This window comes from Flavobacterium adhaerens (assembly GCF_040045115.1).
Lineage (GTDB): Bacteria > Bacteroidota > Bacteroidia > Flavobacteriales > Flavobacteriaceae > Flavobacterium > Flavobacterium adhaerens.
Map to the genome: position 1 here is coordinate 115,344 of NZ_JBDLZX010000003.1, position 57,671 is coordinate 173,014.

The 57,671-nt window shown below is 34.7% G+C and carries 38 protein-coding genes (2 of these 38 cut by a window edge); 21 read left to right on the forward strand and 17 right to left on the reverse strand.

All coding sequences use genetic code 11. The annotated features are described in order from the left end of the window. Nucleotides 1–3,096: the 5' portion of a SusC/RagA family TonB-linked outer membrane protein gene (locus ABEB18_RS05165; RefSeq protein WP_348798067.1), read on the reverse strand. The gene continues 45 nt to the left of window position 1, outside the view; 3,096 of the gene's 3,141 nt are visible here — the first part of the coding sequence; its start codon is at nt 3,094–3,096; the stop codon falls past the left edge of the window. 621 nt (nt 3,097–3,717) lie between these two features. Between ABEB18_RS05165 and ABEB18_RS05170 the strand changes: the two genes are divergently transcribed. Then, nucleotides 3,718–4,383 carry an NUDIX hydrolase gene (locus tag ABEB18_RS05170; RefSeq protein WP_348798068.1) on the forward strand — a complete coding sequence of 222 codons (666 nt, stop codon included), beginning with the start codon at nt 3,718–3,720 and terminating at the stop codon, nt 4,381–4,383. A 49-nt stretch (nt 4,384–4,432) separates the two neighbouring features. After that, nucleotides 4,433–5,137 carry an NUDIX hydrolase gene (locus ABEB18_RS05175; RefSeq protein ID WP_348798069.1) on the forward strand — a complete coding sequence of 235 codons (705 nt, stop codon included), beginning with the start codon at nt 4,433–4,435 and terminating at the stop codon, nt 5,135–5,137. A 27-nt stretch (nt 5,138–5,164) separates the two neighbouring features. On the opposite strand, the gene ABEB18_RS05180 is transcribed toward ABEB18_RS05175, so the two are convergent. The 5 genes from ABEB18_RS05180 to ABEB18_RS05200 form a co-directional block, all read right to left on the reverse strand. Continuing rightward, complete coding sequence (locus ABEB18_RS05180) at nt 5,165–5,992, reverse strand: amidohydrolase family protein (RefSeq protein WP_348798070.1); 828 nt, start codon at nt 5,990–5,992, stop codon at nt 5,165–5,167. 107 nt (nt 5,993–6,099) lie between these two features. Then, entirely contained in the window at nt 6,100–6,951 is an 852-nt protein-coding gene (locus tag ABEB18_RS05185) for a fumarylacetoacetate hydrolase family protein (protein WP_348798071.1), read from the reverse strand. Between the two features lie 24 nt (nt 6,952–6,975). Then, on the reverse strand, nt 6,976–7,740 hold the full coding sequence (locus tag ABEB18_RS05190) for an SDR family NAD(P)-dependent oxidoreductase (RefSeq protein WP_348798073.1): 765 nt from the start codon (nt 7,738–7,740) through the stop codon (nt 6,976–6,978). Between the two features lie 55 nt (nt 7,741–7,795). Continuing rightward, a complete protein-coding gene (gene fucP / locus ABEB18_RS05195) occupies nt 7,796–9,088 on the reverse strand; it encodes an L-fucose:H+ symporter permease (RefSeq protein ID WP_348798075.1) in 1,293 nt (430 codons plus the stop codon). Between the two features lie 33 nt (nt 9,089–9,121). Beyond that, nucleotides 9,122–9,907 carry an L-fucose dehydrogenase gene (locus ABEB18_RS05200; protein WP_348798077.1) on the reverse strand — a complete coding sequence of 262 codons (786 nt, stop codon included), beginning with the start codon at nt 9,905–9,907 and terminating at the stop codon, nt 9,122–9,124. Between the two features lie 290 nt (nt 9,908–10,197). On the opposite strand from ABEB18_RS05200, the gene ABEB18_RS05205 reads away from it, so the two are divergent. From ABEB18_RS05205 to ABEB18_RS05230, 6 genes are all read left to right on the forward strand, one after another. Then, a complete protein-coding gene (locus ABEB18_RS05205) occupies nt 10,198–11,472 on the forward strand; it encodes a Y-family DNA polymerase (protein WP_348798078.1) in 1,275 nt (424 codons plus the stop codon). Beyond that, on the forward strand, nt 11,463–11,903 hold the full coding sequence (locus tag ABEB18_RS05210) for a LexA family protein (RefSeq protein WP_348798079.1): 441 nt from the start codon (nt 11,463–11,465) through the stop codon (nt 11,901–11,903). The genes ABEB18_RS05205 and ABEB18_RS05210 overlap by 10 nt, the downstream gene beginning before the upstream one ends. Nucleotides 11,904–12,091: 188 nt before the next feature. Further along, nucleotides 12,092–12,991 (forward strand): phosphogluconate dehydrogenase (NAD(+)-dependent, decarboxylating), encoded by a 900-nt coding sequence (gnd, locus tag ABEB18_RS05215; RefSeq protein ID WP_348798081.1) that lies wholly within the window; start codon nt 12,092–12,094, stop codon nt 12,989–12,991. Between the two features lie 59 nt (nt 12,992–13,050). Beyond that, nucleotides 13,051–14,370: a gluconate:H+ symporter gene (locus tag ABEB18_RS05220; RefSeq protein ID WP_348798082.1), complete on the forward strand. Its 1,320-nt coding sequence runs from the start codon at nt 13,051–13,053 to the stop codon at nt 14,368–14,370. Beyond that, nucleotides 14,358–15,794: a gluconokinase gene (locus ABEB18_RS05225; RefSeq protein ID WP_348798083.1), complete on the forward strand. Its 1,437-nt coding sequence runs from the start codon at nt 14,358–14,360 to the stop codon at nt 15,792–15,794. The genes ABEB18_RS05220 and ABEB18_RS05225 overlap by 13 nt, the downstream gene beginning before the upstream one ends. 242 nt (nt 15,795–16,036) lie before the next feature. Beyond that, nucleotides 16,037–17,089, forward strand: coding sequence for a hypothetical protein (locus tag ABEB18_RS05230; RefSeq protein WP_348798084.1), 1,053 nt, complete (start codon nt 16,037–16,039; stop codon nt 17,087–17,089). Nucleotides 17,090–17,321: 232 nt separating this feature from the next. On the opposite strand, the gene ABEB18_RS05235 is transcribed toward ABEB18_RS05230, so the two are convergent. From ABEB18_RS05235 to ABEB18_RS05275, 9 genes are all read right to left on the reverse strand, one after another. Then, a complete protein-coding gene (locus ABEB18_RS05235; protein WP_348798085.1) occupies nt 17,322–17,927 on the reverse strand; it encodes a hypothetical protein in 606 nt (201 codons plus the stop codon). A 141-nt stretch (nt 17,928–18,068) separates the two neighbouring features. After that, nucleotides 18,069–19,766: a sodium/sugar symporter gene (locus ABEB18_RS05240; protein WP_348798086.1), complete on the reverse strand. Its 1,698-nt coding sequence runs from the start codon at nt 19,764–19,766 to the stop codon at nt 18,069–18,071. 337 nt (nt 19,767–20,103) lie between these two features. Beyond that, nucleotides 20,104–21,153 (reverse strand): UDP-glucose--hexose-1-phosphate uridylyltransferase, encoded by a 1,050-nt coding sequence (locus tag ABEB18_RS05245; RefSeq protein ID WP_348798087.1) that lies wholly within the window; start codon nt 21,151–21,153, stop codon nt 20,104–20,106. Between the two features lies 1 nt (nt 21,154). Continuing rightward, a complete protein-coding gene (gene galK, locus ABEB18_RS05250) occupies nt 21,155–22,324 on the reverse strand; it encodes a galactokinase (protein WP_348798088.1) in 1,170 nt (389 codons plus the stop codon). Nucleotides 22,325–22,413: 89 nt separating this feature from the next. Then, complete coding sequence (locus tag ABEB18_RS05255; RefSeq protein ID WP_348798089.1) at nt 22,414–23,445, reverse strand: glycoside hydrolase family 53 protein; 1,032 nt, start codon at nt 23,443–23,445, stop codon at nt 22,414–22,416. Between the two features lie 6 nt (nt 23,446–23,451). Beyond that, nucleotides 23,452–24,552, reverse strand: coding sequence for a glycoside hydrolase family 53 protein (locus ABEB18_RS05260; protein WP_348798090.1), 1,101 nt, complete (start codon nt 24,550–24,552; stop codon nt 23,452–23,454). Nucleotides 24,553–24,967: 415 nt separating this feature from the next. Further along, nucleotides 24,968–26,113, reverse strand: a complete 1,146-nt coding sequence (locus ABEB18_RS05265; RefSeq protein ID WP_348798091.1) for a SusE domain-containing protein — start codon at nt 26,111–26,113, stop codon at nt 24,968–24,970. Between the two features lie 34 nt (nt 26,114–26,147). Next, nucleotides 26,148–27,743: a RagB/SusD family nutrient uptake outer membrane protein gene (locus tag ABEB18_RS05270; RefSeq protein WP_348798092.1), complete on the reverse strand. Its 1,596-nt coding sequence runs from the start codon at nt 27,741–27,743 to the stop codon at nt 26,148–26,150. Nucleotides 27,744–27,756: 13 nt separating this feature from the next. Continuing rightward, nucleotides 27,757–30,714, reverse strand: coding sequence for a SusC/RagA family TonB-linked outer membrane protein (locus tag ABEB18_RS05275; protein ID WP_348798093.1), 2,958 nt, complete (start codon nt 30,712–30,714; stop codon nt 27,757–27,759). Between the two features lie 386 nt (nt 30,715–31,100). Here ABEB18_RS05275 and ABEB18_RS05280 point away from each other — a divergent pair, with 386 nt between their 5' ends. Further along, nucleotides 31,101–32,099, forward strand: a complete 999-nt coding sequence (locus ABEB18_RS05280; protein WP_348798094.1) for a GntR family transcriptional regulator — start codon at nt 31,101–31,103, stop codon at nt 32,097–32,099. 312 nt (nt 32,100–32,411) lie between these two features. Here the strand turns inward: ABEB18_RS05280 and ABEB18_RS05285 are convergent, their stop codons facing one another. Continuing rightward, nucleotides 32,412–36,140 carry a starch-binding protein gene (locus tag ABEB18_RS05285; protein WP_348798095.1) on the reverse strand — a complete coding sequence of 1,243 codons (3,729 nt, stop codon included), beginning with the start codon at nt 36,138–36,140 and terminating at the stop codon, nt 32,412–32,414. Between the two features lie 496 nt (nt 36,141–36,636). Here ABEB18_RS05285 and ABEB18_RS05290 point away from each other — a divergent pair, with 496 nt between their 5' ends. Together ABEB18_RS05290 and fsa are read left to right on the forward strand one after the other, a co-directional pair. Further along, nucleotides 36,637–38,688, forward strand: coding sequence for a transketolase family protein (locus ABEB18_RS05290; protein ID WP_348798096.1), 2,052 nt, complete (start codon nt 36,637–36,639; stop codon nt 38,686–38,688). 122 nt (nt 38,689–38,810) lie between these two features. Beyond that, nucleotides 38,811–39,467 carry a fructose-6-phosphate aldolase gene (gene fsa, locus ABEB18_RS05295; protein ID WP_348798097.1) on the forward strand — a complete coding sequence of 219 codons (657 nt, stop codon included), beginning with the start codon at nt 38,811–38,813 and terminating at the stop codon, nt 39,465–39,467. A gap of 75 nt (nt 39,468–39,542) precedes the next feature. On the opposite strand, the gene ABEB18_RS05300 is transcribed toward fsa, so the two are convergent. After that, complete coding sequence (locus ABEB18_RS05300; protein WP_348798098.1) at nt 39,543–40,232, reverse strand: NUDIX hydrolase; 690 nt, start codon at nt 40,230–40,232, stop codon at nt 39,543–39,545. Nucleotides 40,233–40,847: 615 nt separating this feature from the next. Between ABEB18_RS05300 and ABEB18_RS05305 the strand changes: the two genes are divergently transcribed. The 10 genes from ABEB18_RS05305 to ABEB18_RS05350 all read left to right on the forward strand — a co-directional run. Further along, nucleotides 40,848–43,922, forward strand: coding sequence for a SusC/RagA family TonB-linked outer membrane protein (locus ABEB18_RS05305; protein WP_348798099.1), 3,075 nt, complete (start codon nt 40,848–40,850; stop codon nt 43,920–43,922). Nucleotides 43,923–43,957: 35 nt separating this feature from the next. Then, nucleotides 43,958–45,493: a RagB/SusD family nutrient uptake outer membrane protein gene (locus ABEB18_RS05310; RefSeq protein ID WP_348798100.1), complete on the forward strand. Its 1,536-nt coding sequence runs from the start codon at nt 43,958–43,960 to the stop codon at nt 45,491–45,493. A gap of 184 nt (nt 45,494–45,677) precedes the next feature. Next, a complete protein-coding gene (locus ABEB18_RS05315) occupies nt 45,678–47,225 on the forward strand; it encodes an alpha-N-arabinofuranosidase (RefSeq protein ID WP_348798101.1) in 1,548 nt (515 codons plus the stop codon). Nucleotides 47,226–47,236: 11 nt separating this feature from the next. Continuing rightward, complete coding sequence (locus ABEB18_RS05320) at nt 47,237–48,856, forward strand: arabinan endo-1,5-alpha-L-arabinosidase (RefSeq protein WP_348798103.1); 1,620 nt, start codon at nt 47,237–47,239, stop codon at nt 48,854–48,856. 87 nt (nt 48,857–48,943) lie between these two features. Continuing rightward, nucleotides 48,944–49,927, forward strand: a complete 984-nt coding sequence (locus ABEB18_RS05325; RefSeq protein ID WP_348798105.1) for a glycoside hydrolase family 43 protein — start codon at nt 48,944–48,946, stop codon at nt 49,925–49,927. A 103-nt stretch (nt 49,928–50,030) separates the two neighbouring features. Further along, nucleotides 50,031–51,011, forward strand: a complete 981-nt coding sequence (locus ABEB18_RS05330) for an arabinan endo-1,5-alpha-L-arabinosidase (RefSeq protein WP_348798106.1) — start codon at nt 50,031–50,033, stop codon at nt 51,009–51,011. 125 nt (nt 51,012–51,136) lie between these two features. Next, a complete protein-coding gene (locus ABEB18_RS05335) occupies nt 51,137–53,104 on the forward strand; it encodes a glycoside hydrolase family 127 protein (RefSeq protein WP_348798107.1) in 1,968 nt (655 codons plus the stop codon). Nucleotides 53,105–53,220: 116 nt separating this feature from the next. After that, a complete protein-coding gene (locus ABEB18_RS05340; RefSeq protein WP_348798108.1) occupies nt 53,221–54,339 on the forward strand; it encodes a glycoside hydrolase family 43 protein in 1,119 nt (372 codons plus the stop codon). A gap of 270 nt (nt 54,340–54,609) precedes the next feature. Continuing rightward, on the forward strand, nt 54,610–56,592 hold the full coding sequence (locus ABEB18_RS05345; RefSeq protein ID WP_348798109.1) for an alpha-L-arabinofuranosidase family protein: 1,983 nt from the start codon (nt 54,610–54,612) through the stop codon (nt 56,590–56,592). 151 nt (nt 56,593–56,743) lie between these two features. Continuing rightward, nucleotides 56,744–57,671, forward strand: partial view of a ribulokinase gene (locus ABEB18_RS05350; RefSeq protein WP_348798110.1) — the 5' portion only. 761 nt of this gene lie beyond the right edge of the window; the window shows 928 of its 1,689 coding nt (coding positions 1–928); the start codon lies at nt 56,744–56,746; its stop codon lies beyond the right edge, outside the window.

The window sequence follows — 57,671 nt, forward strand, 5'->3', positions numbered from 1 at the left end:
ATAGTACCCAACATCTACACCAGAAGAGAATTTTTGGTCATTGTTAGATGAACCAAACCCGATTTCAGGATCCATACCATTATATTTCGTGAAAGTATAAAGGTTTAACGCTGAGAAATAAAGTCTGAATTGACTAGCAAAAAATGGTCTTGATTGTTTCATTTTTGCTAAATCAAATCCTATAGTAACGGTATTGATTCTTAAGAAATCTCCATCTTTAACATATAAATCTGAAAACTGAGTGAAGTTTCTATTGTCTTCTGTTACTCTTGGCATTGTATTAGAAGAACCTTCACCATGCCAACGGCTAAGTATTTCAGAAGTATAGTTTCCATAAGCCCCTGATTGATTTCTGTACGATTGTACGATTTCGTTTCCAGTTACACCATTAGCCATTAATGAAAAATCGAAAGCTTTGTAATTAGCAGATAAAGAGAAACCATAGGTAAAATCAGCATTTGGTTTTCCAATTTCTGTTTTATCGAGAGCATCAATTTTATCATCTCCATTAAGGTTTTGATAAATAATGTCTCCAGGTGCAGCAGTAGGTTGTAAAACTACACCGTTTGCAGATTTATAATTATCAATTTGTTCTTGATTTTGAAAAACTCCTCCGGTCTTGTATCCCCAAAAATATCCTAGAGGATGTCCGTTTTCGGCTCTATAGAATTCCCCAGCATTATCGTAAAGTTCATTACTCAAACCGTGAATGATTCCGTCTGAAGTTGGAATTTGTCCCACTTTGTTTTCGTTATAAGCTCCGTTTGCGCTAATACTATAATTGAATTCCCCTATTTTGTTTTGGTATTGTAATGATAGTTCCAAACCTCTGTTTACAACGTCTCCTCCATTAATATAAGGTGCATCAGCTCCAGCTGTTGCTAATATTGGAGCAAGAATGATCCAATCTTTATTGGTCTTTTTGTAAGCATCAAAAGTAACACTCAACGCATTGTCTAAAAATCTAGCATCAAAACCTAAATCTATTTGTTCTGAAGTTTCCCATTTCAAATCAGGATTTGCCAAACGGTTAGGGTACGCACCTGGTGTCAGATTATTAGCTCCTTCGCCAGTAAAAATATAATTCGTATAATCCGTTTTTATTGGAGATAAATATTGGAAAGCTCTAGCATTTTGATTCCCTACTTGTCCCCAGCTTGCTCTTAATTTTAAAAAATTTATGGCATTAGAATCTTTCAAAAACTCTTCATTAGAAACTACCCAACCTGCAGATACTGAAGGGAAATACCCCCATGCGTTTTCTGTAGAAAAAACAGATGAACCGTCTGCTCTAAAAGTAGCATTTAACAAATACGTTTCTTTATAATCATAGTTTAGTCTTCCATAATAAGACAACCTTTTGGTTTCTGATTTTTCACCATTGATTGAAATTCGAGATCCATCTTTATTGGTTGTATTGTTAAGCCATGCATGCTCTAAATCGCTGTAAACTGCATCGGCATTTGTTGCAGACATAGAAGTCCCGTCGTATTTGATATAAGAAGATCCTAACATCGTTTCAAAATGATGATTATCGGCTACTTTAAATTTATAAGTTGCTAAATTATCCCAAGTAATACTTTTCCCTTTATTCATGTTCTGATTTACCCTATCAAAATCGTTGAAGGCATATGTTGACAGCCTATATATTGGAGAATAAGAATGCCCTTCACCTGCATAATAATCAAGACCTAAAGTGGTTTTTACCGTTAAGTTTTTAATTGGTTCAATTTGCAAATAAACGTTCCCTAATAATTTTTGATTATTGCTTTCATTTTGATTGTTATACTCCATCAATGCATAAGGATTTGCTACACCATTTAGCCAAGGCTCAGCACTAGTCGTATTAGAAGTATCGAAGTAATTTCCATTTGCATCGTACATTGGTAGTAATGGTGTCACTTGAAAAGCGCTTCTTAATGAGTTATTATACTGATTACCAACCCCTATACCATTTCTATCAATGTAAGCAAAACTCAAGTTTTCTCCAATAGTAACTACATCTTTGTATAATTTGTGTTCCGAATTAAAACGGAAATTGTAACGCTCATAGTTTGAAAGACTTGCTCCTCCTACAACCCCTTCTTGCCCTAAATAAGACAAAGAGGTAGAATAAACAGAATTATCTGAACCTCCAGAAGCTCCAAAAGCAAAATTCTTAGTAGCTGCATTGTCCACTAACATTTCGTCCATCCAATTGGTTCCTTTTCCTAATGCTGCGATTTGCTCATTTGTAAAATAAGGACTCTTACCAGAATTTACAGCTGCTTCATTTAAAATCGTAGCATATTCAGTAGCATCTAACATATCTACTTTTCTAGCCACCGATTGGATCCCGTAATACTGATCAAAAGTAATTTGTCCTGCAGAACCGCGTTTTCCTTTCTTTGTAGTTACCAAAACAACACCATTAGAAGCTTGAGAACCATAAATTGCTGCAGATGCAGCGTCTTTTAAAACAGAAATAGATTCGATATCCGAATTACTCAAATATGAAATATCACCTGTAAGAATTCCATCAACAACATAAAGAGGACTACTACCTGCTGTAGAACCAACCCCTCTAATCACCACATTCAATCCTTCTCCTGGTTGACCTGAAGTAGATGTGATTTGAAGACCAGCAGCCTGTCCTTGAAGTGCTTGAAGTGCATTTGTAGTATTTGTTTTTTCTAATGTTTGACCACTCACCTGAGTCACAGCATTAGTCACTAATTTTTTCTTTAATGAACCGTAACCGATTACTACAACCTCTTTAAGATCTGAAGTTTCGGTTTGCAAAGAAACATTAATTGCACTTTGATTTCCTACCGTAATATTTTGGGTTCTAAACCCCATAAAACTAATCTTTAATACATCACCTGTTTTGGCTTCAATTTTAAATTTTCCGTCAAAATCAGAAGTAGTAGCCTTTTGTGTTCCCGTGACAGTAATAGTTGCACCAGGGATTCCCATCCCATCATCTGACGATTTCACACTTCCTGTTACAATTCTAGATTGCTCTTGTGCAAAACTAGATTGCATTGCAAACACCATAAGCAACAGCGCCATACAAATCTGGAGCATTCTTGGTTTAATACAATAATTGCTTTTCATAATAATTAATAATTTGGTTAAAGTTGTTGTTAGTAATTTATAATTTGATTAATACGCGTTCTTTTAAAAAAATCTTTCAGCACATTTACAAGAATTAAAATTTGACAAGGAAACAAATTCATATCTCAACAGTTTCTTATTTTTTTTACAAATCACATTATTCCCAATCCGATCATTTCTCTTTCTTTTTTTTAACATGATTTACAAACATTCAAATCCATTGGTGCATTAATAATGTTTTTGTACTTTTGGTCAAATCAACTATAACGTTATGGTTAATTTGACTACAAGTATAAGGCTTATTTTTATATTAACAAAATTTTACAATTAAATATTTGTTATCATTAAAAAAAACGACAATAATTACAGAATTACTAATATCAAAACCTTACATCTAAGAATATAAGAATACCGTTAATAATTGATTAAATAGATTTAGAGAATAATTAAGAGAAAGAAATCATAGCAATCAGATAATCATAATTTTAAATGTTAAATGATTTTTTTTTCTGCAAACAGCATAACTTTTTAAAAAAAAATTAATTTAGCACCAATCTTTATACTATTATGGAAGAAAAAAAGAGTGATAAAAGCTTAATTCAATATTCAAAATATTCTTCTATGAATGCAATTTCTATTGACTGTGTAATATTTGGTTTTGACAACGGAATCTTAGAAATCCTATTAGTAGAACATGGTGAAGGAATCAGTAAAGGAAAATGGGGACTACCTGGGGGTTGGATCAATAAAACAGAAAGCACTGATGCTGCTGCTCATCGATTATTGGCTGAACTTACAGGTATGGACAATATTTACCTAGAACAACTCAAAGCCTTTGGCGAACCCAATCGTTTTCCGCTAAGAAGAGTAATCACCATAGGGTATTATGCTTTGGTAAAAAGAGAAGATTATGACATTAAGGCGGGTTATACAGCTTCGGATGCCAAATGGTATAAAATAAATGAAATCCCAAAATTGATATACGATCATAATGAAATAATTGAGTACAGCATTAAAAACCTTCGCAACCGAGTACGACAAGCTCCAATAGGTTTTAATCTTTTACCCGAAAAATTTACCCTGCTACAACTTATGCAACTTTATGAGGAAATCTTAGGAATTGAAATGGATAAATCTAATTTTCGCAGAAAAATTTTGCACATGAAATTATTAGTAGCACTAGACGAAAAACAACAAGATGTTTCTCATCGAGCCGCTAAATTATATAAATTTGACCCTGCCATTTACGAAAAGCTCACACAAAAAGGATTTAACTTTGAGTTTTAAAATCGTAATATAACATCTAAACCTATTTCAAAAATTAAAACTTTTAAAATTGACAAAAGACGTAACTAAAGAAATCAAGAAACAAGCAGTCGATGGCATCACAATCGATTGTGTTATTTTTAGTTTCAACAAAGAGAATCTTGAAGTCCTATTAGTACAACATGCCGAAGGAGAAAGTATAGGACAATGGGGATTACTGGGAGGATGGCTTCAAAAAGACGAAAGCGCTGATGATGCCGCTCATCGAATTCTTTACGAATTGACCAGTCTTGACAACATTTATCTCGAACAATTGAAAGCTTTTACCGACCCGAAACGTGTAATTGAAAGAAGAGTTGTTACTATTGGATACTATACTTTGGTCAATAGAGAAGATTACAACATAAAAGCCAGCTTAACGGTAAGGGAGGCAAAGTGGTACAAAATCAAAGACATTCCTAATTTGATTTTTGATCACAATGAAATTTTCAACTTTAGCTTGATGCAATTACAAAACCGTGTACGCCAAGCGCCTATCGGGTTTAATTTGTTGCCCGAAAAATTTACTTTATTACAACTAATGCATTTGTACGAAGAAATCTTAGGAATCGAATTGGACAAATCTAATTTTCGCCGTAAAATTTTACACATGAAATTATTAGTCGCACTAGACGAAAAACAGCAAGATGTGTCTCATAGAGCAGCTAAATTATATAAATTTGACCCTGCTATTTATGAAAAGCTAACACAAAAAGGGTTCAATTTTGAGTTCTAAATTTACGGTTTCGCTAACACAATATAATTAAATACGATACACTCGTATTGCGTTGTTTTTCCAAAAAGCATTTTGATCCTCTACCGAAAAACGACTGTAATAATGCTGAAGTATTTGAGTTGATTTTTCGAAAGAAGCCGCCAATAAACAAACAGGCCAATCGCTCCCAAAAAGAAGTCTTTCTATACCGAAAGCCTTGGTCACTACACCTAAGCAGTACTCAAAGTCCTCCTTTTTCCAATGACTCCAATCAGCTTGAGTAACTAATCCCGAAACTTTACAATACACATTTGAATATGTTGCAATTGTTTTAATTTCTTTTTCCCAAACTAAAAAATCAGCATCTTTAATATTAGGTTTTGCTAAATGATCTACAATAAATACTTGTTTGGGAAATTTTGATACAAAAGTTGCAACAGTTTCTAATTGTCTAGCAGAAACTAAAATATCGTAAGTAAAATTATAGTTAGCCAACTTACTAATTCCATAACAAAAATCAGAATTCAACAAAAAATCAGCTTCATATTCAGCTTCTACAATATGCCGAAAGCCTTTTAATTTTTGGAATTGAGAAAAATAATTCAATCTTTCTTCAACATTTTGGGCTTTTAAATCAACCCAACCAACGACTCCTTTTATAAAATTGTTTGCTTCTGCTAGTTGCAATAAAAAATGAGTTTCGTTTTCGCTTTGATCGGCTTGCACAGCAATACATCCTTCAAAACCATTAGTTTTCAAAATGGCTTCAAAATCATGAGGCAAAAAATCTCGCTGAATCGTTTTCATCTCATCTGTAATCCAAGCTTCTTTAACTGGATGGTATTTCCAAAAATGAACATGGCTGTCTATTTTCATAGATCCGATTTAAGATTAATAAAAAAAATCAATCAACAGCATCTCCTTAAAATCATCTATTGACTAGAAAAGTAAATACCGCTGATTGATTTATGATATTGTTTCAATTAAGAATACGGAACCGCTAATTGTTTACTCGTTCCCAAACCTTCAATCCCTAACTCAATTACATCACCTGCTTTTACATAAACAGGTTCTGGTTTAATTCCTAATCCTACTCCAGGAGGAGTCCCTGTACTAATAACATCACCAGGCAGAAGAGTCATAAACTGACTTAAATAATGCACTAAAAATGGAATCTTGAAAATCAAATTAGAAGTATTACTGTCTTGATATTTCTTACCATTCACCGTTAACCACATAGACAGATTATTGACATCTCCAACCTCATCTGGAGTTGCCAAAACAGGACCCAATGGTGCAAATGTATCACAACCTTTTCCTTTTGCCCATTGTCCGCCACGTTCCAACTGATAAGCTCTTTCGCTATAGTCATTCAACAAACAATACCCCGCCACATAATCCATAGCTTCGGCTTCGGATACATAACTGGCTTTTTTACCAACCACAAAGGCCAATTCTACTTCCCAATCTGTTTTTTCACTTCCTTTTGGAATAATCAAATTATCATCGGGACCACACAAAGAAGTTGTTGACTTGAAAAAAATAATTGGTTCAGCTGGAATTGGAGCATTGGTTTCTTCACAATGATCTACATAATTTAGTCCGATACAAATAAGTTTTGAAGGTCTAGTTACAGGAGAGCCTAATCGAACATCATTACTTACTTCAGGAAATGAAGTATCTATCTTTAAAGCCTGTTGGAGTTTTTGGATTCCATTATTTTCAAAAAAAGCTTCATTATAATCGGCTACTATAGAAGAAACATCTAATCGTTTATCATTTAACAAAACTCCTGGTTTTTCTTTCCCAACTTCTCCGAATCGTATTAATTTCATATTTAATTTATTTTGTGTATTAATTTAGTTGTTCAATTTTATAAAACCTCCATCAATTGGGTAATCAGAACCCGTAATAAACGAAGATTCGTCACTACATAGAAACAAAGCTAATTTTGCTATTTCTTCAGGATTACCCATACGCCCAATGGGTTGCGATTTTGATAATTTATCAAATATTTCGGCTTCATTACCGGGATAATTTTTGCTGATAAAACCATCTACAAAAGGAGTATGAACCCTCGCCGGCGAAATAGAATTACATCGGATATTTTCTTGAATATAATCTTTTGCAACTGATAAAGTCATTGCCATCACTGCACCTTTCGCAGTCGAATAGGCAAATCTATCTGGGATACCAACCCAACAAGCAATTGAAGCCATATTGAGAATTACACCTCCACCTGATTTTCTAAACTGTGGTATTGAAGCGTACAAACAATTATAAACTCCTTTTACATTTACATTCATAATCCGATCAAAATCGGCTTCGGGTGTGGTATCCACTTTACCCACGTGAGCAATTCCAGCATTATTTATAAGAATATTGATATTTCCTATCTTTTCAAAAGTAGCTACAACTTCCTGCTGATTCGCCACATTACAAACATGTGCCAATACATTACCACTACTTAAATTGATTTCATCAACTGTAGATTGGGCATTTTCTAAAGAAAGCTCCAAAATATGCACTTCTGCTCCTTGCTTGGCAAATAATAAAGAGATTGCTTTGCCAATCCCGCTTCCACCTCCCGTTATTACTACCTTTTTATTTTTTAATGAAAACATACTATTCTTTTTTATTTATCCTATTTAAAAAGCCACATCAACTATTTGTATTTTTTCAAAACAATGAAATTGATGTGTCTCTCTTTTTTACAAAAGCGAACAAAACGATTACAGCAAAACAAACTAGAGGAACTACATATCCGTTTTGAATACTTCCTGTTTTATCCGAAATTATTCCCAATACTGGAGGTAATAACGCACCCCCAACAATAGACATCACAATTAATGACGAACCAATTTTAGTATTATGCCCCAAATCTTCTATTCCCATTGAAAAAATAGTTGGAAACATAATACTCATAAAAAAAGCTATCCCAATAAGACCATAAACAACCAGCATCCCATTGGCAGTTATAACCAAAATACACAATAAAATATTGATTATACCATAGATCAAAAGCAATTTTTGCGCATCAATATAACGCATTACAAAAGTTCCGAAAAAACGACCTACCATAAATGCCAATCCAAAAAAACCTAAATATTTTGCAGCCGTATGCTCATCTATTCCTGCTGTGGTTGTAGCCATTTTGATAAAAAAGCTACCCACACACACTTGTGCTCCCACATAAAAAAACTGAGCAACAATACCCCATTTGAGCTTAACAGATTGCAAAGCCTCTTTAAAACTTGAACACTTGATGGTATCGTTATCTTTTACATCTGGCATAGAAGTGAAGTAAATAATCACAGCGACTGCCAAAATAATCAAACCTAAAACAAGATATGGTAGCTTTACACTCGCCGCTTCTTCCAAAAGGTAAGTATTCAATTCTGATGCGCTCATTGCATCCATCTCTTGTTGTGTCAAGTTTTTACCTGACAAAATCATTGGTCCAACATAAGCAGGAGCTATATAAGCTGCCAGACCATTAAAGGATTGCGCAAAATTCAATCTCCTAGTTGCCGATGACGCTGGACCTAAAACAGTTACATACGGATTGGCCGCTGTTTCTAAAAAAGTAAGTCCACATGCAATAATAAAAAGAGCTCCCAAAAAGTAAGCATACTGTAATGAATTGGCCGCTGGAACAAATAAAATAGATCCTAACCCGAACAATAACAAACCTATAAGAATCCCCGATTTGTACCCAAACTTTCGCATAACATATCCTGCTGGTAAAGCCATAGCAAAATAAGCAATGAAAACAGAGGAATCAATAAGAGAGGATTGCAAGTCCGAAAGATTAAATGCTTTTCGCAAATGAGGAATAAGTATTGGGTCGAGATTGTGTACAAATCCCCAAAAAAAGAAAAGGCTGGTTACCAAAATAAAAGCAAACAACAGTTTTTTGTTTCCTTGAGCAACATGCTCATTGACTGCTTCTAATGATGGATTTTTTGTCATAACCGAATTCATTTTTATAAATCTAAGATTGATTTAGGAAGAAATAGCTCGATCTAAATGTGTATAACCTCCGTCTATGTATAGTATTTGTCCCGTTGTATGACTTGATTTTTCAGACAAAAGAAACACGACCATATTGGCAATTTCTTCGGCTGTAGTCATTCGTTTTCCTAGCGGAATTTTGTTGGTTATAGAAGCTAATTTCTCTTCTTTATTTTCAAAAGTATTAATCCAATTTTCATACAATGGGGTGTAACACTCCGCTACTACCACAGCATTTACTCTAATGTTATATTTCAATAACTCGACCGCCCATTCTCTAGTTAAAGCATTACGTCCACCATTGGCAGCTGCATAAGCCGAAGTTCCTCCTTGGCCAGTATCGGCTGTTTTAGAACTAATATTTACAATGGCTCCTTTGGATTTGATTAGATAAGGTAATGCATAATGAGCCATCAAATAATAATGCACCAAATTTTTATGCAACGATGCCATAAAAGATTCATAATTGCCATTTTCTAATCCCACTCCATCATTTACTCCGGCATTGTTAACCAAACCATCAATACGCCCGCATTGATCGATTATAGTATCGATTGCCAATTGGCAATCTGCAGGTCTTGTCAAATCGGCTACGACTTGAAACGCTTTTCCTCCAGACGACTCTATAGCTCTCACTACAGCTTGATTATCGATTTCGTTACGCCCCACAATAAAAGGAATTGCTCCTTCTGCAGCCAGAACTTTGCCTATTCCTAAGCCAATGCCTTTTGCTCCACCTGTTACTATAATAATTTTATCATTTAATGATAACTGCATTTGTTGTAATTTGATTGGTTATTTTATGCTCTACTCAAACTATCTTTAGTAAAAGCACAAGCAACTCCTTATAGTTAACTTGACTACAAGTATAATATATATTTTTGTAAATCATTAAAAATATTTTATTAAAATTTTATATATTCTAATATTTTAATAAAAAAATTACATTAGTTACATTTTTACCTCTATACTATAAAATAAAAAACACTCGCTATAATTTATCAACAGAAGCAAAAATTAACGATCTACAGCCAAAAGCTTCTGGTTGTATTCCTTAATTTTACCCTATGTATGCTTTAGTCGATTGTAATAATTTTTATGCTTCTTGCGAACGTGTTTTTCAGCCGAAACTCAACGGCAAACCCATTGTGGTTTTATCTAACAATGATGGTTGTGTAATCTCCAGAAGCAATGAAGCCAAAGCTGTAGGAGTCCCCATGGGTGTACCCGCTTTTCAAATCAAAGAACTGGTTCATCAAAAAAATGTGAAGGTATTTTCATCAAACTACCCTCTATATGGCGATTTAAGCAACCGAGTGATGACTATTTTATCTCAGTTTACCCCTAATATCGAAATCTACAGCATCGATGAAGCTTTTTTGAACTTTGATGGTTTAACCATTTCAGACTATCATAATTATGGTCTTCAAATAAAAAAGAGAATTCAAAAATGGGTTGGACTCCCTGTTTGCATTGGTTTTGCAGAAACTAAAGCCCTCTCTAAAATTGCCAATCATATAGCCAAAAAATTCCAAGATAAAACACAAGGAGTATATGTTATTGATACCGATGAAAAACGCATCAAAGCCTTAAAGTGGACCAAAATCGAAGATGTTTGGGGTATAGGATATCGCACAACAAAAAAAGCGAAACTACGAAACATTCAAACTGCTTTAGACTTTACACTACCCCAAAACGAAGCTTGGATTAAAAGAGAAATGGGAGTTGTAGGTTTGCGTCTCAAATCGGAACTGGAAGGCAAATCAGTATTAGATTTAGAACCCATTACCGAACAAAAAAAGAGCATTTCGATTACTCGAAGTTTTCCTAAACAAATAGCCGATTATGATTTGCTCCGAGAACGCATAACCACATTTGCCTCTGTTTGTGCCGAAAAATTACGCAAACAACGTTCTTGTTGTCACACCATAATTGTAATGTTAGTAGTAGATAAACACAGTGTCAACACCTCCAAATATTATTTTAATATGGCAATGACGCTTCCGTATGCTAGCAATTCTACTTTGACTATTTCGAACACCGCTGTAGAACTACTCAAAAAACTACTCAAAGGAAATGAAAGAATTCGATTCAAAAAAGCAGGCGTTATTGTTACCGAATTGATTGAAGAAAACAGCAAGCAACTTCAATTATTTGAAGAAGAAAATCCAAAACACCAAGCATTGATGAAAGTAATGGACCAATTGAATCACAAAATGGGTGCCACCAAAATAAAATTAGCCAGTCAGAATTTAAACCTAACTTGGAGCATGAACCAGAATCATCTTTCACCAAAATACACCACTGATTTTAAAGATATATTAGAAATACAATGCCTATAAACAACGAACAAAAACTCACTTTCTTTCGACCTAACTTTGAATCTGACACTCAGATACCCTATATACCCGAAGGTGTTTCGGCAGGATTTCCCTCGCCTGCTGCTGACTTCATGGAAAACTGCATAGATTTGAACAAAGAACTGAGCGAAAATCCATTGGCTACTTTTTACATCAAAGTCAAAGGCAATTCGATGATCGATGCAGGAATCAACGACAAAGATGTTTTGGTAGTCGATAGAAGCTTAGAACCCCAAAACAACAAAATTGCAATCTGTTGCATTGATGGAGAATTTACCGTAAAGCGCATACAGGTCGAGAAAGATTGTTTATATCTAATGCCCGAAAACCCAAATTACAAACCCATAAAAGTCACCGAAGAAAACCAACTCATCATTTGGGGAATGGTTACTTATGTTATCAAAAAAGTATAATCCAACAGCAATCTAATAAAATCTTCCTAATTGTTATTTTAGAACAACAAAATAACTAAAATTCAATCGATTACCTAATTGCAACCGATTCAAATAATTTAACATTTTTGGTTAAAAAGCAGAATTTAAAGAGTATTATTGTAGTAATTAAAATTATATTTTTACAAGTCTAACAATAACCAAACACAATGCAAATAGGAATAATCGGACTAGGGAAAATGGGTTTTAACCTTGCCCTAAATTTAAAAAGAAACCAATACCAAGTTGTTGCTCAGGATGTAAACTTCGAATTTGTTTCGAAAATTGCCAATGAAGGAATCGAAACTGCTCATACCGCTGAAGAACTATGTAAAAAACTAAATGACCGAAGAGTCATTTGGTTAATGGTTCCAGCTGGAGAAATTGTAGATTCCGTTATCGATTCATTACTTCCTTTTTTATCCCAGAAAGACATTATTATAGATGGCGGAAATTCGAATTATCACGATTCTAAACGGCGTTATTCTAAACTGAAAGAACACGGAATTGACTTTTTAGATTGCGGAACATCTGGCGGAACATCTGGAGCATTAAACGGCGCTTGTACTATGATAGGTGGCGATGCGGATGTATTTGATTATGTGGCCAAAGTATTCCAAGACATCTCTGTCGAAAACGGATCACTCTACACTGGAGCCGCAGGAAGCGGTCATTTTACCAAAATGGTTCATAATGGTATCGAATATGGCATGATGCAATCTATTGCCGAAGGATTTGAAGTCTTTGAACATTCAGAATTTGATATCGACTTTCACAAGACAGCAAAACTTTTCAATCATGGCTCAGTTGTACGCAGCTGGCTGATGGAACTAACAGAAAATGCTTTTTCAAAAGATGCAAAACTAGACGGTATCAAAGGCATCATGCATTCGTCAGGCGAAGGAAAATGGACTTTAGAAACAGCCTTAGATCTAGGAGTCCCAACACCCGTAATAGCTCTTTCTATTATGATGCGCTATCGCTCTCAAATGCAAGATACTTTTTCTGGTAAAGTAGTGGCTGCACTCCGAAATGAATTTGGTGGTCATGCAGTAGAAAAAAACGAATAGTTCTTTTTCTTAAAAAACACATACTTTTCAAACAATCATCGCTTATAAAATCATAATTCATGTCATTACTTATTCTAATTGCAAGTATTCTTTTGTTATTGATTTTAATTTCTGCTGCAAAAATCAATGCATTTATCTCATTGATTATAACAGCAATTTTTGTTGGAATTGTCAAAGGAATGCCCTTTACAGATTTAATCAACTCTCTCCAGCAAGGTATTGGCAGTACTTTGGGATCCTTACTCTTAATTATTGCTTTTGGCGTTGTTTTAGGAAATCAGCTCTCAGACAGCGGAGCAGCACAGCGAATAAGCTCCGTAATGATTTCCACTTTTGGTATAAAACATATCAAATGGGCGATGGTGATCACAGGTTTTGTCGTAGGAATATCGATGTTTTACAATGCTGGTTTTATCATATTGATTCCGATGGTTTTTGCTGTAGCCAATAGTACAAAGCAACCTATTATTTATCTTGGAATCGCTATGGCTTCAGCACTTTCGATCACACACGGTTTCTTGCCACCGCATCCAGGTCCAACGGCCATTGCGGTTATTTTTAAAGCAGACATTGGAAAAACATTACTTTATGGGCTATTGGTTTCAATTCCTGCCTTGATAACAGCTGGTATCATTTTTCCTGAATTTATAAAAAAAATAAAAGCTTTTCCTCCAAAGGGATTATTTGAATGTAAAACATTCTCAGAATCCGAAATGCCATCCTTTACAATTAGTATCCTAACAGCATTAGTACCTGTTCTTCTAATGGCATCTGCTACACTATGTGAGTTACTTTTGCCCGAGGGAAATACACTTCGATCGATTATACTATTCATAGGAAATCCAAATATCTCAATGTTGATTGCCGTACTTTTTGCCATAATAGCATTAAGTATTTTTCGCGGAAAAAAAATGAACGATATCATGGATAAATCAAGCTCCGCACTAAGCTCTGCCACGATGATAATTTTAATAATCGCTGCGGGTGGTGTTTTCAAACAAGTCTTGATTGATAGTGGCATTGGAACAGATTTAAGCGAATTATTTAAATCATCTTCACTCTCCCCGTTATTTTTAGGATGGTTAGTAGCAACTGTCATTCGAATTGCTTTGGGATCAGCAACCGTTGCAGGATTAACCGCAGCAGGAATAGTACAGCCATTGGTAATTACATCAGGTGTAAGTCCTGAATTGATGGTTCTCTCAATAGGAGCAGGAAGTTTAATGTGTTCACATGTTAACGACACTGGTTTTTGGATGTTCAAAGAATATTTTGGAGTAAGTGTTTCGGACACCTTTAAAACATGGACTGTTATGGAAACTATTATTGGAGTTATGGGATTATTTGGGGTTTTAGTACTAAACTTATGGATCAAATAGAAAGCGAAAAAAAATGCTATGTTGGAATTGATATTGGAACTACTTCAACAAAAGCAGTATGTTTTGACTTAGCGGGAAATGTAATCAAACAAATTTCTTACTCCTATCCAATGTATCATCCAAAATCCAATTGGAGCATACAAAAGCCACAAGAAATTCTTGATACTGTTTTGAAATGCATTACTGAAATTACAAAAGAGATTCAACCTGAGTTCATCAGTTTCAGCTCGGCAATGCAAAGCATAATTGCAGTCGATAGCACTGGAAATCCTCTTACAGATGTTATGGTATGGGCAGATAATAGAGCCGAAGAGATTGCCAACACAATCAAACAATCCGAAAAGGGATCCCTTTTTTATCAAAAAACAGGAATCCCGATTCATCCGTTTTCTCCATTTACTAAAATAGCCTGGCTCAAGGAATATGAACCCGAAATCTTTAGTAAAACAGATAAATTTATTGGCATAAAAGAATATGTTTGGCATCATCTTACTGGAGAATATGCTACAGATACATCAATGGCCTCTGGCACAGGACTACTCAATATTCATACTTTGGAATGGGATACTGAAATACTTGACTATTTAAAAATAACTCCTGAACAACTCCCGCCAATCTACAATATTACTCATCAAGCAAAAGGTCTTTTGGATAATTTGGTTTATGTACTTGGTGGTGGAGATGGCGCTTTGGCAAATTTAGGTACGGGAGCTATGAATGAAGGATTTTTAGCCTTGACCATTGGCACTAGCGGAGCCGTAAGATTACCTATAGAAAAACCTTTTATTGACTCACGAATGCGAACACAATGTTATCATTTGATAGACAATCAATACCTTACTTTGGGTGCTGTAAACAATGGCGCAATCGTATTGCAATGGCTCAAGGAAACATTTTTGAAAACAACCGATTCTTATGAAACACTCTTTGAAGAAGCCGAAAAAATTCCAGCCGGTTCTGATGGTTTGCTTTTTGTTCCCTATATATTAGGCGAAAGAGCTCCAATTTGGGATGCATCAGCACAAGGAACACTTTTAGGGATGCAAATCACACATACCCAATCTCACTTAGTTAGAGCCACTTTGGAAGGCATTCTGTTTGGATTATTTCAAATTACCGAAATTCTATTACCCGACACTGAAAAAAGGAAACAAACTACAATTATGGTCAGTGGAGGATTTGGAAAAAGTGAATTCTGGCTTCAAATGGTAGCCGATATTTTTCAAATGGAAGTGGCCACAACCAAAACCATCGAAGGATCGGCTTGGGGAGCTGTTTTAATTGGTTTGAAATCAATCAATACTCCTATAACAAACCCAACTAAAATTGGAAAGACCTACTTTCCTAACCCCAAAAACAAACAAGTATATAACGCTTCGTTTCTTAAATTCAAGAAAGTATATACTACATTAAAAGATTTATAAAGCAAATCAAAAACAAAGCAATCTTAAATCTCTTTCCTGAAAAACATATTTTTTCTTTTATTCCCCCTTTACCTCATACTGTAGGAATAATCTTTTACAATTTATCGTAAGAGACAATTCTGAAAATATTTTTCGGAATTGCTTTTTGATTTAAATACAGCTATAAATATTGTAAATCATCACTTATAGTGATGAATGAAATTTCACCTATAAATATATTTGCCAAAAATAAATTTTATAAAATGAAAAAATCATTAATTCTATTAACACTATCATTGCTATTCTTTTCTTGCTCAAATGATGAAAGCAAAGAAAACGAATTACCAAACCCATTGAGTCAAGAAGGAACTAATATATATGTGGGAGGTCATGATAAAATTTCTGATATTAAAGTAGCGACAATTTGGAAAAATGGCGAACCAACAATATTAGGAGATGGAGTAAGAAATTCAGATGTAAATTCCGTTTTTACAACAACTAGCGATGTGTATGCTGTAGGTTTTCAAGTAAACTCAAATCATGATTATATAGCTACAATTTGGAAAAATGGAAATGCAATCGATCTAACTGATGGTTCAAAAGAGTCGGTAGCAACTTCGGTATTTGTATCAAATAATATTGAGTATGTAGCTGGTTATATAAATAAAGCAAAATACAATTGGTCAGCAGCTACCATCTGGAAAAATGGAGTAGAAAGCACTCTTTCAAATTTAGAAAGAGAAGGAAAAGCCAACTCCTTATTTGTACAAAACAATGATGTATATGTAGTTGGATATGAAACGAATCATTCTAATGACTGGCCTGTAGCAATGATCTGGAAAAATGGAGTAGCCACCAGTCTTGGTGTTGATGGAAAAGAGTCCGAAGCAAACTCCGTTTTTGTTTCAGGCAAAAACGTATATGTAGCAGGTTACTCGAATTTAGCAAATGGCTCTCTAGGAAATAATGTAGCAAAAATTTGGATTAACGGAGAAGGAACCGAAATTACAGACGGCACAAATGATGCTTACCTAACTGGTATTTCTGTAATCAATTCAGATGTGTATGCTATTGGAGCCGAATATGAAGACGGAAGGTATGTTGGAAAAATATGGAAAAACGGAGTGCCTTCAGTATTAACACAAGGAACATATGGCATTATACCAAGTTCACTTTATGTAAGCCCGAATAATATTTATATTACTGGTAATCAAATCGAAGAAAATAGCACAACAGCAATATTGTGGAAAAATGGCAACATCAACACAGATTTAACTAACGGTAATAGAGCAAATACTGTTTTCTTAGGAAATTAAAAACACAGCACTATCCCAAAAAATATGTCAGCTTAAAAAATAGGGGTTAACTTTTTAATTAAAGTTGACCCCTATTTATAATTATCAAAACGATAAAGAAACCTAAATGATTGCTGGTTTTAATCGCTAAGTTTCAAAAGTTGGAGATAAACAAAAAAATACAATTGTTTTTGACCACTTTACCATTAAAAAAGTCTGAATCTAAATGAATTTAAATTCAGACTTTTTACAATTATTTAAAAGCTTTTTTCGCTATTAATTTAGCTAGTGTTTTGGCTGTTTTGGCGAAACCTTCTCCAATTCTAGTTTCATCACTAAAATTACTTCCCCATTGGTCTCCAGGTGCTTCTTCGCTTGAGATTTCCAATACCACATTCTCTTTATTAGCTGTTTCGACAAATTTTAAATTAGTAGTTACCTTTGCTGGTTGTTTCATAATTCCAGCATCCCAACCTGGATAAATCCACACGGTTTGAACAATTAAGGTGTAACGAGTATTTAATCCCTCTTGAAAATTTAGATCTTTCTTTTCTTTAGTTAAAACAACATTCGCGATTTCTAAAAACTTAGGAGTCCAAATCTGATCTTTGGCTACTACCCATTTCTTGTACCAGATGTTACCGTTCCCTTTTGCTTTTTCATCTAAATATTTTTTATGATCTTCGATATACTGAGCTTCGGTTTTTTTCTCTTTCATCATAGTAAAATTACTATAATCAAAAACTGTATTAATTTCTTTTTGATCCTTCAAAAAATCAAAGTTCCCTTTTACAATTTGGATATCTTGACCAAAAGAAACTCCCGAGATAAATAATAAGCCAACAATTAGTTTTTTCATTTTAATAGTTTAATTAAGGTTAATTTTAGGAATCAAAAATAGTTAAAACAATCATTAAAAAATACTACAAAATAATTTAAAAAAAAAGTGAAGCCAAACGAATTCGGCCTCACATTTTCCATAACTAACTAATCTTTTATACTACCAGAACTTAACATATAAAGCAGCAATTATCAACAAAGTAATTACAATCATTATAGTTGTTTGTGGTTTTAACTTGAACATTTCTGTATCCAATTCGAAAGCTTTTGGATTTACTTTTGGTCCGAACATACTGATAACGATCATCAAAATCATTGTAAACAAGAATGATAATCCCATACAAATATGGAATGGAATTTCGTAAGTTCCTTTTGCAGTTTGGTAAGCTGTGTAAAGGAATGTTTGGTTTCCAAATAATGCAGGTGCAAACTCATTGAATAAAACAGATAATAAGAATCCAGCAATTACCCCAACAATAGCGGCTGCTCCAGTTGTTCTTTTCCAGAACATCCCTAAAAAGAACATAGCAAATACTCCAGGGCTAATGAATCCTGTATATTTTTGGATATACGTAAAACCTCCTACACCACCAATTCCTAATACATCATCCCAAGTAAATAAAACTGCTAAAAGCATGGCAGCAAATACAGTATATCTTCCGATGTTTACTTGTGCGTTATCAGATGCATTTTTTTGGATATATTTTTTGTGAACATCTAAAGTATAAATAGTAGAAATACTGTTTACTTTACCAGCCAAAGAAGCTACAATCGCAGCAGTCAAAGCCGCAACAGATAAACCTTTGATTCCTGTAGGAAGGAAAGTTAACATTGCAGAATAAGCTCCGTCTTTACCTCCAACCAATTGTGGTAATCCACCATTTTGGTACAAAACATAAGCTGCAATACCTGGCAACATCACGATAAGAGGCATTAATAATTTTAAGAATCCAGCAAACAAAATACCATTACGCGCGGTTTGCAAATCAGCTCCCAAAGCTCTTTGTGTGATATATTGGTTACATCCCCAGTAATTCAAGTTAATAATCCAAATACCTGCTGCATAAGACATCAAACCAGGAAAAGTAAGATACTTGTCAATATCATTTTGAGTAAATTGTGCTGAAACCTGTTGAGTAGGTTCTGGAATAATCATTTTGAAATGCTCAGGAGCTTTTTCCATCAAAACTTGGAAACCAGCAATAAAATCGTTTCCTAACCCAAAATGTTCTGCCACAACAGTCAAAGCAATGTATGAAGTAACTAAACCTCCAATAATCAAAACAGCTACTTGAATAACATCTGTATAAGCAACTACTTTCATACCTCCTAAAGAGATAATTAAAGCAAATACTGCTAATCCGATCATAATAGCATGTAGATATTCTCCCCCTGCTAAACCATTAATAGCAACAGCTCCTAAATATAAAATAGAAGTCAGGTTTACAAAAACATACAAAAACAACCAAAAAATAGCCATAATCAAAGCTGTAGATTCGTTATATCTTTGTTTCAAAAATTGAGGCATGGTGTAAATCTTGTTTTTCAAGTAAACAGGAATAAACCAAACAGCAACAATAATCAAGGCGATAGCTGCCAGCCACTCATAAGCAGCAACAGCAATTCCTAAAAAGAATCCTTCACCACTCATTCCGATAAATTGTTCAGCTGAAATATTAGAAGCAATTAATGAAGCTCCAATTGCCCACCAAGAAAGTGATCCTTCTGCAAGGAAATATGCTTTAGCATCGTGTTCGTTTCTTTCTCTTTTTCTATATACGATATATCCATAAGTCGCAACTACGACAAAATAGATAATAAAGACTGCATAGTCTGCAAAAGCTAGGTTTTGACTCATGAGTAAAATTGTTTTTTTTAAAATTAATAATAAAGGGTTATTTGTTTGTTCTCTAAAAATAAAATGTACTTTTTTGGACTGCCAATATAATATTTCTTCTTTATAAAACTAAGTAATTTCGCATCCAAATAAAACATAAAATAAAAAATGTGTTATTATTTCATCCTTTTTTTATGAATTATGGAAGCCAAAAGTAAAACAAAAATATGTATCTGCAATACCTATAAATGTATTTTTTACATTTATTTTTTGTTTTATCAATAAATTGACCTCTCAAGGATTAAAAGAATAATAATTATCAGCAATAACCCCTGATTTGTAATTTTATTAAAAAGATTTATTTGCTTTTATAATGCACCTCTGGTAAATCCTTCAATACAGCAGCACTTTTTTCGGGAGTTATATCCCTTTGTGCTTCACCCATCATTTCGTAGCCTACCATAAATTTCTTTACTGAAGCCGATCGCAACAATGGTGGATAAAAATGCATGTGAAATTGCCATTCTGGGTGTTCCTCTCCATCAGTTGGAGCTTGATGAATCCCAGAAGAATACGGAAAAGAGGTTTCGAAAAGATTATCGTATTTTATCGTTAATAGCTTTAAAATGCTGGCATAAGCAGTAACTTCTTCGGCTGTAAATTCAGTAATCTTTTTAATATGACGTTTACTGATAATCATGGTTTCGAATGGCCAAATTGCCCAAAAAGGAACCAAAGCTACAAAATGATCATTCTCAATTACGATACGTTCTTTCTGTTTTAACTCCTCAGCTAAATAATCTAACAAAAGGTTAGAATTATTTTTTTCGAAGTATGCTTTTAAGCTATTTTGAGTTTTTTCTACTTGAGTAGGCAAAGAAGATTGTGCCCATATTTGTCCATGAGGATGAGGATTACTACATCCCATAACACTTCCTTTATTCTCGAATATCTGTACGTGGTTAATATAATCTACACTACCTAAGTCTGTATATTCTTTTTGCCAAGTTCTGATGATATTTTCAATTCCTGGAAGATCCATTTCTGGCAAAGTCAAATCATGTCTAGGCGAAAAACAAACCACGCGTGCTATTCCACGTTCTGGTCTAGCTTTGAAGAAAGTTGGCTTAGTTTCCTCCTCGAATAATATAGGTTCTTGTTTTACGGCAGCAAAGTCATTTTCGAATACGAAACTAGATTCATATTTTGGGTTATTTTCTCCATTAGCGCGAACATTTCCTGGACATAAATAACAGGTTTCATCATAATGCGGTAATGCATCAGTAGCTATTTTTTCGTTTTGTCCTTGCCAAGGTCTTTTGGCACGGTGTGGTGACACCAATACCCATTCGTTAATTAATGGATTAAAACGTCTGTGCGGATCTTCGTTTATATCAAAATTTCTCATCTTAATTCAAATTATGTAATGATGTTCCGTTACCGATTTTTACATCATAAATTTTTAATTCAATATCAAAAGCTTCTCTATATAGTTTAGTAAGCTTAGATTTTATAGCCTCTTCTTCTCCTTTTTTAATCAAGTTAATGGTGCATCCTCCAAATCCGCCTCCCATCAATCGAGAACCAATAACTGCTTTTTCTTGTTTCAAAGTATCTACAATAAAATCAAGTTCTTCGCAACTCACCAAATATTCTTTAGATAATCCTTCGTGAGTTTCAAAAAGCAGTTTTCCTAACGCTTCGATATTTCCATTATCTAATGCCTCGCAGGCTAATGCCACACGATTAATCTCCTGAACCACAAAATGGCAACGATCAAAAACATTAGACGTCATTTTATCTTTTAAGCTAAGAACATGGTTTTCGTTACAATCTCTGAAACTAGTAATTTCAGGATAATTATTTTTTATGATAGAAAGTCCTTCCTCACATTCTTTACGACGAACATTATATTCCGAAGTCATTAAGGAATGTTTGACATTAGAATCAAATAATATCAAAGAGTAATCGCTAAAATTAGCATCGTGATAAGTATAATCTAAGGTCTTGCAATCTATTTTGATTACTTTGTTTTCTTGTCCCATCACGCTCGAAAACTGATCCATAATTCCGCAGTTAATACCAACCCAGTGTTCTGCTTTTTGCCCCATCAAAGCAATATTTACTTTTGGAATTTCTAAACCAAAAAGCTCTTTGATACCAAAAAGAGTTCCACACTCTAAAGCAGCAGATGAAGATAAGCCAGAACCTGTTGGGATATTACTACTAAATACGCAATTGAAACCTTCAAACGAAAAACCATTATCCTTCAATTGTTTAATAACTCCCAAAATATAGTTTGTCCAAACAACATCACTCAAAGCAACTTCCTGAGTCAAATCTACTTCAAATTCTTCATTCAAATCGATAGCTACAATTTTAGATTTTTGGGAATTGTTTTTTGCAAAGGCAAAACAAATGATCTTGTCTATGGCTGCAGGCAAAACATACCCGTCATTATAATCGATATGCTCACCAATTATATTAATTCTCCCAGGTGAAAGAACCACTTTTTCAGGAGTACTACCAAATTTCTCTTGAAAAAAAGCAGTCGTTTCTTTGATTAATAAATCGTTCATTATGTTTATTTTTTTGTATTTTATTGTTCTATTTTATTGTTGTGAGCAAGTTTGACATAAAAAATCGTTTGAATGGTTCAACTTTCAAATTATTCTTTGAAAGCATCTAGCGCCATAGATGGTTTACCATCGGCTCTCCAAGCACTCAACTCATACTGACTCCAAGATTTCGCTCCTTGAGGCTCCCAATAGATCACTCCTAATCCTTTATTATTAGGAACAGCTCTTACAGCTTTTATAACCGCTACCAACATGTCGTAGGTGTTTTGCTCTTGTGTATCAATGCCACCAACCTCAACTACCATAACTTCTTTATGGTAACGAGAAGCCATATCATTTAAATTGAATGCTAAATCATTGATGTTTTCTTTGTAATCTGTTTTGATCCAAAATGGGTAGTAAGACAACCCAATTACATCATATTTTACTTTGTTTTCTTTGGCTTTATCAAAAAAACCTCTAAACTTTTTGTTGTTATTTCCTTCATCTAAATGCACAATAACCTTAATGTTTTTGTCAACTGCTTTTGTCGCTTCGTATCCTTTATTTAACAATTGTGCCAATTGTGGAAAATTATCTGTGCTTCCATCAGGCCATAACATCCCACCTGGAATTTCATTCCCTATTTGAACCCATTCTGGTGTTACACCTGCTGTTTTTAAAGCTTTCAAAACATCTTCGGTATGAATATAAACATCGTTTAGTAATTCTGGAAAGGAGTGGTTTTTCCAGGCCAAAGGTTTGTTTTGTTTCCCTGGATCTGCCCATGAATCACTATAATGAAAATCGATCATAATACGCATACCCAATTTTTGAGCACGTAGAGCCATTGCCACAGTTTCTTCTTTACTACAATGTCCTGTTGATCTATCGTCAGAAGGATTTACCCAAACACGTAATCGAACGGTATTCATCCCACGATCTTTCAACAATTGCAGACAATCTTTTTCGGTTCCATCAGCATCATAAAATTTATAACCTGTAGCTTCCATTTGTGGCAACCATCCGATATCGCCTCCTTTGGCAAATGATTTATTTTTATTCTTTTGTGCTATTGCTGTTGTTGAAGTACATAAAACAACCAATAGTAAAATTTGTAGTGTAGAAATTATTTTTCTCATATTCTTTTAATTTAAACTGAACGCTTCAAAAACAGGCAAAGCTTTATTACTAAAATCATAGAATGCTTGATTCTCAAAAGTTGAACCATCTTCAGCTTTATCTCCTTTGAAAGCAACCCATTCTCCTCCCCAATAAGCAAAACCAATTCCTGAATTAGTTGATTTTACTAAATCTTTAATAGCCAACACAAAGCTTTTTTGACCCGCTGGAGTGGCAGGATAAGCTGGAATCAATTGATCATCTTGTCCAACTATATTATTAGTCCAATCATTATAACCTAAGGTAAATGGGTAAGCCGTTTCAGCAATAAGTACTTTTTTGCTGTACTTAGACCCTAAAGCATCAATTGTAGTTTTTACAACTGATAAATCTTTACCATGCCAAATTGGGTAGTAAGAAAGTCCGATATAATCATAATCAACCGCTTTTACTTTGTTAAAAAACCAATCAGTATCAGTTCCTTTAACACCAGCATAGTGAATCATGATTTTAGCTGAAGTCGATTTACTACGAACTGCAGCACTCATCGTTTTCAATAAATCAACACATTGTGTTTCGTTTGTAGTCAATTTCCCTTGAGGCCACAAAACACCGTCATTGATTTCATTGCCAATTTGAATAATATCTGGATTAATATCCGTCATAATTGTTGTTGTGTAAGACGCAACAGCAGCTTTCAAATTAGTAAAAGACAAGTCATTCCATTCTGCTGGAATAGTTTGAAAAGCTGGATCAGCCCATTCGTCTGAATAGTGAACCGTTAACCAAACTTTTAAACCAGCTTTTTTTACACGAGCCGCAAGAGTTTTAACCTCTGTCAATCCAGAATGCCCATCGGCTGGATTTTTCCATAAACGAATACGGATAGTATTACAGCCAGAATTTTTCAAGGTTGTTAACATATCTTCGGCTTTACCATTATTAGTAAGAGTTACGCCAGCAGCTTCTACCTGTGGTAAGAAAGAAACATCAGCAGCTCTGATAAAATCATCAGTAACTACTGGTGGTTCTACAATTGGATCTGTATCTGGCGAATCACTGCTAGAACACGCCAATTGAAAAATTAACATTGCACAAATTGATAATGAATATATGACTCTTTTCATATTGTTATTTTTTTAATGAATATTATCTAATAGTACCTGTACTACTAGCACTTTTTTAGGTTCAAACTATAATACATAGACTAAGTAACAAATTAACACACAACCACTATTCTATTGCAATTGTGTTATTTAAAAACAATACATTCTAAAAAACATCCTTATTAATGCAACCAATCCTTGTTAAAGTTTCTTTCTCTATTACCCACAAAATCAAAAGAATCCTTTATAGAAACATTCATTAATTATGAATTACGTTTTATTTTGATGTTTTTATTTTTAAATATAGAAATTCAAAAATAAAACAAATTTGAAATCCTACATACCAGTACCTACCAGTTTTTTAAATCTTAAAAAAAACCTCGAATGCGAACCATTCGAGGTTTAGATTTATCTTAAATATTAAATTCTAAGTTCACTATTGTAAAGTGATCGTTTTTGCATTGCCATCAATAGTCAGCACATAAGCACCAGGTGTTCCTACGAATTTAAAATTAGCATCACCACTACCGTCATTCTCTAAATTAGCATCGATTGTATAACCTGCTTCTTCATAATACGTGAAGTTGTTATTAGTATCCCAAGTATTAAAATTTTGAAAGAATCTGAAAACACCATTAGATAGGATTATTGATGCTGACCAAACATTAGGTGTAGCTTCAACGAATTCTACAGTACTAGTATTGAAAGCCCATCCTCCAGGTACTGCATCACCTACAGCCCATAAGTTAGAAGAAAGTGTCATTACGATTGTTTTGGCTGTGTTGTCTATTGTAAGAGTATAAATTCCTGGAGTCCCAACAAATTTAAAATTACCATCACCATCACCAGCAGCTTCTAAATTAGCATCAATAGTATAACCTTCTGATTCGTAGTATCCAAAGTTTAAAGCTGCAGACCAGTTTCCTGATTCTTCGAAAAATCTAAAGTGCCCAGCTTGGAATTTAGCTTTAAATTCTAATACATTATTATTACATTTTAATTCCCCTTCTGATTTGAAATTCCAAGCGATGTCTGTTAGAGCGTCTCCAACTGCCCAAAGTGAAGGACAAGCTGTTCCAGCAGCTACAGTTTCGATCCATTCTATAGAAATAACTTGTGCTTCAGATAAGGTTTCGTTTGCACCATTTGTACCAGCAGATGCTTTAACTCTAAAATAAACTTGCCCTTTATTATTAGCAGTACCATCAGTATTAGTAGTAAGTGGATCACCATCAAGGCCTAACTCTTTTGCAAAATCTAACAATTGATCAACAGTAACTGGCATATTATTTTCGCTTGTAGTACCTACAACTTTGTAGCCAGTAAAATCTGCATTAGTAGCACCTTGAAGTTCATAAGTGATATTGGTTTGTACTCCAAAATCAGCAGATTCCCACATAAAACGATCCGCAACGTTTGTTTTTGTTGCTGGTGATATTAAATAGTTAGCTGCAAAATCATTAGTGAATACAATACCATCTACATCAGCTTTTGCTACAAAAACTGGAGAATCATCGTCGGTACAAGCATTGAAACTCAATAATGCTGTAAATGCTATAAATAGGAAGATTAATTTTTTCATTGTATCTATATTTTTATTTTTTGTCTATATTTTATTAGTAACCAGGGTTTTGAATAAGATTAGGATTAGCTGCTATACTTGCTTTAGGAATTGGAAACAATTTGTATATATCCTTAATTCCAATACCGCTAACTATACCACCTTTCCAAGACCAATTGTAAGCACCACCAGTAAATTTTCCGAAACGGATTAAATCCTGTCTTCTGTGTGCTTCACCATACAACTCGACCATTCTTTCGTTTAGAATTAAGTCTAAAGTAAGATCTGCTGTAGTAATTGTATTGGTGTTATTAGCTCTAGAACGCAATTGATTAATATAATCTCTTGCTGTTACCGTTGATCCGCCACCACCTCTAAGAACCGCTTCGGCATACATTAAATATACATCTGCAAGTCTAAACATTGGGAAATCGGTGTCCACCATTTCGGTAGCAGAACCATTTGCCCCTGTTGATGTTTTATTAGACCATTTTGCCGTAATATAACCTGTTCCGTAATTGTTCATGTTCGTCATCTCGATGGTTCTATCTTTGCTGATGATAGTATTTCTGTCATCGTTATCATAGTTTCCATTAAGCATCGTTTCAGAGAATTGTTTGGTAACTCTTAATCCACCAGCCCATCCAACAACTCCGAAATCAGCTGCATTTTGTTCTAAAGATCCAACTTGAGCATTAATCATAACGGTAGTTGGCCCGTAATTTTGAGTTACTACACCATCAGAAACGATAGGGAATATAATTTCATTTTTGGCCGAATTACTATGGTTATCAGCATTAAAATTATTTGCATAAATTGGAGATAAAGTATATCCAGCATCAATAATATTTTTGCAATTAGCTAAACACAGATCGTACTTTTTCTCACCAATAAAGACTTCGGCATTCAAATAAATTTTAGCTAACAACATCCAAGCAGCAGCTTTATCAGCACGAGCATATTCGTTTTGACGAGCATCTTTTAATTCTGGAAGAATTGCATTGATTTCAGATTCGATAAAAGCGAATAATTGCTTGCGATCATATTGTGGAGACTGATAAGCTCCAACGGGATCATTTTCGGTAACAAATCCTGCTTTACCAAATAAATCCATTAAATGATAATACGATAATGCTCTTAAAAAACGAACTTCAGCTCTATAGGTTTTAATTTCACTACGCAATTCAGCACTCACACCACGACTATCTAATTTAGCATCTGCAGTTTGCCTAAGGTATTCATTAACAAAGGCAATTCCAGTCATACATCTTCCAAAGAAACCTCTAATGATAACATTATCAGATGTCCAAGTGTTATTGTTTAGTCCTTTTAATCCTGGGTCATTTTCCCAAGACCATTTAACTTCATCTGTGGTTAACTCTTGCAAATTCCAAAAACCTCTTCCGTACTGGCTTGTTCCTGGATCTAAACCAGTAATATTAGAGCTTGCAGGACCTGATGCTCCAGTAAGGCTTAAATTACCATACACCCCAGCTAAACCTTCTTTGTAAGATTCTGGATCAGAATAAAATTCATCTACCAACAGCACATTAGGATCTTCAACCTCAACATTAAGGTCATTTGTACAGCTAACAAGCACTGCAGCAACACCTAAAATGTAAATTATTTTATGTTTTAATATATTCTTCATCCTGTTTTTTTTTTTAAAATTTCATATTAGCTCCTATCAGAAAAGTTCTAGGACGAGGAGTTATTGAATTATCGATTCCGTTGCTAAATACCTCAGGATCTAAACCTGAATAATTGGTAATTGTAAATACATTTTGCACACCAGCAGATAAACGTATTGAGGAATTCGTATTGAATGTATTCTCAAATGTATATCCAAGAGTTACATTGTCCATTTTTAAAAACGAAGCGTTTTCGATATAGTAATCAGATAACAATACTGTTTCACTAGAATTAAAGTTCGTATCTAAAACAGAAGTTGGTAAGTTAGATACCACAGAGCTATTTCTTAATAAACTATATTGAGCTCTAGTAGCATTTGAAGCATTATAAACATAATTACCTAAACTAGCTCTCATATTAAATGATAAGTCTATGTTTTTGTAATTCATATTAGATGCAAATCCCATAGTTACTGTTGGCATACCATTATGGTGAATATATAAATCAGAATCATTAATGATATTGTCTCCATTTAAATCAGCATATGCTCCTTCGATAGGGTTACCTCCTTCATCATAAATTTGTTTATAAACGTAGAAAGAATATGGAGTATAACCTACTCTGTGTATTTGCGCAGTTGCACCATCACCAGCACCTGAACCAGTAGCTCCAACTAATTGATCTTGGTTTAACGCTAAACTTTCGATTTGTGTGTTTATAAAAGTACTATTAAAATTAGCATTCCAATTGAACCCTTTTTCATTTCGAATGATATCAGCATTAACGGTAAACTCAAGTCCTTTTGACGTAAAATTACCAATGTTTTGGAATCCAGAGTTACTAAAATTAGAACCTTCTGAAATAGCTGCATTGGCAAGCAAATCTTTAGATTCTTTATAGAAACCTTCAATTGTGGTAGTCAATCTATCATCAAAAAAACCAAAATCAAAAGCCGCATTATAAGTGGTTGTTTCTTCCCATTTCAAATCTTCATTTCTAAATTGTGGAATTGCAATATTAACAATAGTGTTTCCAAAAATGTATTGAGAAGTTGGTAAACCTGTTGTATATCTTGACATATACAAATCTAAATTGGTTTGTCCGATATCTTGCTGACCCGTAACACCCCAACTTAATCTTAACTTCATATTAGAAATTGTTTCAGATTCTGGGAAAAAATCTTCTTTGATTTTCCAAGCAAAAGCTGCTGCTGGGAAATTACCCCAACGGTTATCTTCGCTAAAACGAGAAGTACCGTCTCTACGATAAGATAGTGTAAAAAGGTATTTATCATAAAATGAAAGATTTGTTCTTCCAAAGAATCCAATTAAAACCAAATTTGGATCAATATTAGTAACCGGAGCACTATCTACACCATCATCTAACAATTCATTAGTATTATATCTTTCGTTAGTAAATTTTTGATACGAATAACCCACAGTCGCATCTAAATTTAAAACTCCAAAAGTTTTTTTGTACGCTAAATATCCGTCCAACAATTGATTACTCATATCGTTAGAGTACTCTGTTGAAGAACCTACAATACGCCCATCAGCTTGAGAAAGCGGATTTTGGTCTGAAACTCTTGTGTAACCATCAGCCGAACTTTTATCCAATCCTAAGTTTAGAACTACAGATAACTCAGGCAAGAAATGAAAGTTATAGTCAAATTTCACATTCCCATAAAATCTTTTTACTTCACTTCTGTTGTTTCTTTGTAAAAGTTCAGCAACAGGATTCAATGGAGCAAGTGGAGTTAAATCACTTTTGTTAATAACCCCATCATTATTGTCTTTATAATATTGAAAGTAACCTCCAAATGGTGAATTTGCATCGTAAACAGGTTGAGTAGGATCAAAAGTTATGGCGTTCCCTTGTTGTCCTGCAGCGAATCTGTTTTTCTCTAAAGATACGTTTGCATTCACACTAACTTTTAAGTGGTCTTCAAACAAACTTGGATTCAAAGACACCGATCCAGTGGTACGTTGAAATCCTGCAGTCAACATCAAACCTTCTTGTACTGTATTACCAAAAGAAGCTCTAGACGGAATTTTATCAAACAACATTCCGTTTACCGAAGCATTCAAATTAGAGGTAAGACTCGTTCTGTATATTTCTTTTTGCCAATCTGTATTTGCATTCCCTAACAAAGGCAACAATGTAGGATCTTTTTCGCTTATTAAAGTTCTAAGTTCATCTGCACTAAAAACATCCATTGTGTTGGCTAAAGTATTTACCCCCATACTTACATCCACGGTTGCTGATAGTTTTTTTGCACCTCTCTTTAAAGTAATCATAATAACTCCATTTGAAGCTCTTGAACCATAGATGGCAGTTGCAGATGCATCTTTCAAAACAGAGAAAGACTCAATATCACTTGGATTGATCGAACTCAATATAGAGCGAGAACCTCCAATAGTATTGTTATCTACTGGTAAGCCATTAATTACAATTAAAGGATCGTTTGAAGCTCCTAATGAAGCTCCTCCACGAATTCTGATAACGGATCCAGCTCCTGGGTCTCCTCCTGTTGCAATAGATAAACCAGCTACACGACCCGTTAAGAGATTTTCAGGAGTAACAATATTTCCTTTATTAAAATCTTTTGCAGTAACCAAAGCTACCGCTCCTGTAGCGTCTTTCTTTTTTACAGAACCATATCCTACTTGAATTTTTACTTCAGCTAGTTGGTTTTCGTCCGAAGTAAGATTCACCGTAAGTGACTTTTGATTAGTAAAAACGATAGTTTCGTTTTTGTAACCTACAAAAGAAAAAACAATTTTGTCTCCCTGCTTCACATTAGAAATTTGAAATTTCCCGTCAAAATCAGTTGCAACGCCATTCTTTGTTCCTTGTACATTTACATTTACTCCTGGTATGGATTGTCCTGAGCCTGCGTCTCGAACAATCCCATTTACTACATTCTGCGAGATGGCGCATAATGGAAGTAGGAGAAATAAAAACAACAACTTCTTGTAAATTTTTTTCATACTTTTTTAATTAAATTGATTGTGGTTTAGTTATTAATTCATGCGTGGGTTTATAATTGTAATCTTGGGTAATTTTCAATTTGTTTTTACAAATGCTTATTAAAGATTCATTCACAAAAAAACTACAACACTCCTAAAAGACTGGTTATTGACAACTTGACATAGATTTCTACTCTTTTGCGTCCAAAACAAAAACAAAAGCAATTGTTATAATTATTCTTGTTTTTATAAGAAATCCACACCTAAATAGCTCAAAAAGAATGTAATTAATTATTAATGAATTATTTTTTGCTAATAATTAAATTTCAAAATTATGTGTTAAATAAACATTTCAATACCAGTACCTACCAGTTTTTCGTATATTTGTTCAAAATCCAACTCTAATTATGAAAATAATTTCGATTCAAAATAACCTTGGAATTCCAAAATACAGGCAAATAATCAATTCAATTGAAAAGGCAATTGAAGAGGAAAAACTTACAAAAGGAGACCGCCTTCCATCGGTAAATAAAGTGTGTTTAGCTTTCTCTTTATCGAGAGACACAGTCTTATTGGGGTATGATGACCTTAAAAAAAGAGGAATAATTTATGCCATACCAGGCAAAGGCTATTATGTAAAAAGTACTGAAATCACTATAAAACAAAAGATTTTTTTGCTCTTTGATGAGCTTAACATTTTCAAGGAAGACATTTATAATTCCTTTTTAAAACATATTGGGAAAAATGTTCAGGTTGATATTTTCTTTCATCATTTTAATGTTCAAGTTTTTCAAAAATTGATAAACGATTGCAATGGCAATTACACCAAATACATCATTATGCCAACTAACTTAATCGATGTAGTTGATTTTATAAAAACCCTACCAGTAAATGATGTAATTATATTAGATCAAACCAATGACGAGCTAAAATCCTATCCTGCGATTTATCAAAATCATAAAAAAGATATTTTTGAAGGACTTCAAAAAGGGAAATCCAGAATTAGCAAATACAGCAAACTCATTATGATTTTCCCTGGATTTAGAGAACCTCCCGCTATGAAAATTGGTTTCGAAAACTATTGCAAAGAACACGAGATTAATTATGAGATTATTCAAGAATTTATAGATACCGAAATAACTATTGGCAGCGTTTATATTATTCCAAACGATCGAGACTTAGTTAGAGTAATCGAAAAAGCAAGAGAGCAAAACTTAAAATTAGGAACCGATTTTGGCATTGTTTCTTACAACGAAACTCCATTAAAAAAAGTAGTTGCCAACGGGATTACAACCATTTCGACCGACTTTACCACTATGGGAAAATTATTGGCTCAGATGGTTCTTACAGGAAAAAAGGAAAACATTGAAAACAAAAGTGCCTTAATTCTTAGAAATTCGTTATAACTCTAATTTCTTTCTCTAACCATTTAACAACTAAAATCACATTAGTTTGAATTTTTTAAATAAGAAGGCCGATTTATCAACCTTCTTATTTTGTTTTAACTTAAACTAAACCAAATTGTCTTATAATTAATCAATACAAAGGAAGCTGTATTTCGCAAAAACAAACGTGGGCAAATTAGAAAAAAACAAAGGTCAATTTCGCAATTTCAAATTTTAACATTATACACTTCTCTAATAAACTCAATAGGCCTGACAATAAAAAAAGCTCAAACCTTTTGGGCTTGAGCTTTTTACCATCACCTAAACGATGTGTTATTTTTTTATAATTTTTTGTTGGTAATTTTGACCGTCTTCAAAATAAATCTGAACAAAATATAACCCTTCAAGCAAATTACTCATATTGATAGAATTCCCAATTACTTTACCAGCCTGAACCATTATGCCTCCCATCGACACGATTTGATACTCTTGTGGTGTAGATCCAGAACTAATATGCAATAAACTACCAACTGGATTTGGATATAATGACACACTAGTACTTTCAGTTGTAACCAATTCTTTGAGCGCTACTTTTGAGGTACTACTTCCCCAAATATAGGAATAACCATCTGTTTTACTCAACAAATCAGCAGTCTGGTTATTTGTTCCACTTGATCCATTATTAAAAATCAAGTTAATCGATGTTGGACCTACAATTGTATATTTATAAAAACCATTGGTATCTGCTACCATCGTTACTCCTGGCCAAGTTGTATTGGCTACACTACCTGTAGGTACAGCACTCCAATAATGTACTTTTGGTGCAGCTGTCCAAGAAGTAGGTGGTTTAAAATAAACCGTTATAGTTGGCACTGTTACAAAACTATAAACCTCTGTTTTCACCGCAGACGAAGTTCCTGCTGTATTTTTTACAAAAGCTTTCAAAGTCGTATTTGCGGTAATCGCTAATGATTTTGTCCCAACTGCCGAAGCTGAAGCAGTTGTTGGCTCAGTCCCATCTGTAGTATAATAAATAGTCGAAGTATTTACATTGGCTGTTAGAACTACATTTACCGTTGTTCCTGTTGTAAAAGTTCCTCCTGCTAGTGAAATCGATAAATCTGGAGCCACTACAGGACATCTTCCTGAAGGTTCTGAAGACAACCATCCTCCATCATAATATTTAACACCTGCCGTAGCATTTAAATCACCCGTTTTTAATGTCCCATCATTGAAAATCAAACTTGAAGCACTTACCGTTGACGGAAAAGTATAACTATACCAATCTCCACAATCTGGAGTCATAGCAACTCCTGGCCAAGTCACCGCTGTCGCTGTTCCTGTTGTTGCCCAATAGTAAATTTTTACAGCAGAATTCCATGTTGAGGGCTTTTTGAAATATACAGTAAAAGTTGTTGGAGCAGTAAAACTATAAACCTCTGTTTTCACCGCAGACGAAGTTCCTGCTGTATTTTTTACAAAAGCTTTCAAAGTCGTATTTGCGGTAATCGCTAATGATTTTGTCCCAACTGCAGAAGCCGAAGCAGTTGTTGGCTCACTACCATCTGTAGTATAATATATAGTCGAAGTATTTACATTGGCTGTTAGCACTACATTTACCGTTGTTCCTGTTGTAAAAGTTCCGCCGGTCTGAGAAATCGATAACTCCGGAGCAGTAACTGGGCATCTGCCTGCTGGCTCACCCGAAAGCCAACCGCCGTCATAATATTTAATACCCGCTGTCGCTGTTAAATCGGCTGTTTTCAAAGTCCCATCATTGAAAATAATATTTGAAGCACTTACCGTTGACGGAAAAGTATAACTATACCAATCTCCACAATCAGGAGTCATAGCAACTCCTGGCCAAGCCACCGCTGTCGCTGTTCCTGTTGTTGCCCAATAGTAAATTTTTACAGCAGAATTCCATGTAGAAGGTTTTTTGAAATATACAGTAAAAGTTGTTGGAGCAGTAAAACTATAAACCTCTGTTTTCACCGCAGACGAAGTTCCTGCTGTATTTTTTACAAAAGCTTTCAAAGTCGTATTTGTGGTAATCGCTAATGATTTTGTCCCAACTGCAGAAGCCGAAGCAGTTGTTGGCTCACTACCGTCTGTAGTATAATATATAGTAGAAGTATTTACATTGGCTGTTAGAACTACATTTACCGTTGATCCTGTTGTAAAAGTCCCGCCTGCCTGAGAAATCGATAACTCCGGAGCAGTAACTGGGCATCTGCCTGCTGGTTCGCCCGAAAGCCAACCGCCGTCATAATATTTAATACCCGCTGACGCTGTTAAATCGGCTGTTTTCAAAGTCCCATCATTGAAAATAATATTTGAAGCACTTACCGTTGTCGGAAAAGTATAACTATACCAATCTCCACAATCTGGAGTCATAGCGACTCCGGGCCAAGCAACCGATGTTACTGTTCCTGTTGTTGCCCAATAGTAAATATTTACAGTAGAATTCCAAGTTGAGGGTTTTTTGAAATATACAGTAAATACAGGAAGCTCCCCGAAAGTATATGTTTCGGTTCTTACAGTTGAACTCACGTTGGCCGTATTTTTTACAAAAGCTTTCAAAGTCGTATTTGCGGTAATTACTAATGACTTTGTCCCAACTGCCGAAGCTGATGCTGTTGTTGGCTCAGTCCCATCTGTAGTGTAATAAATAGTTGAAGCAGAATTATTGGCTGTCAAAACCACATTCACCGTTGTTCCTGTGGCAAAAGTTCCTCCAGATTGTGATACTGTCAAACTAGGTACATCTACAATACTTCCTTTATCCCAAATTGCAAAACCTGTTCCCGATAATTGTAGAACCCAGCCTGTGCCAGAAGGTGACCAATTATCTGAACCTAACTTCATAGCTACTTTATCATCAATGATAGCGGCATACAAGTTGTTAGTAGCGGCAACAATGTTTAAGTTTGAAGTACTACTTAATGCGTTATCTTTCCTAATTTTAATCATGGCGTCAATTTGATTTTTGATTCCCCAATTAAAGTAATGTGGCCACCAAACCATTGGAATACCTGGATGTGTCAACAAATAAGCATATCCTTTTAGCACTTGATCTCCAGGAAAAACCCATAAATCCTGTCCATAAGGACTTGGCCCTGTATCATGATTATCCAGCATGGTCACCGCATTAGAAGCCCAAACTCCTATTAAGCCAGAGGCTTTTCCAGCACCATCTTTTAAGTAACTCAAATTATTATCTCTAAACGCATTTTGCAAAGCGCTTTTGGTTGCAAAATCAAAGGCTGTTGATGAAGCCGTTGCTGTACCCGCTTTGGTATAATCCATCCATTTTACAATTCTATCTCTATTGCCTTCCAGCAATTCTCCTACAGAAAAGTAAGGATTTGTGGCATCATTATATTCTTTTATGTATTTTCCATCATATCCATGTACAAAATCATAACGCCAACCATCAAAACCAATGTCGTTTTTTAACCAATTCATCCATGTTTTGATACCATCTCTAACTAATGGGTTTGAGTGATCTAAGTCTCTTGCCGCAGCAAAACCGCCTGACTCGCCTGGTGATTTTAAACCTGCAGCTACTGGGTCATAATCAGGATTACCAGTCCCTTTTTGTCCAGAAGCAGTTATATTTGATGTATTACAAATAGACCAAGTTTCGGCTGGTGTGTTCCAAGAAGGCGTTGAAAAATCATACCATCCGAGAGTTCCGCCACGATGATTAATTACAATATCGGCGATAACTTTGATATTTTTTGAGTGCAAATCAGATATCAAGGACGACAATTGAGCTTGTGTTCCCTGAGCATTATTCAAATCATACCATACAGTAGGAATATATCCCATTCCCCCTGTTGACTTACTTGGTGGTGGCAACCATATGGCATCAAAACCTGCAGTCTGCAATGCAGAAGAGTTGTTCTTTACAACCTCATACCACTTGGTTGATGATGCATCTGTAGTCCAATGGAATCCTTGCATCATTACTTCTTTACCTGTTGCTTTTGCTTGCGAAAAAACAGTGGAATTAAAGCACCCTAACATTACTATTAATAATGTAATTATTCTTTTCATAGTTTATGTAATTTCGGTTAATATTCTACGAAATTATCATTAAAAAGCATTTATTTTTACATATTTAATTTTTAAACCTTAAAAAAATCAGAATAATTAACACTCTAACGTTGTAGTATTTTGTTTTGTTAATAAATAGTTAAATGCTAAATCAACAAAATGAATATCAAATAGTTAAAAATAAATTACTTTTTTAATTCCTACAAAATAATTAAACTCTAGAAAAAGAAGCAAAACCTGAAAACAAAACAAATGTTATCCAAATTTTGATAATATTTATTTTTTTGTCTTTGTAAAACAAATTTGTATATATTTGCAAATGTATTTTTTACACTTATTATTTTTTTCTTCTTAACCACTCAAAAAGAGTGCGTTAATACTATTAAAAAAAATACCTGAATTAAATGCCGAATAAGAGCGATTCATTTTTTATAAAATATAAATCCATTATCATCTAATTTAAAAAATCAAAAAATCTATTAAACTTAAAATAATTATGAACCAAAAAATCGACCAATTAGCAGCAGACAATATCAGAGCGTTGGCTATTTCAATGGTAGAAAAAGCAAAATCAGGACACCCAGGAGGAGCTATGGGAGGAGCTGATTTTATGCATATTCTTTACACTGAATATTTAAATTACGATCCAACCCAAATGGATTGGCCTTTCAGAGACCGTTTTTTTATGGATGCGGGACACTTATCGGCTTTGATGTATGCACAATATTACCTGTTGGGTAACTATAAAAAAGAAGATGTTCAACAATTCAGACAATGGGGTTCTGTAACTCCGGGACATCCAGAAGTGGATGTTTTAAGAGGAATCGAAAACACTTCTGGTCCTTTAGGACAAGGGCACGTAATGGGAATAGGAGCTGCTATTGCTGCTAAATTTCTTGATGCTCGTTTCCAAGGATTGTTCGGCCACAAAATTTACGGTTTTATTACCGATGGAGGAATTCAAGAAGAGATTTCTCAGGGAGCGGGTAGAATTGCAGGACATTTGGGATTGAACAACTTCATTATGTTCTATGATTCAAATGACGTACAACTTTCGTCAATGACAGATGAAGTAACATCAGAAGATACCGCTTTGAAATACCAAGCTTGGGGATGGAATGTAATCACTATCGATGGACACGATCATGCTCAAATTCGCAAAGCTTTGGATACTGCAAATAGCGAAATCGAAAGACCAACCCTAATTATCGGAAAAACCATTATGGGTAAAGGTTGTGTAACTGCAGATGGCGAAATGTATGAAGGCGAATGCGAATTGCACGGTAAACCAATTGGTGAGACCAAAGCAGATTACATTAAAACTTTGGAAAACCTTAAAGCAAATACAGAAGATCCGTTTGCTATTTACACAGAAGTAGCTACTCATTATGCTGAAATTTTGGCTAAAAAAACTGAAAAATCAGCTTCTATAAAACAACAAATTGCAAAATGGGAAGCTGAAAACCCTGCATTGGCACAAAAAATGAACCAATTTTTATCAGGGGAATTACCAGAATTGGATTTGAGTAAAGTAGCTCAAAAACCAAACGCAGCGACCAGAGATGCGTCATCAGCTGTATTAGGTTATTTGGCAGAAAATGTAGAGAATATCATCGTTTCTTCGGCCGATTTATCCAACAGTGACAAAACTGATGGTTTCTTGAAAAAGTCATCTGTATTGCAAAAAAACAATTTCAATGGAGCCTTCTTACAAGCTGGAGTAGCCGAATTGACTATGACTTCTATAGCCAACGGTATTGCTTTGCACGGTGGTGTAATTCCAGTTGTAGCGACATTCTTCGTATTCTCAGATTACATGAAACCAGCGATACGTTTGGCAGCTATTCAGGAATTACCGGTAAAATACGTATTAACTCACGACTCTTTCCGCGTGGGAGAAGACGGACCAACACACCAACCCATCGAACAAGAAGCACAAATGCGTTTGTTGGAAAAAGTAAAAAACCACAAAGGACATGCAAGCTTACTGGCATTGCGTCCAGCTGATGCTATTGAAACTTCGGTAGCTTGGGATTTGGCTTTGAAAAACAAAAAAACACCAACCGCTTTAATCCTTTCCAGACAAGGAATCAAAGATATTCCTGCGGTAAGTTCTAGATACGAAGAGGCTCAAGCAGCTGCTAAAGGAGGTTATTTGGTAAAAGAAACACCAAATGCTGATATTACATTAATTGCTAACGGATCGGAAGTTTCTACTCTTATCGAAGCTGCTGCAATTTTAGAAAAAGAGCACGATTTGAAAATCAATATCGCTTCAATCATCTCTGAAGGCTTGTTCAAATCACAACCAAAAGCTTACCAAGAAAGCATCATCCCAAAAGACAAATTAGTATTTGGATTGACTGCTGGATTGCCTGTAAACCTTGAAGGATTAGTTGGTGATAGCGGCAAAATATTTGGTTTGGATCACTTTGGTTATTCAGCTCCAGCTGGTGTATTAGACGAAAAATTTGGATTCAACAGTCATAGTGTGACTGCCGAAGTTTTGAAATACATTGAAGAAAGTACCAAAATAATTAATAACTAAGCTACTAAGTTTCTGAGATTCTATGTTTTTATCTCAGAAACTTAGATTCATAGTAACTCAAAAAAATATAAACCCAGAATCTTAGTAATTCAGAAACTTAGATTCTTAGAAACTAAAAAAAAATGAAATTTTTTATCGATACAGCAAATTTAAAAGACATCAAAGAAGCCAATGATTTAGGAATCTTGGACGGAGTAACAACTAATCCTTCGCTAATGGCAAAAGAAGGAATCACAGGAGCGGATAACATCCTTGCACATTACGTAAAAATATGTGAATTGGTTGATGGAGACGTAAGCGCAGAAGTGATTTCGACTGATTTTGAAGGCATGATTGCCGAAGGTGAAAAACTAGCAGCATTGCACCCACAAATTGTGGTAAAAATACCGATGATTAAAGACGGAATCAAAGCGTGTAAATATTTTTCGGATAAAGGAATCAGAACCAATGTTACACTTGTATTTTCGGTAGGCCAAGCACTATTGGCGGCCAAAGCTGGTGCCACCTATGTTTCGCCATTTTTAGGAAGATTGGATGATATTTGTACAGATGGTATGGGATTGATTGCCGATATCAGACAGATTTATGACAATTACGATTTTCAAACGCAAATTTTATCAGCTTCTGTTCGAAATACGATGCATGTTATTAATTGTGCCAAATTAGGATCGGATGTAATGACAGGTCCACTATCATCAATTACAGGATTATTGAAACACCCACTTACAGACAGCGGATTGGCTACTTTTCTAGCCGATTATCAAAAAGGAAATAGTTAGTTAAATAGTTTGGTTAAAAAAGGGAAGCTTCTGTTGTAGAAACTTCCCTTTTTTTATGGTTTAACATTCGCTTTTTTAAAAATTCAAAGCAAAGTCTTGCAAAGCTCTGGCATCATATTTTTCTTTATCAAAGGTATAGAGGTAAGATCCTTTTCGAGAAGAAGTCATGTCTTTTTCATCTAATTTTATCAAAATATCCAACGAATTTATCTTACTGATAAAATTTCTTTTATCGATTTCTTTATCCAAAATAGACTCGTATAATTTCAGTAATTGACTCATTTTGAATTTTTCTGGCAAAAGTTCAAATCCAACTGGTCGTCTCGAAGTACGATAACGCAACCTTCTCATGGCATGCGACAACATTTTGTCGTGGTCAAAAATCAATTTCGGCACTTCGGAAACACTAAACCATTTAGCATGATAATTTTGAATAAGTTCGGCATTGTGGTTTTCAATATTAATCAGAGCATAATAGGCAACCGAAATGGTTCGTTCTACTGGATCACGGTCAATCTCACTAAAAGCATAAAGTTGCTCCATATAAATATCTTGAAGTCCAGTATAAGTATTCAAAATTCGCATTGCTGCTGTATCCAATACTTCTTCTTTTTTAAGAAATCCTCCCATCAAAGACCATTTTCCTCTTTCAGGCTCAAAATCCCTTTTAATTAAAAGAATTTTCAATTCGCCCTCATCAAATCCAAAAATTATACAATCTACCGCCAGTAAAACTTTATCTGCTGAACTATAACTATTTAACATATTACCATATTATTTTGTTGTAAATATAAGAACTTCCTTAAAACTGCCAAATTCATTGAGTGTAGATATTACACTATTGAAAAGAAAATGTTAAAATTCAAAATTAAATCATTGATTTTAATGATTTTAATACCAAACTCTTTTAATACATGGTTTTAACTTAACGTTAATTCATTATTAATTCGACTCAAAAACAGGCCTAAAAAAATATAATTTAAGAACATTTTTAGAAAAAAAAGGCTTATTTAAGTGTTAAAATAACATTTAATAACGATATTTCATTCATTTTGGATAGAAAAAAACAAGAATAAATTATATTTTATAAAGAAAAAAACTACTTGTTTAAGAAAATTTTAAGAAAAAACAAAAAAAATTAAATAATTTCACAAAAAGGATACCGTAAAACTTAATTTATTGATTTACAATGATATACAATTAGCGAAAACGTTTTTTTGCAACAAAAAATACAGATATTCCTGCATTTATAACCATTTTTTATAGTATCTGTTTTTTTTCAAGTCTTTTTTTATCATATTAATTTGTTTTTGTACTTTTTTTTTAATTACATTTACAAATGTAAAAACTACACTTATAATTAATCAAAATGCAATCAGTATGACAACAAACCACAGATTATTTTTTTATTGCAATTTGGCATTGCCTAAAAAAGGATGGTTACTAGCATTAGTACTAATGCTGTTTAGTGCCATTAATGTTTCGGCTCAACAAGCCGATGTCGTTACCGGGAAAATTACTTCCGACAGCGACGGCCTTCCTCTACCAGGAGTAAACATTTTAGTAAAAGGAAGCAAAACCACAGCTTCAACAGGTTTTGATGGAGAATATTCTATCAATGCAAAACCAACAGATGTATTGGTTTTTTCGTATATAGGATATGAAACCAAGGAAATTACAATAGCAAACCGTAAAGAAATCAACTATGCATTGAAAGACAACAACACCAAACTGAATGAAGTTGTTGTAATTGGATACGGAACTCAAAAGAAAGCCGATTTAACAGGATCAGTAAGTATTGTAAATGTAGCTGATGCAAAAAAAACAATTACTTATGATGTAGCAAAAATGTTGCAAGGACAAGCTGCAGGTGTAACAGTACAATCTTCTGGAGAGCCAGGAGGATTTGTAAATATCAAAATTAGAGGTATCTCTTCATTTAACAACACTAATCCTTTGTTTGTTGTTGACGGTATGATGGTGGACAGTCCTTATGATTTTTCTACAGGAGAAGTCGAGTCTATGCAAGTACTAAAAGATGCATCTTCTGCTGCAATTTATGGAGTACGCGGTGCTAATGGTGTGATCATCATAACGACTAAGAAAGGAAAGGCCGGTCAAGTAGGTATTAGCTATAAGAACTTATTTGGAGTACAAAATGTAGCAAGAAAATGGGATGTAACAAATAGAGAACAATATCAAAAAGTTGTTACAGCAGCCGAACAAAATTATATGGATACTACTGGTATTATAATTGGAATTGCACCTGCAAATGATCCAACAAATCCAGCCTACATTAATGATGTAGATACAGACTGGCAGGATGCTGCATTTAAAACAGGTACTATTCAAAACCACTCCTTGACAATAAATGGTGGTGCAGAAGCCCTTTCTTACAATGTAAATTTAGATTATTTTAAAAACACGGGTTATGTAGAATCTCCACAAGATTATGAGAGATATACAACTACTTTGAACTTTAATGGAAAAAAAGGGAAATTCAAATATGGCGGAAAATTAGCTTATACTAAATCTGACAAAGAAAACTTTACTGAATATCTAAATTCAGTTGTGGGCTCATTAGCTACTGCAATTCCTACTATGCCTGTATATGACAGCAATAGATTAGGAGGATACGGTGGAACTGTAAACTCGACACAAAGAGCAATCTCTTTAAATGTTATTGGTTACAACAATGTAATGGATAATACTACAGAAAGAAATCGTTTTATTGGTGATATTTGGGGAGAATATGAAATTATTACTGGTTTAAAATTTAAAACAGATGTCAGTTTTGACAGAACAGATTGGCATAATCATCTTTACAATCCGCCAAGTGACTTAGGATGGTATTATATCGTAGCTCCTGAGAAAGCACAATTGGATGTAGAATTAGGAAATACTACTAGAACATTTTTCAACAATTTCCTTACATACGAAAAAACAATTAACAAACATAAGTTTGATGCCTTAGTTGGATGGATACAAGAAGAAAACAATTTCTATAAAAATTGGTCAAGAGGGATAGGATATGAAACAGGTGAAATAAGCCAAATTCAAAATGCCACTTCAATAGTTGGTGGAGAATGGGAAAGTAAAGTTACTAACATTTCTTATTTAAGCAGATTCAACTATAATTTTGACGACAAATATTTAGTTCAGGCTAATTTCAGACAAGATAAATCTTCATTATTTGCTCCTGAAAACAATACAGGAAATTTCTATTCATTCTCTGGAGCCTGGAAATTAAGTAATGAAAAATTTATTGCAGATATTTTACCTTCATGGATAAATACGATTAAACTTAGAGGTGGTTATGGTGAATTAGGTAATAACGCAGTTGCTGCTTATGCTTATTCTCCTACGGTTAATGCATTTGTTCCTTACACTTGGGGAGGGGCAAGCACAGGAACATCAGCTTCAGGAACGATAGTAACAGATATCAAAGACATTAACATTCATTGGGAAACAACAGCTTCAACCAATATCGCTGCAGAATTAGGTTTATTAGATAATAAACTACAATTTTCAGGAGAATATTTTGTTAGAAAATCAACAGATTTACTTTTTAGTGTACCTCTTCCAGCAACATCAGGATCGACTGGGTCTATTATGACAAATGCGGGAGATGTTGAAAATAAAGGTTTTGAGTTTACTTTAGGCTACACAAACAATGATCATGCCTTTAAATACGGTATATCTGCCAATTTTGGAACTTTGGAAAACAAGGTAACTAAAATAGGAAATGATAATTCTCCTATAACATTAGGGCCTTCAAGAACTGAAATTGGTCGCTCAATAGGTGAATTATATGCTTGGGAAACTGAAGGTATTTTTCAAACTCAGGCAGAGATTGATGCTGCACCAACTCAATCAATTTCTACCAGACCAGGAGATATAAAATTTAAAGATGTAAATGATGATGGTGTTATAGACGACAAAGACAGGACTTTTCAAGGAGTATCAATTCCTAAATATTCATATGGTATTAATCTAAATTTCGAATACAAAAGCTTTGAATTATCCATGCTTTGGCAAGGTGCAGGAGGCAATAAAGTATTCAATGCAGTTTATCGTGATTTAATGGCAGGACAATATGGGAATAGTAGCACAGACATATTAAATTATTGGACACCAACGAATACTAATACCGATATTCCAAGACCAGTAATTAATGATCCAAATGCCAATACAAGAGATTCTAACCGTTTTATAGAAGATGGTGATTATATTAAATTACAAAATTTTCAAATTGGGTATAACATCCCTTTAGGAAATAAAGCAATTTTTCAAAAAGCTAAAATATTTGCTAATGGACAAAATATTTGGACAATTACCAACTATAAAGGCTACGATCCTGATTTTATAAATGATGGATTACTTACTCGTGGATATGATAGAGGTTCATTCCCTAATCCTAGAACTTTTTCTATGGGAGTACAAGTTGATTTTTAAAATTAAACGGTTTAATAAAATTAAAAGCTAATAAAATGAAATATAAAGCAATAAAATATATAGCGATGATCACATTAGCCATAACTGCTACTAGTTGTGTGAATGATGAAGATCTTGTGCAAGCTGACCCAAATGTTATTACTGCCGATAGTTTTTGGAAAACGGATGAAGATGCTATAAAAGGACTTAATGCTGCTTATGTACCATTATCATGGTATGGTATGTATGCAAGAAACACAAATATAATGCTCGATGGACGTGGTGATGATATTAGAACAGTGAGTCGTTGGGATCTAATTGGTAACGTTGGAATCTTCAATGTATCACCATCAGCAGGAGATATTACCAATTGGGCTTTCATTGATTGTTACAAAGGAGTGTCTTTTACAAATCAGGTATTAAAAAATGTACCTGGTATTGAAATGAAAGATCCAGCTCTTAAAAACAGAATTTTGGGTCAGGCCTATTTTTTGAGAGGTTTATACTTATTTCATGCAGTAAATATGTGGAAGAATGTGCCGATCCCTACAAATGTTGAACCATTTCATGAACAAAAACCACAAGCTGAAGGCTGGGCACAAGTAATTGCTGACTTTGCAGCAGCTGTAGATTTGTTACCGCTAGATTATAACACATCTAATGTCTTAGATGCAGGTCAATTAGGCCGAGCGACTAAAGGTGCGGCATTGGCTTATCTTGGAAAAGCCTACTTATTTAACAAGGAATTTGAAAAAGCTAGAGATGCATTCAAATTAGTGATTGATTCACGTAAATATTCATTGATGTCAAATTATGCGGATAATTTTTCAATAGCTGGAGAAAACAATGCTGAATCTATTTTTGAAGTTCAGTTTAATGTTGCTGCTCAATTTGCATCAGGTATCAGAATGACGTCAGGTAGAGCGGTTACTTTTGCAGCACCAGATTTTGGATGGACCGATATCCAACCAACTTTTACTTTACTAAATGAATTTAGAGAAGAAAAAACAATTTCAGGTCAGGACGATCCACGTTTAGATGCTACAATAATCTACAATCGTCCAGGAATGCAATTATACGGTCAGGATTTTGCTACTCACTATGCAAATACTCCTTTTTTAAACGATATCTATTGTAGAAAATATGAAAATACTGATACTAAGTTTGGTAATGGTGCTGAAACAGATTGGCTAAGCGAAATCAATGAACGCTTAATGCGTTATTCAGATGTATTACTTATGTATGCAGAATGTTTGAATGAAACGGGTGATACAGCTGGAGCTTATACTTATATTCAAATGGTTAGAACACGTGTTGGTTTACCAAATTTAGCTACTGTAAAACCTAACATGAGTAAGGAGCAGATGAGAGAGCAAATTGGTCACGAACGTTTCTTAGAATTTGCTCTTGAAGGTCACCGTTTTGATGACATTCGTCGTTGGGGATGGCTTGAGAATGAAACCAAATTAACCTGGTTAAAATCAAGAGATACAGAATTCAACGGCTATAGACCAGGTAGAGAATATTTCCCAATTCCTCAATCCGAAATGGATACCAATAAGTTTCCAATTACACAAAATCCAAGCTATTAATAATGCATTTTAAATAGTTGAATTAGTTTAGTTTTTTAAAATCATATGGTATTCCCACCAAGGCTACCATATGATTTTGTATCATAAAAAAAGATTAATTCGATACTATTCATTATAGTAAATCCCCAAATTAAATTTCGTAGATTCCCATTATAATCCAATCATTTTATAAACAAAAAAAAAAATGAAAAAGACATTCCTATTATTGTTTGCGCTCACAATTTGCAGCCAAAACAGTTTTGCACAAAAAGAAGCAACAGTTATCACAATCAAGAATACTGCAAATGCTCCAACAATCGACAAAAATATCTATGGCCATTTTGCTGAACATTTAGGAAGGTGTATCTATGGCGGTTTTTTTGTAGGTGATACTTCTAAAATACCCAATACAGCGGGTGTTCGTAACGACATTATCGATGCGTTGAAAAAATTAAAAATTCCAAATCTTCGTTGGCCAGGTGGCTGTTTTGCCGATACCTACCACTGGAAAGATGGTATTGGACCAAAAGAACAAAGACCAACCATTGTAAACAAATGGTGGGGAGGTGTTACCGAGGATAATAGTTTTGGAACACACGATTTCTTGAATCTTTGCGAAGTTCTGGGTACCGAGCCTTACCTAGCAGGAAATGTGGGTAGCGGAACCGTACAAGAATTGGCAGACTGGGTACAATACACCAACTTTAGTGGCAAAAGCCCTATGAGTGATTTACGTCAAAAAAATGGACGAAAAGAACCATGGAAAGTAAAATTCTGGGGGGTTGGTAACGAAGCTTGGGGATGTGGCGGAAATATGACTGCCGAATATTATGCAGGAGAATATAGAAAATATGCCACTTTCATGTCCGATTGGGAAAACACTGGAGGCATCACCCGTATTGCTTCTGGATCTAATAGTGCCGATTATAACTGGACCGAAGTTTTGATGAAAAACATTCCGCTAAACATGTTAGGTGGAATTGGAGTACACCATTACGCAGTTATCGATTGGAACAAAAAAGGATCTGGGGTAGATTATACGGAAGAGCAATATTTCAAAACAATGCAATCTGCATTGAAAATGGAGGAATTAGTAACCAAACATTCTGCCATAATGGACAAATACGATCCTGAGAAAAAAGTAGCGATGGTAGTTGACGAATGGGGAGGTTGGTATGAAGTAGAAAAAGGAACAAATCCAGGTTTCTTGTACCAACAAAACACTATGAGAGATGCTGTTTTGGCGGGTGCAACTCTAAACATATTTAACAACCATGCCGATAGAGTTCGTATGGCAAACTTGGCGCAAGCGGTTAACGTTTTGCAAGCCGTTATCCTTACCGATAATGCCAAAATGATTTTGACACCAACCTATCATGTAATGCAATTGTATGCCGTACATCAGGATGCAAAATTATTACCTATCGATATAAAATCGCCACTTTATACCTTAAATGGAGAATCACTTCCTGCCCTATCTGTTTCAGCTTCAAAAGACAAAAATGGACTAGTGCATATTTCATTGACCAATGTTGATTCTAAAAAAGAAAACACCGTAGAAATTGATCTTAACGATCTTGGTGTAAAATCTATTTCAGGACAAATCATTACATCTTCAAAATTACAGGATTACAATTCATTTGATAATCCAAATAAAATCAAACCTATTGTTTTCAAAGGATATGAGCTAAAGAAAGGAAAACTTACGGTTAAAGTGCCTCCTTTTTCAGTGATTGTATTAGAAGGAAAATAAATTGATTCGTTATGAAAAAATTAAATTCAATTATAAGAATAACCACTTTATTGACACTGCTATTATGTATGGCGGTGTCAACTAGTTGTTCTAAAGATGATGGGACTACTACGGAATCTACTCCTAAGCCAACTCCGACACCTACTCCTGATCCAGAACCTACTTTTGATGGGCCAACTTATGCCGATAATTACACTTCTATTTCTTCATGGAGTAATAGATCAAAATGGAATTTAGCTAATGTGCATGATCCATCAGTAACAAAATGTGGAGAATATTATTATATGTACCAAACGGATGCCTCCTATGGTAATGCACATGACGGTCACGGACATTATCCGTACAGACGTTCAAAAGACCTTGTAAATTGGGAATATATGGGATCGGCTATGGCTACTGTACCAGCATGGGTAAAAGATTCCTTGAATAATAAAAGAGGAAGAATGTCTCCTGCTTTACCAGCAATCGAAAATCCTAATTATGGTTTTTGGGCACCTTATATTACTAAAGTTGGCAATAAATACCGTATGTACTACAGTATAGTTGTTGATAATCCTATTGTAGGTACATTCGATAACGCTTGGGCTGAAAGAGCTTTTATTGGTTTAGCAGAATCGGATGATTTGGCAACCAATGTATGGGTTGACAAAGGTATGGTCGTTTGTTCTGAACCCGATGGCGTAAAACCATATTCGTTTACAGGTACTAGAAATTGGGAAGATGCTTATTTCAAGTTCAATGCTATTGATCCAACAATGGTCGTTACTCCAGAAGGAGAACACTATTTAATTTATGGTTCTTGGCATTCGGGTTTAGCTGCTTTAAAATTAAATCCAGAAACAGGGAAACCAGACCAATTAAAAACACTTAGTGATTACGGAACTAGAATAGCATCAAGACATCCATCTAGTCGTTGGCAAGCATCTGAAGGACCAGAGATTATTTATAATCCAGATACGCAATACTACTATCTTTTCTTGGCCTATGATGGTCTAGATGTTCCATACAACACTAGAGTTTGTCGTTCTAAAAGCATTACAGGACCTTTCGTAGGAATCAACGGAGCTAATGTATCTGCTGGTGCCGATTGTTGGCCAATGTTGACGCATCCATATGGTTTTAATGGTCATACAGGATGGGTTGGATTCTCACATTGTAGCGTTTTTCAAAATCCAGATACCAAACAATGGTTTTATGCTTCACAAGCGCGTTTGCCAAAAGATGTTCCTGGAATCAATGTATCCAATGCTATTATGATGGGACACGTTCGTGAAATTCAGTGGACTGAGGACGGATGGCCAGTAGTTGCCCCTGAACGTTATGCAGGAGTCCCTGTAACAACCATCAACGAAGCTTCTTTCATTGGAACTTGGGAACAAATTACGATGAATTACCAATATGCTACGATTCAAAAATCAACCACTATCTACTTAACTGCCGATAAAAAAGTAAGCGGTGGTGTAACAGGCACTTGGTCTTATGACAGTTCTAAAAAAACTTTAACTGTAAATGGTGTTCCATGCAAAGTAAGCGATGCATGGGATTGGGAAAGCGCAACTCGCAAAGTAACCCTAACCTACTCAGGACTTACAACAGCCGGCGTTCCTATTTGGGGTAAAAAAATAAATTAATTCAGTTTTCACAAAGCCCTTTTTTAAAAAATAAAAAAGGGCTTTGTTTTTCAACAGCATACCTATCACGTTAAAAAATAAATCAAAATGAAAAGAATATACCTTCCATTACTATCAATTCTTTTATTAACTGCTACCCAAACAATAGCACAAGATACTAATGGTAAATCCTCCAAAGAATCCAAAAAAACCATCAACAATCCTATAATTACCGATAAATACACGGCAGATCCAGCAGCCTTGGTTTACAAAGACAAAGTCTATCTGTATGCCGGACAGGATGAAGCGCCAAACGATTTTAATTTTTACAAAATGAATCAATGGCTAGTATATTCTAGTTCAGATATGATTCATTGGGAAGAGCATCCAGTTCCTTTAAAAGCTTCCGATTTTGCTTGGGCTAAAGGAGATGCTTGGGCAGCACAAGTAATTGAGCGTAACGGCAAATTTTACTGGTATGTAACCGTTGAACACGGAACAATTCCAGGAAAAGCCATTGGTATTGCTGTTTCCGACAGTCCAACGGGGCCTTTTAAAGATGCGTTGGGAAAAGCGTTAATTACCAATGATATGACTACAAAAACCAGTATCACTTGGGATGACATTGATCCGTCTGTTATTATTGATGATGATGGTCAAGCCTATCTTTTTTGGGGAAATACCGTTTGCAATTATGTTAAATTAAAAGAAAACATGATCGAGATGGATGGACCAATACAAACCATCGATTTACCTAATTTCACCGAAGCACCTTGGATTCATAAAAGAAAAGACTGGTATTATTTATCCTATGCGTATCAGTTTCCAGAAAAAATTGCTTATGCAATGAGCAAATCGATAAATGGTCCTTGGGAATACAAAGGAATTTTGAATGAGGTAGCTGGAAATAGTAATACCAATCATCAAGCTATAATCGATTTCAAAGGCAAATCGTATTTCATTTATCACAACGGATCAATTCCTACAGCAGGTGGAAGTTTTAGAAGATCAGTTTGTATCGATCGTTTGTACTATAACAAAGACGGTTCTATGAAAAGAGTCATTATGACTACGGAGGGGATAACTGAGTAAATTTCGGAGAGCAGAAAACGGAAACCGAATACAACTATATTAAAAAAAAGACACTAAGACTTATATTTCCTTATATGACTTATATGGTTTAATAAAAATAAACATGAAACTATATTCAAAAATATCCGCACTAATCTTTTTTACATCGATTTTTATTGATTCATCATCATTTGCCCAAGACATCACCGTTCACGATCCAGTGATGATTAAGCAAAAAGACACTTATTATTTATACTGCACAGGAAACGGCATTAGCGTTTTCAGTTCCAAAGATTTAAAAAACTGGAATAAAGAGCCTCAGGTTTTTGCCGAAAAACCTGTTTGGGCTGATGGTGTAGCTGCCGATTTCAAAAATCACATTTGGGCACCGGATATTACATTGCACAACGGAACTTATTATTTATATTATTCGGTTTCGGCTTTCGCCAAAAATACTTCAGCTATTGGTGTAACGACCAATACTACTTTAGACCCAAAAGATCCAGCTTACAAATGGATCGATCAGGGAATCGTAATCCAATCTATTCCCAATCGTGACCTTTGGAATGCCATTGATCCCAATTTAACTTTTGACGAAAACAATACGCCTTGGTTGGCATTTGGTTCGTTTTGGGAAGGACTCAAAATGGTCAAACTCAATCCCGATTTAAAATCAATCGCACAACCTCAAGAATGGCATACGATTGCTAAACGCAAACGAACTTTTGAACTAGCCGATTCTGATCCTGGTGATGGTGCACTCGAAGCGCCATTTATCTTCAAAAAAAATGGGTATTACTACCAATTTCTTTCTTGGGATTTGTGTTGCCGAGGAAATGAAAGTACATATAAAGTAGTAGTTGGTCGTTCAAAAAATATTACTGGACCGTATGTTGACAAAGACGGAAAACCATTAAACGAAGGTGGCGGAAGTTTATTAATTCAAGGAGACGAAAATTGGTTTGGAGCTGGACATAATAGTACTTACACTTTTGACGGTAAAGATTATATCATTTATCACGCTTATAGTGCCAAACAAAACGGAAGACCTGTACTGCAAATTAAACAGCTACAATGGGATAAAGATTTATGGCCAACTTTTTAAAAAATAGAAATATTTTTAAAAATGTATTTTTTACACTTGTTTTTTTCTATCTTGCACCTTACTAAAAAAATTCTTTTTTAGTATAACTAAAATCACACTAACAAAAGACGATATAAACCAGAATTATGAATCTTTTTAATTTAAAAAAATACGCTTTATATTTCGGTGTTGCATTTTGCATAGTAAATTCGATACAAGCGCAAAAAAGTGTAAACAAAAACTTAGGATACGACATCTCCCCTGTCAATATTCAAGATGTAAAAATCACGGATGCTTTTTGGTTACCCATCATCAAAAGAGTCCAGGAAAAAACAATTGAATATGCCATTCATAAATGTGAAGAAGAAGGACGATTGGATAATTTTCTAATTGCTGGTGGCAAGATGAAAGGGGAAGTAAAAGGGCAAATGCCTTTTGACGATACTGATGTTTACAAAATAATCGAAGGGGCTTCAAATACTTTAATTAGTGAACCCAACCCAAAATTAGAGAAACAACTGGATTCTTTGATCGCCATTATCAAAATAGGTCAAGAAAAAGACGGCTATTTAACTACTTGGAGAACCATCAACCCTGTAAAACCTCCTTGTACTTGGGTTCCTGTCATAGAAGGAAAACGTTGGGAGTCATTGCAAATCAGTCACGAATTGTACAATGCTGGACATTTGTTTGAAGCTGCTGTAGTACATTATCAAGCAACGGGTAAGAAAAACTTTTTGGACATTGCCATCAAAAATGCTAATTTATTGGTCTTAACTTTTGGTGATAAATCCAACCAAGTTCATGGTGTTCCAGGGCATCAAATCGTAGAAACTGGATTGGTCAAACTCTATCAAATTACTGGTGATAAAGAGTATTTGAAACTAGCCAAATACTTCCTAGATAACCGCGGAAATGCCAAAGATTACAAATTATACGGAGAATACGCTCAAGATCATCTTCCTGTTATAGAACAAAAAGAAGCTGTTGGGCATGCGGTAAGAGCCGTATATATGTATGCTGGAATGACCGATATTGCTGCTATTTACAAAGACAAAGACTATCTGAATGCTGTAAATACTTTATGGGAGAATATGGTCAACAAGAAAATGTACATCACAGGTGGTATTGGTGCGAAACACGATGGAGAAGCTTTTGGCGCCAACTATGAATTGCCAAATCTAACTGCTTATAACGAAACTTGTGCTGCTATTGGCGATGTGTATTGGAATCACCGCTTGTTTAATCTATCGGGAGACGTAAAATATTTTGACGTGATTGAACGCAGTATGTACAACGGGCTAATTTCAGGGATTTCACTTGCGGGTACCGAATTTTTCTACCCAAACGCATTAGAGTCTGATGGAGTTCACAAAAACAACAGAGGATCTTGTACACGTCAGGCTTGGTTTGATTGTTCTTGTTGTCCGACTAACCTGATTCGTTTTATCCCATCCATTCCAGGATTAATTTATTCGACAAGCAAAGACATCCTTTACATAAATCTATATGCTTCGAATACCGCCAAAGTAACGTTGAATAAAACCGAACTAGAGATTAAACAACAAACAAATTACCCTTGGGACGGAAAAGTTACGGTAACTGTTAATCCAAAAAAGGAAAGCGATTATACTATCAAATTAAGAATTCCAGGCTGGGCACGAAATGAAGTTTTGCCTGGCGATTTGTACAGTTATAAAACAGCTTCAACTGCTAAAGTAAACGTAACAATCAACGGTAAATCTTTTGAAGGAAATACAAATGATGGCTACATTTCCATCACTAGAAAATGGAAAAAAGGCGATACCGTTTCTCTTGATTTCCCAATGGAAGTAAAAGAAGTAGTAACCAATTCTAAAGTTGAAGGAAATAATGGTAAAGTAGCTTTGGAATACGGACCTATTGTTTATGCTATTGAAGAAATGGACAATCCAAGTCTTGATTTTGGTAAAGTTTCGATTACGACCAATGACACATTCAAAATTACCAAAGAAACAAATCTTTTGGAAGGTGTAAACACCATTCAAACCAGCCAATTCAAAGCCATTCCGTATTATTCTTGGTCAAACAGAGGGATCGGAAAAATGAAAGTTTGGATTGATTATAAAAATTAAAACATTAAACTATAAATTATCGCATGGAGAATCAACACCAAACTGCTTGATCTGCATGCAAAAAATTTAGACAAAAAATCATATAAACGAAATATAAAATTCATAACATGTATAATATGCAAACAAACCTTTTAAAAAGTCTAGCACTTTCTGCCGTTGTTTTGGCAAGTGTTGTTTCTTGTACCGATAAAAAAGCACAAAAAGAAGATTCTAAAGAAACGATAACTACTAACTCAAAATCTACTTTATCAAACAAACCTATTGTATTACAAAGAGCAGATCCGTTTATCTACAAACATACAGATGGATATTACTATTTTACAGGATCGGTACCCACTTATGATGCGATTGAAATAAGACGTGCAAAAACTATAGAAGAACTGCAAAATTCCGAAGCTTTCAGGGTATGGGAAAAACACGCAAGCGGTCTAATGAGTCGTCACGTATGGGCTCCCGAAATTCACTATTTAGATGGAAAATGGTATGTATATTTTGCAGCAAGTAAAGAAGATGATATTTGGAGATTAAGACCTTATGTTTTGGAGTGTACTGGCCAAAATCCTTTGCATGACAAATGGGTTGAACTTGGACAAATGCAAGCTGCCGATAACGATCCAAAAAGTTTTACCGATTTTTCGCTAGACGGAACTGTATTTGAGCATAACGGAAAACGATACTTCTGTTGGGCAGAAAAAACAGGTGGACAATTTGCAGCTTCTAATTTGTATTTAGCCGAAATGGAATCGCCAATCAAACTAAAAACCGTACAGTTCATGCTAACTACCCCAGATTATGATTGGGAAAGAGTAGGTTTTTGGGTAAATGAAGGACCAGCTTTTATCAAAAATAAAGGGAAAGTTTACATTACATTTTCGGCTAGTGCTACAGGTTCTTGCTATGCTATGGGTATGATGGAAGCCGATGAAAATGCCGATTTACTGGATAGAAATTCTTGGAAAAAATCAAGACAGCCAGTATTAAAAACCAATGAAGCTAAGAAAATTTTTGGCCCAGGTCATAACTCATTTACTGTAGATGAAAACGGAGAACCGTTGTTGATCTACCATGCAAGAGATTACGAAAAAGCGGTTGGTGATCCAAAAGTAGTACCTGCAACAGATAAAAGACCATTAAAAGATATTATAGCTGATCCACTTTACGATCCAAATCGTCATGCACGAATGATGAAAGTGAAGTTTGACGAAAACGGCACTCCAATATTCGAATACAATTAGACACGCATTACACACTCGAATGAAGTGAATTGACGAAGTAAACTAGCACAAATTTCTCTTTCAGATTATGAAAAAAACTGCAAAATCTGCGTGAAAAAAATAACCTGAACTCCAATACAGAATTTGAGTTAAAAAAATCTCGATATCAGATTTAAAAATTAGCAATCTGCTTTTAGAGAGATTGGTTCGACACAAAGAATAAACGAAGTAGTCAACTGGAAATCAGTTGGCTACTTCAATTTTTGATCAAAGAATAAAAAGAAATACAATATGAAATCAAATTTAATTACCAAAATTACCCTTTGTGGTCTTTTGTTAAACGGCTTATCTGGTTTGGCACAAACCAAACTTGATGTAAATACAACCAAAACCATTGCCAAAATTCAACCTACTATGTACGGTGTATTTTTTGAAGACATCAACTTTGCTGCCGATGGTGGTTTGTATGCCGAAATGGTAAAAAACCGTTCTTTCGAATTTGATTCACCTCTTATGGGATGGTCGCAACCTAACAGTAACACCCATTCTTTGAACGAAACATCGGGAATTGCGATACCGATGCAAACAAAAGAAACTCCAACTAATCCTGACTTTTGTAGAATTACCATCAACAATGACAAAGGATACCAAATTATCAATGAAGGGTTTAGAGGAATGGGGATTAAAAAAGAGGCAAAGTATAATCTTTCCTTAAAAGCCGCCAACCTAAATAATTCAATTAAAAAAATCATCATCCAATTCATTGATAAAGACAAAAAGGTTCTAGGAGAAACCTCCATTGTACCAACATCAACGACTTGGAAAGACTATTCGACACAACTTGTTGCAACTGCTACCGAAGCAAAAGCACAATTAAAAATTAGTTTTGAAGGTACAGGAACTATCGATTTAGACATGATTTCACTCTTTCCAGAAGAAACATGGATGAACCGAAAAAATGGTTTACGCAAAGACATTGTACAATTATTGTATGATTTAAAACCTGGATTCATTAGATTCCCTGGAGGATGTATCGTTGAAGGAAGAACCTTAGAAAACAGATACCAATGGAAAAAAACCGTAGGACCAGTTGAAAACAGAGAAACTATGATTAACCGTTGGAATGTGGAGTTCAAACACAAACCAGCTCCCGATTATTTCCAATCTTTTGGTTTAGGATTCTACGAATATTTTCAATTATCAGAGGATTTAGGAGCTGAACCACTTCCTATTTTGAGTTGCGGAATCGCTTGCCAGTACAATACTGGCGAATTGGTTCCAATGGAAGAATTAGACCCTTATGTTCAAGACGCTTTAGATTTGATCGAGTTTGCCAATGGCGCAGTAACTACAAAATGGGGAAAGTTACGTGCCGATATGGGACACCCAAAACCTTTCAATCTAAAATATATTGGAGTTGGAAATGAACAATGGGGACCTCAATACATTGAAAGATATAAGGTTTTTGCCGAAGCCATAAAAGCTAAATATCCAAATATGATCATTGTGTCTGGATCTGGACCATCTCCAGATGGTGCTTTTTTCGACTACGGAATGCAAGAACTTAAAAAATTAAATGCAGAAATTATTGATGAGCATTATTATAAAAACCCAGAATGGTTTAAAGAAAATGCCACAAGATATGATAACTATGACAGAAAAGGACCAAAGATTTTTGCTGGCGAATATGCTGCACATCCAAAAGATGTAGAAGATGGTCTTAAAGAAAACAATTGGTTATCTGCCCTATCTGAATCTGCGTTTATGACTGGTTTAGAGCGTAATGCCGATGTGGTTCATTTGACTTCTTATGCCCCTTTGATGGCACATGTAGATGCTTTTCAATGGGCTCCAGATATGATTTGGTTTGATAATTTAAACTCTTTTGGAACTGCCAATTATTACGTGCAAAAATTGTATTCAAACAACAAAGGAACTGATGTTTTGTCTATAACCAAAGACGGAAAGCCCCTAACAGGGCAAGAGGAATTGTATGCAACAGCTGCTAAAGATATCAATACAAAAGAATTGATTTTAAAACTTTCCAATACCTCTGGAAAAGCAAAAGACCTCTCTATTAACCTTTCAGGAATTAATTTGAATTCTAAAGGAAAACTAATCCTTATGACTTCCAAAAATTTAGAAGACTACAACACCATTGCAGAACCTACCAAAATAATTCCTACCGAAAATGAATTCTATTTGAAAGGGAAAAAAGCAGATCTGAGTATTCCTCCTTATTCTTTTGTTGTACTAAAATTAAAAATGAAATAATCCAAAAAATCATGCTTCAATTTTATTATTTCAATATTTTTTATTCAAAATACTGTAATTTAAGTATTTGCGACATAAAAATAAATTAAGTGTTTTATATACACTTATTAAATAATAATACTATATTTGTACCTATATAAAAAAAATTGCGATGAAAAATTATGTAATAGGATTAGATTATGGATCAGATTCAGTTCGTGCTGTACTTATTGATACTGAAAATGGACAGGAATTATCTTCAAGCGTTTGCAATTACAAGCGTTGGGCAAATAAAGAATATTGTAATGCTGCTATCAATCAGTTTCGTCAGCATCCATTAGATCATATCGAAGGATTAGAAACTACTATAAAATATGTCGTTGAAAACAGTAAAGTAGATCCTTCACTTATTAGAAGTATCTGTATAGACACAACTGGTTCATCACCTATTCCTGTTACCGAAGATGGAACTCCATTGGCATTGGTAAAAGGTTTTGAACACAACCCAAATGCCATGATGGTTTTATGGAAAGACCATACTGCTATCAACGAAGCTAACGAAATCAACGAATTGGCCGCTACTTGGGGTGGTGAAGATTTCACTAAATACGAAGGTGGAATTTATTCCTCTGAATGGTTTTGGGCAAAAATTTTACACGTTGCCAGAGAAGATAAAGCAGTAAAAGAAGCTGCACATACTTGGATGGAACACTGCGACTTAATGACGTATTTATTGATTGACAATAAAGATTTAAAGTCTTTCAAAAGAAGCCGTTGTGCAGCAGGACACAAAGCGATGTGGCATGAAGACTGGAACGGATTACCACCAGTTGAGTTTTTAGAAAAATTAGATCCGTATTTGGCTCAATTAAGAGGAAATCTATACGATGAAACTTATACTTCAGATTTAGTTGCTGGTAACTTGAACCAAGAATGGGCAACTCGTTTAGGACTTTCTACAGACACTGTTATTGCTGTTGGAACTTTTGATGCTCACTCTGGAGCTGTTGGAGCAAAAATCGACGAGCATACTTTGGTTCGTGTAATGGGAACTTCAACTTGTGATATCATTGTTGACACTAAAGAATCTATTGGAAGCA

Bases quoted from the DNA above. Each gene is read 5' to 3' on its own strand.
- ABEB18_RS05170 (WP_348798068.1), top strand. From the start codon at position 3,718: ATGAATGCAATTTCTATTGACTGTGTAATATTTGGTTTTGACAACGGA.
- ABEB18_RS05180 (WP_348798070.1), bottom strand. From the start codon at position 5,992: ATGAAAATAGACAGCCATGTTCATTTTTGGAAATACCATCCAGTTAAA.
- ABEB18_RS05185 (WP_348798071.1), bottom strand. From the start codon at position 6,951: ATGAAATTAATACGATTCGGAGAAGTTGGGAAAGAAAAACCAGGAGTT.
- ABEB18_RS05190 (WP_348798073.1), bottom strand. From the start codon at position 7,740: ATGTTTTCATTAAAAAATAAAAAGGTAGTAATAACGGGAGGTGGAAGC.
- fucP (WP_348798075.1), bottom strand. From the start codon at position 9,088: ATGACAAAAAATCCATCATTAGAAGCAGTCAATGAGCATGTTGCTCAA.
- ABEB18_RS05200 (WP_348798077.1), bottom strand. From the start codon at position 9,907: ATGCAGTTATCATTAAATGATAAAATTATTATAGTAACAGGTGGAGCA.
- ABEB18_RS05205 (WP_348798078.1), top strand. From the start codon at position 10,198: ATGTATGCTTTAGTCGATTGTAATAATTTTTATGCTTCTTGCGAACGT.
- ABEB18_RS05210 (WP_348798079.1), top strand. From the start codon at position 11,463: ATGCCTATAAACAACGAACAAAAACTCACTTTCTTTCGACCTAACTTT.
- gnd (WP_348798081.1), top strand. From the start codon at position 12,092: ATGCAAATAGGAATAATCGGACTAGGGAAAATGGGTTTTAACCTTGCC.
- ABEB18_RS05220 (WP_348798082.1), top strand. From the start codon at position 13,051: ATGTCATTACTTATTCTAATTGCAAGTATTCTTTTGTTATTGATTTTA.
- ABEB18_RS05225 (WP_348798083.1), top strand. From the start codon at position 14,358: ATGGATCAAATAGAAAGCGAAAAAAAATGCTATGTTGGAATTGATATT.
- ABEB18_RS05230 (WP_348798084.1), top strand. From the start codon at position 16,037: ATGAAAAAATCATTAATTCTATTAACACTATCATTGCTATTCTTTTCT.
- ABEB18_RS05235 (WP_348798085.1), bottom strand. From the start codon at position 17,927: ATGAAAAAACTAATTGTTGGCTTATTATTTATCTCGGGAGTTTCTTTT.
- ABEB18_RS05240 (WP_348798086.1), bottom strand. From the start codon at position 19,766: ATGAGTCAAAACCTAGCTTTTGCAGACTATGCAGTCTTTATTATCTAT.
- ABEB18_RS05245 (WP_348798087.1), bottom strand. From the start codon at position 21,153: ATGAGAAATTTTGATATAAACGAAGATCCGCACAGACGTTTTAATCCA.
- galK (WP_348798088.1), bottom strand. From the start codon at position 22,324: ATGAACGATTTATTAATCAAAGAAACGACTGCTTTTTTTCAAGAGAAA.
- ABEB18_RS05255 (WP_348798089.1), bottom strand. From the start codon at position 23,445: ATGAGAAAAATAATTTCTACACTACAAATTTTACTATTGGTTGTTTTA.
- ABEB18_RS05260 (WP_348798090.1), bottom strand. From the start codon at position 24,552: ATGAAAAGAGTCATATATTCATTATCAATTTGTGCAATGTTAATTTTT.
- ABEB18_RS05265 (WP_348798091.1), bottom strand. From the start codon at position 26,113: ATGAAAAAATTAATCTTCCTATTTATAGCATTTACAGCATTATTGAGT.
- ABEB18_RS05270 (WP_348798092.1), bottom strand. From the start codon at position 27,743: ATGAAGAATATATTAAAACATAAAATAATTTACATTTTAGGTGTTGCT.
- ABEB18_RS05275 (WP_348798093.1), bottom strand. From the start codon at position 30,714: ATGAAAAAAATTTACAAGAAGTTGTTGTTTTTATTTCTCCTACTTCCA.
- ABEB18_RS05280 (WP_348798094.1), top strand. From the start codon at position 31,101: ATGAAAATAATTTCGATTCAAAATAACCTTGGAATTCCAAAATACAGG.
- ABEB18_RS05285 (WP_348798095.1), bottom strand. From the start codon at position 36,140: ATGAAAAGAATAATTACATTATTAATAGTAATGTTAGGGTGCTTTAAT.
- ABEB18_RS05290 (WP_348798096.1), top strand. From the start codon at position 36,637: ATGAACCAAAAAATCGACCAATTAGCAGCAGACAATATCAGAGCGTTG.
- fsa (WP_348798097.1), top strand. From the start codon at position 38,811: ATGAAATTTTTTATCGATACAGCAAATTTAAAAGACATCAAAGAAGCC.
- ABEB18_RS05300 (WP_348798098.1), bottom strand. From the start codon at position 40,232: ATGTTAAATAGTTATAGTTCAGCAGATAAAGTTTTACTGGCGGTAGAT.
- ABEB18_RS05305 (WP_348798099.1), top strand. From the start codon at position 40,848: ATGACAACAAACCACAGATTATTTTTTTATTGCAATTTGGCATTGCCT.
- ABEB18_RS05310 (WP_348798100.1), top strand. From the start codon at position 43,958: ATGAAATATAAAGCAATAAAATATATAGCGATGATCACATTAGCCATA.
- ABEB18_RS05315 (WP_348798101.1), top strand. From the start codon at position 45,678: ATGAAAAAGACATTCCTATTATTGTTTGCGCTCACAATTTGCAGCCAA.
- ABEB18_RS05320 (WP_348798103.1), top strand. From the start codon at position 47,237: ATGAAAAAATTAAATTCAATTATAAGAATAACCACTTTATTGACACTG.
- ABEB18_RS05325 (WP_348798105.1), top strand. From the start codon at position 48,944: ATGAAAAGAATATACCTTCCATTACTATCAATTCTTTTATTAACTGCT.
- ABEB18_RS05330 (WP_348798106.1), top strand. From the start codon at position 50,031: ATGAAACTATATTCAAAAATATCCGCACTAATCTTTTTTACATCGATT.
- ABEB18_RS05335 (WP_348798107.1), top strand. From the start codon at position 51,137: ATGAATCTTTTTAATTTAAAAAAATACGCTTTATATTTCGGTGTTGCA.
- ABEB18_RS05340 (WP_348798108.1), top strand. From the start codon at position 53,221: ATGCAAACAAACCTTTTAAAAAGTCTAGCACTTTCTGCCGTTGTTTTG.
- ABEB18_RS05345 (WP_348798109.1), top strand. From the start codon at position 54,610: ATGAAATCAAATTTAATTACCAAAATTACCCTTTGTGGTCTTTTGTTA.